The sequence below is a fragment of the Streptomyces sp. NPDC004752 genome, assembly GCF_053601275.1.
In genome coordinates this window covers 1-50,803 of the sequence record NZ_JBSGBN010000070.1, presented here as the reverse complement: position 1 = coordinate 50,803, position 50,803 = coordinate 1, and the positions used below count along the sequence as shown (strand labels likewise).

44 protein-coding genes, 1 tRNA gene and 1 pseudogene are annotated in these 50,803 nt (G+C 71.6%); 19 read left to right on the top strand and 27 right to left on the bottom strand.

The annotated features are described in order from the left end of the window. Positions 1 to 120 precede the first annotated feature (120 nt). The gene (gene ppc, locus ACWEKM_RS26840; protein ID WP_451623794.1) at positions 121 to 2,853 is read right to left on the bottom strand and encodes a phosphoenolpyruvate carboxylase; all 2,733 of its coding nucleotides are present in this window, start codon (positions 2,851 to 2,853) and stop codon (positions 121 to 123) included. Between the two features lie 354 nt (positions 2,854 to 3,207). Here ppc and ACWEKM_RS26835 point away from each other — a divergent pair, with 354 nt between their 5' ends. Together ACWEKM_RS26835 and ACWEKM_RS26830 are read left to right on the top strand one after the other, a co-directional pair. After that, the gene (locus ACWEKM_RS26835) at positions 3,208 to 4,215 is read left to right on the top strand and encodes an acyl-CoA desaturase (protein WP_451623793.1); all 1,008 of its coding nucleotides are present in this window, start codon (positions 3,208 to 3,210) and stop codon (positions 4,213 to 4,215) included. Then, entirely contained in the window at positions 4,212 to 4,886 is a 675-nt protein-coding gene (locus tag ACWEKM_RS26830; RefSeq protein ID WP_451623792.1) for a TetR family transcriptional regulator, read from the top strand. Before ACWEKM_RS26835 ends, ACWEKM_RS26830 begins: the two co-directional genes overlap by 4 nt. A gap of 258 nt (positions 4,887 to 5,144) precedes the next feature. On the opposite strand, the gene ACWEKM_RS26825 is transcribed toward ACWEKM_RS26830, so the two are convergent. Next, positions 5,145 to 5,999 carry a trans-aconitate 2-methyltransferase gene (locus tag ACWEKM_RS26825; protein WP_451623798.1) on the bottom strand — a complete coding sequence of 285 codons (855 nt, stop codon included), beginning with the start codon at positions 5,997 to 5,999 and terminating at the stop codon, positions 5,145 to 5,147. A gap of 85 nt (positions 6,000 to 6,084) precedes the next feature. On the opposite strand from ACWEKM_RS26825, the gene tamR reads away from it, so the two are divergent. Further along, on the top strand, positions 6,085 to 6,582 hold the full coding sequence (gene tamR, locus ACWEKM_RS26820) for a MarR family transcriptional regulator TamR (protein WP_451623791.1): 498 nt from the start codon (positions 6,085 to 6,087) through the stop codon (positions 6,580 to 6,582). A gap of 27 nt (positions 6,583 to 6,609) precedes the next feature. On the opposite strand, the pseudogene ACWEKM_RS26815 reads toward tamR, so the two are convergent. After that, positions 6,610 to 6,783: pseudogene (locus ACWEKM_RS26815) on the bottom strand (nucleoside triphosphate pyrophosphohydrolase); the annotation flags it as partial. Positions 6,784 to 7,215: 432 nt separating this feature from the next. Further along, positions 7,216 to 7,989: a LuxR C-terminal-related transcriptional regulator gene (locus ACWEKM_RS26810; RefSeq protein ID WP_451623790.1), complete on the bottom strand. Its 774-nt coding sequence runs from the start codon at positions 7,987 to 7,989 to the stop codon at positions 7,216 to 7,218. A gap of 261 nt (positions 7,990 to 8,250) precedes the next feature. Here ACWEKM_RS26810 and ACWEKM_RS26805 point away from each other — a divergent pair, with 261 nt between their 5' ends. Continuing rightward, the gene (locus ACWEKM_RS26805) at positions 8,251 to 8,706 is read left to right on the top strand and encodes a GNAT family N-acetyltransferase (RefSeq protein ID WP_451623789.1); all 456 of its coding nucleotides are present in this window, start codon (positions 8,251 to 8,253) and stop codon (positions 8,704 to 8,706) included. A 9-nt stretch (positions 8,707 to 8,715) separates the two neighbouring features. Here the strand turns inward: ACWEKM_RS26805 and galK are convergent, their stop codons facing one another. The 3 genes from galK to galT are packed head-to-tail and all read right to left on the bottom strand — an operon-like array spanning position 8,716 to position 11,938. Further along, entirely contained in the window at positions 8,716 to 9,912 is a 1,197-nt protein-coding gene (gene galK / locus ACWEKM_RS26800) for a galactokinase (protein WP_451623788.1), read from the bottom strand. Continuing rightward, positions 9,912 to 10,880: a UDP-glucose 4-epimerase GalE gene (gene galE, locus ACWEKM_RS26795; RefSeq protein WP_451623787.1), complete on the bottom strand. Its 969-nt coding sequence runs from the start codon at positions 10,878 to 10,880 to the stop codon at positions 9,912 to 9,914. Before galE ends, galK begins: the two co-directional genes overlap by 1 nt. Then, on the bottom strand, positions 10,877 to 11,938 hold the full coding sequence (galT, locus tag ACWEKM_RS26790) for a galactose-1-phosphate uridylyltransferase (protein WP_451623786.1): 1,062 nt from the start codon (positions 11,936 to 11,938) through the stop codon (positions 10,877 to 10,879). Before galT ends, galE begins: the two co-directional genes overlap by 4 nt. A gap of 125 nt (positions 11,939 to 12,063) precedes the next feature. Between galT and ACWEKM_RS26785 the strand changes: the two genes are divergently transcribed. Then, positions 12,064 to 13,767, top strand: coding sequence for a sodium:solute symporter family protein (locus tag ACWEKM_RS26785; RefSeq protein WP_451623785.1), 1,704 nt, complete (start codon positions 12,064 to 12,066; stop codon positions 13,765 to 13,767). Between the two features lie 28 nt (positions 13,768 to 13,795). Then, complete coding sequence (locus ACWEKM_RS26780) at positions 13,796 to 14,179, top strand: hypothetical protein (protein WP_451623784.1); 384 nt, start codon at positions 13,796 to 13,798, stop codon at positions 14,177 to 14,179. A gap of 31 nt (positions 14,180 to 14,210) precedes the next feature. Here ACWEKM_RS26780 and ACWEKM_RS26775 read toward each other — a convergent pair whose 3' ends face one another. From ACWEKM_RS26775 to ACWEKM_RS26755, 5 genes are all read right to left on the bottom strand, one after another. Next, positions 14,211 to 14,918, bottom strand: coding sequence for a helix-turn-helix transcriptional regulator (locus tag ACWEKM_RS26775; protein ID WP_451623783.1), 708 nt, complete (start codon positions 14,916 to 14,918; stop codon positions 14,211 to 14,213). A 279-nt stretch (positions 14,919 to 15,197) separates the two neighbouring features. Then, the gene (locus ACWEKM_RS26770) at positions 15,198 to 17,072 is read right to left on the bottom strand and encodes an outer membrane protein assembly factor BamB family protein (RefSeq protein WP_451623782.1); all 1,875 of its coding nucleotides are present in this window, start codon (positions 17,070 to 17,072) and stop codon (positions 15,198 to 15,200) included. Further along, positions 17,069 to 17,242 (bottom strand): hypothetical protein, encoded by a 174-nt coding sequence (locus ACWEKM_RS26765; RefSeq protein WP_451623781.1) that lies wholly within the window; start codon positions 17,240 to 17,242, stop codon positions 17,069 to 17,071. Before ACWEKM_RS26765 ends, ACWEKM_RS26770 begins: the two co-directional genes overlap by 4 nt. Continuing rightward, positions 17,239 to 19,047 carry an outer membrane protein assembly factor BamB family protein gene (locus tag ACWEKM_RS26760; RefSeq protein WP_451623780.1) on the bottom strand — a complete coding sequence of 603 codons (1,809 nt, stop codon included), beginning with the start codon at positions 19,045 to 19,047 and terminating at the stop codon, positions 17,239 to 17,241. Before ACWEKM_RS26760 ends, ACWEKM_RS26765 begins: the two co-directional genes overlap by 4 nt. 269 nt (positions 19,048 to 19,316) lie before the next feature. Continuing rightward, entirely contained in the window at positions 19,317 to 21,125 is a 1,809-nt protein-coding gene (locus ACWEKM_RS26755; protein WP_451623779.1) for an ABC-F family ATP-binding cassette domain-containing protein, read from the bottom strand. A gap of 157 nt (positions 21,126 to 21,282) precedes the next feature. Here ACWEKM_RS26755 and ACWEKM_RS26750 point away from each other — a divergent pair, with 157 nt between their 5' ends. Further along, positions 21,283 to 21,876 carry a Uma2 family endonuclease gene (locus tag ACWEKM_RS26750; protein WP_451623797.1) on the top strand — a complete coding sequence of 198 codons (594 nt, stop codon included), beginning with the start codon at positions 21,283 to 21,285 and terminating at the stop codon, positions 21,874 to 21,876. A 12-nt stretch (positions 21,877 to 21,888) separates the two neighbouring features. Here the strand turns inward: ACWEKM_RS26750 and ACWEKM_RS26745 are convergent, their stop codons facing one another. The 6 genes from ACWEKM_RS26745 to rsmI all read right to left on the bottom strand — a co-directional run bounded on the left by ACWEKM_RS26745 (position 21,889) and on the right by rsmI (position 28,324). Continuing rightward, positions 21,889 to 22,782: a 4-(cytidine 5'-diphospho)-2-C-methyl-D-erythritol kinase gene (locus tag ACWEKM_RS26745; protein ID WP_451623778.1), complete on the bottom strand. Its 894-nt coding sequence runs from the start codon at positions 22,780 to 22,782 to the stop codon at positions 21,889 to 21,891. Next, positions 22,779 to 23,645, bottom strand: coding sequence for a 16S rRNA (adenine(1518)-N(6)/adenine(1519)-N(6))-dimethyltransferase RsmA (gene rsmA, locus ACWEKM_RS26740; RefSeq protein ID WP_451623777.1), 867 nt, complete (start codon positions 23,643 to 23,645; stop codon positions 22,779 to 22,781). Before rsmA ends, ACWEKM_RS26745 begins: the two co-directional genes overlap by 4 nt. Positions 23,646 to 23,932: 287 nt before the next feature. Beyond that, positions 23,933 to 25,354, bottom strand: a complete 1,422-nt coding sequence (locus tag ACWEKM_RS26735; protein WP_451623776.1) for a ubiquitin-like domain-containing protein — start codon at positions 25,352 to 25,354, stop codon at positions 23,933 to 23,935. A gap of 183 nt (positions 25,355 to 25,537) precedes the next feature. Further along, positions 25,538 to 26,419 (bottom strand): TatD family hydrolase, encoded by an 882-nt coding sequence (locus ACWEKM_RS26730; protein WP_451623775.1) that lies wholly within the window; start codon positions 26,417 to 26,419, stop codon positions 25,538 to 25,540. A gap of 84 nt (positions 26,420 to 26,503) precedes the next feature. Further along, positions 26,504 to 26,968, bottom strand: coding sequence for a hypothetical protein (locus ACWEKM_RS26725; RefSeq protein ID WP_451623774.1), 465 nt, complete (start codon positions 26,966 to 26,968; stop codon positions 26,504 to 26,506). A gap of 507 nt (positions 26,969 to 27,475) precedes the next feature. Continuing rightward, positions 27,476 to 28,324, bottom strand: a complete 849-nt coding sequence (gene rsmI / locus ACWEKM_RS26720; protein WP_451623773.1) for a 16S rRNA (cytidine(1402)-2'-O)-methyltransferase — start codon at positions 28,322 to 28,324, stop codon at positions 27,476 to 27,478. A 96-nt stretch (positions 28,325 to 28,420) separates the two neighbouring features. Here rsmI and ACWEKM_RS26715 point away from each other — a divergent pair, with 96 nt between their 5' ends. The 3 genes from ACWEKM_RS26715 to ACWEKM_RS26705 all read left to right on the top strand — a co-directional run bounded on the left by ACWEKM_RS26715 (position 28,421) and on the right by ACWEKM_RS26705 (position 33,767). Next, a complete protein-coding gene (locus ACWEKM_RS26715) occupies positions 28,421 to 30,178 on the top strand; it encodes a dolichyl-phosphate-mannose--protein mannosyltransferase (RefSeq protein ID WP_451623772.1) in 1,758 nt (585 codons plus the stop codon). 185 nt (positions 30,179 to 30,363) lie between these two features. Further along, positions 30,364 to 31,989 carry a penicillin-binding transpeptidase domain-containing protein gene (locus ACWEKM_RS26710; protein ID WP_451623771.1) on the top strand — a complete coding sequence of 542 codons (1,626 nt, stop codon included), beginning with the start codon at positions 30,364 to 30,366 and terminating at the stop codon, positions 31,987 to 31,989. Between the two features lie 104 nt (positions 31,990 to 32,093). Beyond that, complete coding sequence (locus ACWEKM_RS26705) at positions 32,094 to 33,767, top strand: penicillin-binding transpeptidase domain-containing protein (protein ID WP_451623770.1); 1,674 nt, start codon at positions 32,094 to 32,096, stop codon at positions 33,765 to 33,767. 138 nt (positions 33,768 to 33,905) lie between these two features. On the opposite strand, the gene ACWEKM_RS26700 is transcribed toward ACWEKM_RS26705, so the two are convergent. Beyond that, on the bottom strand, positions 33,906 to 34,268 hold the full coding sequence (locus ACWEKM_RS26700) for an SsgA family sporulation/cell division regulator (RefSeq protein WP_451623769.1): 363 nt from the start codon (positions 34,266 to 34,268) through the stop codon (positions 33,906 to 33,908). Between the two features lie 194 nt (positions 34,269 to 34,462). Between ACWEKM_RS26700 and ACWEKM_RS26695 the strand changes: the two genes are divergently transcribed. From ACWEKM_RS26695 to ACWEKM_RS26680, 4 genes are all read left to right on the top strand, one after another. Next, positions 34,463 to 35,545 carry an energy-coupling factor ABC transporter permease gene (locus ACWEKM_RS26695; protein ID WP_451623768.1) on the top strand — a complete coding sequence of 361 codons (1,083 nt, stop codon included), beginning with the start codon at positions 34,463 to 34,465 and terminating at the stop codon, positions 35,543 to 35,545. A 1-nt stretch (position 35,546) separates the two neighbouring features. Beyond that, positions 35,547 to 36,308, top strand: coding sequence for a cobalt ECF transporter T component CbiQ (gene cbiQ, locus ACWEKM_RS26690; RefSeq protein WP_451623767.1), 762 nt, complete (start codon positions 35,547 to 35,549; stop codon positions 36,306 to 36,308). Further along, on the top strand, positions 36,296 to 37,072 hold the full coding sequence (locus tag ACWEKM_RS26685; protein WP_451623766.1) for an energy-coupling factor ABC transporter ATP-binding protein: 777 nt from the start codon (positions 36,296 to 36,298) through the stop codon (positions 37,070 to 37,072). The genes cbiQ and ACWEKM_RS26685 overlap by 13 nt, the downstream gene beginning before the upstream one ends. A gap of 193 nt (positions 37,073 to 37,265) precedes the next feature. Beyond that, positions 37,266 to 38,441 carry a serine hydrolase domain-containing protein gene (locus tag ACWEKM_RS26680; protein ID WP_451623765.1) on the top strand — a complete coding sequence of 392 codons (1,176 nt, stop codon included), beginning with the start codon at positions 37,266 to 37,268 and terminating at the stop codon, positions 38,439 to 38,441. 248 nt (positions 38,442 to 38,689) lie between these two features. Here the strand turns inward: ACWEKM_RS26680 and ACWEKM_RS26675 are convergent, their stop codons facing one another. Together ACWEKM_RS26675 and ACWEKM_RS26670 are read right to left on the bottom strand one after the other, a co-directional pair. After that, a complete protein-coding gene (locus tag ACWEKM_RS26675) occupies positions 38,690 to 38,965 on the bottom strand; it encodes a DUF1876 domain-containing protein (protein ID WP_451623764.1) in 276 nt (91 codons plus the stop codon). Positions 38,966 to 39,068: 103 nt separating this feature from the next. Further along, the gene (locus tag ACWEKM_RS26670; protein WP_451623763.1) at positions 39,069 to 39,974 is read right to left on the bottom strand and encodes an NAD(P)-dependent oxidoreductase; all 906 of its coding nucleotides are present in this window, start codon (positions 39,972 to 39,974) and stop codon (positions 39,069 to 39,071) included. Between the two features lie 158 nt (positions 39,975 to 40,132). Here ACWEKM_RS26670 and ACWEKM_RS26665 point away from each other — a divergent pair, with 158 nt between their 5' ends. Together ACWEKM_RS26665 and ACWEKM_RS26660 are read left to right on the top strand one after the other, a co-directional pair. After that, complete coding sequence (locus ACWEKM_RS26665) at positions 40,133 to 40,630, top strand: DUF2975 domain-containing protein (protein ID WP_451623762.1); 498 nt, start codon at positions 40,133 to 40,135, stop codon at positions 40,628 to 40,630. Continuing rightward, entirely contained in the window at positions 40,630 to 40,848 is a 219-nt protein-coding gene (locus tag ACWEKM_RS26660; protein ID WP_451623761.1) for a helix-turn-helix domain-containing protein, read from the top strand. The genes ACWEKM_RS26665 and ACWEKM_RS26660 overlap by 1 nt, the downstream gene beginning before the upstream one ends. A 37-nt stretch (positions 40,849 to 40,885) precedes the next feature. Here the strand turns inward: ACWEKM_RS26660 and ACWEKM_RS26655 are convergent, their stop codons facing one another. From ACWEKM_RS26655 to ACWEKM_RS26645, 3 genes are all read right to left on the bottom strand, one after another. Then, positions 40,886 to 41,401 carry a YbaK/EbsC family protein gene (locus tag ACWEKM_RS26655; protein ID WP_451623760.1) on the bottom strand — a complete coding sequence of 172 codons (516 nt, stop codon included), beginning with the start codon at positions 41,399 to 41,401 and terminating at the stop codon, positions 40,886 to 40,888. 173 nt (positions 41,402 to 41,574) lie between these two features. After that, the gene (locus ACWEKM_RS26650; protein ID WP_451623759.1) at positions 41,575 to 43,797 is read right to left on the bottom strand and encodes an MMPL family transporter; all 2,223 of its coding nucleotides are present in this window, start codon (positions 43,795 to 43,797) and stop codon (positions 41,575 to 41,577) included. 231 nt (positions 43,798 to 44,028) lie between these two features. Then, on the bottom strand, positions 44,029 to 44,670 hold the full coding sequence (locus tag ACWEKM_RS26645) for a TetR/AcrR family transcriptional regulator (protein ID WP_451623758.1): 642 nt from the start codon (positions 44,668 to 44,670) through the stop codon (positions 44,029 to 44,031). A gap of 158 nt (positions 44,671 to 44,828) precedes the next feature. Between ACWEKM_RS26645 and ACWEKM_RS26640 the strand changes: the two genes are divergently transcribed. Beyond that, complete coding sequence (locus tag ACWEKM_RS26640) at positions 44,829 to 48,251, top strand: S41 family peptidase (RefSeq protein ID WP_451623757.1); 3,423 nt, start codon at positions 44,829 to 44,831, stop codon at positions 48,249 to 48,251. A 115-nt stretch (positions 48,252 to 48,366) separates the two neighbouring features. Here the strand turns inward: ACWEKM_RS26640 and ACWEKM_RS26635 are convergent, their stop codons facing one another. Continuing rightward, positions 48,367 to 48,603, bottom strand: a complete 237-nt coding sequence (locus ACWEKM_RS26635; protein ID WP_451623796.1) for a hypothetical protein — start codon at positions 48,601 to 48,603, stop codon at positions 48,367 to 48,369. Here ACWEKM_RS26635 and ACWEKM_RS26630 point away from each other — a divergent pair. Continuing rightward, a complete protein-coding gene (locus ACWEKM_RS26630) occupies positions 48,491 to 48,943 on the top strand; it encodes a hypothetical protein (RefSeq protein WP_451623795.1) in 453 nt (150 codons plus the stop codon). The two genes, ACWEKM_RS26635 and ACWEKM_RS26630, sit on opposite strands and share 113 nt — an antisense overlap. A 114-nt stretch (positions 48,944 to 49,057) precedes the next feature. Here ACWEKM_RS26630 and ACWEKM_RS26625 read toward each other — a convergent pair whose 3' ends face one another. Then, on the bottom strand, positions 49,058 to 49,861 hold the full coding sequence (locus ACWEKM_RS26625; RefSeq protein WP_451623756.1) for an exodeoxyribonuclease III: 804 nt from the start codon (positions 49,859 to 49,861) through the stop codon (positions 49,058 to 49,060). A 67-nt stretch (positions 49,862 to 49,928) separates the two neighbouring features. Here ACWEKM_RS26625 and ACWEKM_RS26620 point away from each other — a divergent pair, with 67 nt between their 5' ends. Then, positions 49,929 to 50,405, top strand: coding sequence for a GNAT family N-acetyltransferase (locus tag ACWEKM_RS26620; protein WP_451623755.1), 477 nt, complete (start codon positions 49,929 to 49,931; stop codon positions 50,403 to 50,405). 49 nt (positions 50,406 to 50,454) lie between these two features. Here the strand turns inward: ACWEKM_RS26620 and ACWEKM_RS26615 are convergent. Continuing rightward, positions 50,455 to 50,528: transfer RNA gene (locus tag ACWEKM_RS26615), tRNA-Ala, on the bottom strand. Positions 50,529 to 50,803: the final 275 nt, after the last annotated feature.

The following is a 50,803-nucleotide window of genomic DNA, read 5'->3' as shown; positions in this document are numbered from 1 at the left end:
AAGGCCGGGCGGCCCGATGCCCGGGCGCCCCCAGGCGGGCGGCCCCAGGGGGGCGGCCCGAGGGGGGCGGAGCCCCCGGCTGGGGGCGCGGGGGGGCACCGCCCGGTCGTGCGGCCGGGGTCAGCCGGTGTTGCGCAGGCCCGCGGCGACGCCGTTGACGGTCAGCAGCAGGGCGCGGGAGAGCAGCGGGTCGGGCTGCTCGCCCGCGTCGGCCGCGTCGCGCTGCCGCCCCAGCAGGGTGACCTGGAGGTAGGAGATGGGGTCCAGGTAGGCGTCGCGGATGGCGAAGGTCTGCTTCAGCACCGGCTGGGCGTCGAGCAGTTCGTCCTCGCCGGTGATCCGCAGGATCTCACGGACCGTCAGGTCGTGTTCGGCGGTGATGGTGTCGAAGACGTGCCGCAGCTCGTCGGGCACCAGGGTGTCGACGTAGTGGCGGGCGATCCGCAGATCGGTCTTGGCGAGCGTCATCTCGACGTTGGAGATGAAGTTGCGGAAGAAGTGCCACTGTTCGTGCATCTCGGTGAGGACGGTGTCGAGGCCGGCCTCGCGCAGGGCCTTGAGGCCGGAGCCGACGCCGAACCAGCCGGGGACGATCTGCCGGGACTGGGTCCAGCCGAACACCCAGGGGATGGCGCGCAGTCCGTCGAGGCCGGCCCCGGAGTCGGGGCGGCGGGAGGGCCGGGAGCCGAGGTGCAGGTCGGCGAGCTGGTCGACCGGTGTGGAGGCGAAGAAGTACGCCGGCAGGTCGGGGTCCTCGACTAGGCCGCGGTAGGCACGGTGGGCGGCGTCGGAGACGACGTCCATGGCGGCGTCCCAGCGGGCGAGGGCTTCCACGGACTGCCTGGGTGCCGTGTGCAGGGCGGATGCCTGAAGGGTGGCCGCGACGGTCAGTTCCAGGTTCTCCCGGGCCAGCGAGGGCACGAGGTACTTGTCGGAGATGACCTCGCCCTGTTCGGTGACCTTGATCTCGCCTTCGAGGGTGCCCCAGGGCTGGGCGAGGATGGCGTCGTGGGAGGGGCCGCCGCCGCGGCCGACGGTGCCGCCGCGGCCGTGGAAGAGGCGCAGCCGTACCCCGTAGCGGTGGGCGACGTCGCGCAGTCGGCGCTGGGCGCGGTGGATCTCCCACTGGCTGGTGGTGATGCCGCCGAACTTGGAGGAGTCGGAGTAGCCGAGCATGACCTCCTGGACGTCCCCGCGCAGCGCGACGAGCCGCCGGTAGGACGGGTCGGAGAGCATGTCCTCCAGGATGGTGTCGGCGGCCTTCAGTTCGTCGGTGGTCTCCAGGAGCGGCACGATGCCGATCTTCGCCCAGCCGGCGTGCAGGTCGATCAGGCCTGCCTCGCGGGCGAGGACGGCGGCGGCGAAGACGTCGTCGGCGCCCTGGCACATCGAGATGATGTACGACTCGATGACTTCGGGGCCGAAGATCTCCAGGGCGCGCTTGACGGTCCGGAAGACGCCGAGGGTCTTCGCGCCGGCCGCGTCCACGGGTGCCGGGGTGGGCGCGAGCGGTCGGCGGGAGCGCAGTTCCTTGGCGAGGAGCCGGGCCCGGTACTCGCGGGGCATGTCGGTGTAGCGCCAGGATTCCTCGCCGAGCCGGTCGAAGAGCTGGCCGAGGGCGTGGTGGTGGGCGTCGGCGTGTTCGCGTACGTCCATGGTGGCGAGCTGGAGGCCGAAGGCGGCCAGGGTGCGGATGTTGCGGCCGAGGCGGCCGTCGGCGAACAGGCCGCCGCGGTGTTCCCTGAGCGAGGTCTGGATGAGCCGCAGGTCGCCGAGGAGTTCGGCGGTGCCGAGGTAGTCGCGGCCGGGTTCGTGCGGGGTGCCGGTGGCCAGCCGCTGCTTGGTGTTGACGAGCTTCTGGCGGACGCAGGTGGCCTTGAGCCGGTAGGGCTCCTCGGCGTTGAGCCGCTTGTAGCGGGGGCTGATCTCCGGGAGCAGTTCCAGGTCGGTGCGCAGCGATTCGAGGAGTTCCTCGGTGGCGCCGGTGTAGCGGATGGAGTTGGACAGGAAGCCGCGCAGTTGGTCGATCATCTCCAGGGCGTCGTTGATGCCGTGCTCGTGCTGGAGGATGAGGACGTCCCAGGTGACGTCGGGGGTGACGTTCGGGTTGCCGTCGCGGTCGCCGCCGATCCAGGTGCCGAAGGTGAGTGGCCGGGTGTTGTCGGGGAGCTGGACGCCGACGCGTTCCAGTTCCGCCGTCAGGTCCTCCAGGACGTCGCCGACGGCGCCGGCGTGCAGTTCGTCGAGGTAGTAGATGGCGTTGCGGGCCTCGTCGGCGGGTTCGGGCCGTACCACCCGCAGCTCGTCGGTCTGCCAGACCAGGTCGATGTTCTCGGCGAGCCGGGTGTCGTGGCGGCGGCGGTCGGACTCGATGACGGGGGTCTCCAGGAGCGCGGCGATGCGCCGGAGCTTGTTGAGGACGGAACGGCGCGCGGCCTCGGTGGGGTGCGCCGTGAACACCGGGCGAACGTTGAGGTGCTCGACCGTCTGCCGCAGGTGCTCCGGGTCGGCGTCCTTGAGGCGGTCGGCGGTGCGGGCGAGCAGGCCGCCCTCGGCCGCGCGGCGGGCCCGCAGTTCGCGGCCGCGATGGACCTGCTCGGTGACGTTGGCGAGGTGGAAGTAGGTGGAGAAGGCGCGGACCAGCTTGGCGGCCGTCTCCAGTTCGGTGCCACGCAGCAGCTCGGCGGCGGCTTCGCCGTCCTCGCGGGTGAGGCGGCGGACCCTCTCGACCAGTTCGAGCAGTTCGGTGCCCTCCTGCCTGACGAGGGTCTCGCCGAGGAGGTCGCCCAGTCGCCGGATGTCGGCGCGCAGTGCGGTGCTGGTCGTGGTGGTCTGATCGTCGGCACTGCTCACAGGTGCGGCTCCTTGCAGTAATCCGGAGTGCGTCGCGTCGGCGACTCTTGGGAAGTGCGGTGATGGGCGACGGGTGGGATCGTCCGGGTGGGGGCCCGGTGGTCCGCCGCGCGGCGGGTGCCGCATACGGGCGGGTCAGCCGGGAAGACATCAGAGCGGACCGCGCTGTCCGACCGATTCCAAGGATAGGTGTCCACGCGGACGCGCAGGCTCACGGGCTCTTGCCGCCGCACGCGGCGCTGCCATACTTACGACGCCGTAGGTTACGGAACCGTAGGGAAGCCCACCCGGCCTCCTACCGGATCCGGCGGCCCCGTACCCCGCCTCTACCCTCGACCCCCCAGGGGACACCCCATGACCACGCGTTCCGATGTGATCGACGACGCCCAGAAGGCCACCGACCCGCCGTTCCCGTCCGCCACGCTGGGTGGCGAGCAGAAGCGCTCGATCGAACAGATCACGCTGCTGCTGTTCATCACCGTCCCCTTCCTGGCGCTGGTCGCGGCGGTGCCGCTGGCCTGGGGCTGGGGGGTCAGCTGGCTGGACCTCGGCCTGCTGGTCTTCTTCTACTTCCTCGGCTGCCATGGCATCACGATCGGTTTCCACCGCTATTTCACCCACGGTTCGTTCAAGGCGAAGCGGCCGCTGCGGATCGCCCTGGCGATCATGGGGTCGCTGGCGGTCGAGGGCCCCCTGGTGCGCTGGGTGGCCGATCACCGCAAGCACCACAAGTTCTCCGACGCGGAGGGCGACCCGCACTCCCCGTGGCGCTACGGGGAGACCGTCCCGGCCCTGGTCAAGGGCCTGTGGTGGGCGCATATCGGCTGGATGTTCGACGAGGAGCAGACGCCCCAGGACAAGTACGCGCCGGATCTGATCAAGGACGGGGCGATTCGTGCGATCTCCCGCCAGTTCATCGTGTGGACGGTGGTGTCGCTGCTGCTGCCCGCGCTGATCGGCGGGCTGGTCACGATGTCCTGGTCCGGCGTGTTCACGGCGTTCTTCTGGGGGTCCCTGGTCCGGGTGGCGCTGCTGCACCATGTGACCTGGTCGATCAACTCGATCTGTCACGCCGTGGGCAAGCGGCCGTTCCGCTCACGCGACCGGTCCGGGAACGTGTGGTGGCTGGCGGTCCTGTCGTGCGGCGAGTCCTGGCACAACCTGCACCACGCCGACCCGACCTCGGCGCGGCACGGTGTGGAGCGGGGCCAGTTGGACTCCTCGGCACGGTTCATCCGCTGGTTCGAGCGGCTCGGCTGGGCGTACGACGTGCGCTGGCCGTCACGCTCGCGTATCGATTCACGCCGCAACACCGGGGAAGACGGCTCCCGAGGCGGGACGGGGACCGCGAAGACGGCATGATTGACGCCGTGGCGACCGACTCCAGCACCCCCAGTCCCGACAAGCCGCGGCGAGCGCGTCGCACCCGTATGACCGGTGCCGAGCGCCGCCAGCAGTTGCTGGAGATCGGTCGCACCCTTTTCGCGGCGAAAGGTTTCGAAGGCACGTCGGTGGAGGAGATCGCGGCGAAGGCCGGGGTGTCCAAGCCGGTGGTCTATGAGCACTTCGGCGGCAAGGAGGGGCTGTACGCGGTGGTGGTCGACCGGGAGATGCGCCGCCTGCTGGACATGGTCACCGGCTCGCTGACAGCGGGCCATCCCCGCGAGCTGTGCGAGCAGGCCGCCTTCGCGCTCCTCGACTACATCGAGGAGAACACGGACGGCTTCCGGATCCTGGTCCGCGATTCCCCCATCCCGCAGTCGACGGGCTCCTTCGCCTCTCTCATCTCGGACATCGCCACCCGGGTGGAGGACATCCTGGGCCGCGAGTTCAAGAGCCGTGGCTTTGACCCCAAGCTGGCCCCGCTGTATGCGCAGGCCCTGGTCGGCATGGTCGCGTTGACCGGCCAGTGGTGGCTGGACGTGCGCCGTCCGAGGAAGGCGGAGGTGGCCGCGCATCTGGTGAACCTGGCGTGGCACGGCCTGGACGGCCTGGAGCAGAAGCCGCGGCTGATCGGGCACCGCAAGTCCTAGAACGGTTCCCGGACGGGCTCCGGCAACTCCAGCCGGCCGGCCGCCCGGGGCCGCGCCGTGGAGGGGCCGGTGGCCCGGTGGCCCGGCGGCTCGTGATCCCGGGCAGTGGGCGCGCCGTGGGCGGCGAGGCGGGCGGCGTATGTGTCGTTGTCCGTGCCACTGCCCGTGCCACTGTCCGTGGCGCTGTCGTGACCCTGAGCCCGGGGCGGGCCCTGTGTGCGGGGACCCTGTGTGCAGGGCGGGGCCTGTGTGCGGCGATCAGGCCCGTGTCTGCTTCGTGGCCACGGCGAACAGCCGCCTGAAGGGCAGGACGGTGCCGTACTCGGCGCTCGGGTATGCCGTCCGCAGCAGGTCCCGGTAGTCGCCGAGGAACGCGTCTTCGGCCTCGGGGTCGTCCGCCAGCGCGGTGAGGACGGGCCGCAGCCCGGTGCCCTTGACCCAGTCGAGGACCGGGTCCTCGCCGGTCAGGACGTGGAAGTACGTCGTCTCCCACAGGTCGGCGGCGCAGCCGAGCCGGGCCAGGCGGTCCAGGTAGACGCCGGGGAGGTGGACGGAGTCCTCGTGGCGCAGAACGTGCGCGAGGCGGGCCTTCCAGCGGGGGGTGGCGGCGAGTTCGCGCATCAGGGCGTGCAGGGGCGCGTCGATGTTGTGCGGCACCTGGAAGGCGAAGGTGCCGCCGGGGGTGAGGGCGGCCAGCCAGGCCGGGAAGGCGTCCAGGTGGCCGGGGATCCACTGGAGGGCGGCGTTGGAGACGATCAGGTCGTAGGTCTCGTCGGGCACCCAGTCGGTGGCGTCCGCGTGGGCGAAGTCGAGGCGCCCGCCGCCGGGCGTGGGCCCGGCGTGCGCCTGGGCGTCGGCGAGCATCTGCGGGGAGTTGTCGTACCCGGTGATGTGCGCGGCGGGCCAGCGGTCGGCGAGCAGCAGGGTGACGTTGCCGGGGCCGCAGCCGAGGTCGGCGATGCGGGGCACGGCGGCGGGCGGGTCGAGGACGCGGGCCAGCAGGTCGGTGAAGGGGCGGGCGCGGTGCCCGGCGTGACGGAGGTACTGGGCGGGGTCCCAGGTGGGGGCGGCGGGGGACATGGCGGGCTCCTCGGAGTCGTACACCGTTGTCATCGCCACTCTCCCCTCCATATGCCTTGACGTCAAGATACTTGGCTCCAAGAGACTTCATGTCGACACAACCACTACACTGATCGGCATGGAGGACGAGGTCGATCGGCTGGTCGCAGCGTGGCGCCGGGAACGCCCGGACCTCGACGTGGAACCGCTTGAGGTGCTGAGCCGGGTCAGCAGGCTGGCCCGGCACCTGGACCGGGCACGCCGGCTGGCCTTCGCCGAGCATCATCTGGAGCCCTGGGAGTTCGACGTCCTGACCGCGCTCAGACGGGCGGGCGACCCTTACCAGCTCTCTCCCGGGCAGCTGCTCACCCAGACCCTGGTCACCTCGGGAACGATGACCAACCGCATCGACCGGCTGGCCAAGAAGGGCCTGGTCGAGCGGCTGCCCGACCCCAGCGACCGGCGCGGTGTGCTGGTCCGCCTCACCCGGGAGGGCCAGGACCGCGCGGACCAGGCGCTGGCGGGCCTGCTGGCACAGGAGCGGGCGATCCTCGCGGAACTCTCCCGCGCCCAGCGCACCGAACTGGCTGCGCTGCTACGCCAGTTGACCGCCCCGTTCGACAACATCCCCGGTTAGGGCGGCCACGGGCGGACGCTCCCGCACCGGTTCGCCCTCGCCGGTCGCGACGACCACCACCGTGTGCCCGCCGGCACAGGCGTCGACCAGCTCCGCGGCGGACGGGGACGCCCCCTCGACGGATGTGCCACCCTCCCGCAGACAGGGCAGCTGCGGATGCGCCCCGTCCACGCACAACACCCGAGCGGCTGCGCGCAGCGCCTACCAGGCGGGCCGATGCGGGCCCACACGCACCCCCGCGCCCGCCGCGTCCCCTCTCCGCCTGCCCACGGCCGCCGCAGGCGCCAGACCACCCGGCCGAATCGCAAGACGCACGCCGACGCGGGCCCACGCGCACTCCCCGAGCCTCTCCGGACAACCGCGCCCCGCCGCGTACTCGCCACGCATCGACTCCCCCGCGCCCGACCGCACCCGACGAGCCGCACACCCCGTAACATCCGCACCCCGACCGCCCACTGCCGCGGGCCCACGCGCACTCCCCGAGCCTCTCCGGACAACCGCGCCCCGCCGCGTACTCGCCACGCATCGACTCCCCCGCGCCCGACCGCACCCGGCGAGCCGCGCCCCTCGCCGCGTCCGCTCCCCGACCCACCGCCCGCCCGCCGCAGGCGCCAGACCACCCGGCCGGATCGGTCAGGCGCTGTTGGTCTCCTCCGGCCTGAGTCGTCCGGTGGGCTCCAGGTCGACCGGTCCCACTCCCGCGCGGCGGGCCAGGGCGACGGCGGCGAGGGTGGAGTGGACGCCCAGCTTGCCGAGGACGTTCTGCATATGGGTGCGCACCGTGTGCGGGGACAGGAACAGCCGCTCGGCGACCGCCTTGCGGCCGAGCCCGGCGACCATGCAGCGCAGCACCTCCCGCTCCCGCGGGGTGAGCGACTCGACCAGCCGCTCGCTCTCGGTGCGGTGCTTACGGGCGGCGGTCAGTTCGCGCAGTACACCGGTGAGCAGCGCGGGCGGCAGATGCGTCTCGTCCCGCAGGACGCCCCGGATGACATTGAGCAGCCGCGACAGCGAGCAGTCCTTGGCGACCCAGCCGCAGGCACCGGCCTGGAGCGCGAGGGCGGCGCGGCGCGGGTCGTCCCGCTCGGCGAGGACCACGGTCCGTACGCCGGGGTGTGCCGAACGGACGCCCGCGACCAGCGAGATCCCGTCCACCAGCCCCTCTTCGTTGCTCGCCTGCACCGGCACCGCCGACCGGGCGCCCGGCACATGGCCGCCCAGGTCGGCGTCGACGAGCAGCACATCGAAGCGGCGGCCCTCGCCGGCCGCCCGCTCCAGGCAGCGCAGCGCCGCCGGACCGCTGCCGGCCGCGGCGACCTCCACGTCCGGCTCGGCGGCCAGGGCCGCGGCGAGCGACTCGGCGAAGATGCGGTGGTCGTCCACGACCAGGACTCGGATGCGAACCATGAAACCCCCTTCCCCACGCTCCCGAAGAGCAGGGGATACCCCAAGGTCCGAGGAACGACGACCTCGCGGATACGACGCTGTGGCTGGCGGGACCGGCCACACGGCCGCCGCCGTGCAGTCACTGCTACCCCCGCCATGGGCGTCGTACCCGCCTGTCTCGCCCCCTGATCAGCACCGGCCCCCACCGGCACCGCTCATCAGGGTACGGCCGGGCGCCGTCGGCGGAAGGTAATTTGCAGAACTGGGCCACCCGACGCGTTTATGGTGTGCCGCATGTTTCGTATTGAGGCAGAAGTCGACAAGGCCCGACGCAATCTGCTCCGTTCCCGGCTGCGGGAGACCAATACGGCGGCGTCCCCCGTCCTGGCCGCCCTGCGCGGCACCCCCGGCGAACGCGAAGTCCCCCTCCATGTCTGGGCGCTGGACAAGGCGGGCGGACTGGCCGGCGGACTGGTCGGCCACACCTGGGCGGCCTGGCTGCATGTGACCTACCTCTGGGTCGACGCGCCATGCCGCGGGGCGGGCCTCGGCACGCGCCTGCTCACCGAGGCCGAACGGCTGGCCGGTGAGGACCGGGGCTGCCGGGCGGCCCGCGTGGAGACCTGGGACTTCCAGGCCCCGGAGTTCTACCGCAGGCGGGGCTACGAGGTGGTGTGCGTGATCCCCGACTATCCGCCGGGGATCACCGAGTACACGCTGACCAGGCGACTGGGCTGATCCCGCTGGTCACACCAGCCGGCGGGCGCCCGCCGCGGGGGTCGCCGCGAAGACGCGCGGCGCCGTGAAGTCGGCCGTGGCGAACGCGGCCTCGACCGCCTTGGTGATCGCGTCGACGTCGCCCGCCTCGGCCAGGACGATCGCCGAGCCGCCGAAACCGCCGCCGGTCATCCGCGCGCCCAGCGCGCCCGCCGCCAGCGCCGTGTCGACCACCAGGTCCAGTTCGGGGCAGGAGATGCGGAAGTCGTCCCGCAGGGAGGCGTGGCCCTCGGTCAGCACGGGGCCGATGGCGCGGGCGTCGCCCGACTCCAGCAGGGACACGACCCGCTCCACCCGCTCGTCCTCGGTGACGACGTGGCGCACCAGTCGGCGCACCTCCTCCTCGTCGCCGAGCCGGGCCAGCGCGTCGTCGAGCCCGTCGTACGGCACGTCCCGCAGCGCGTCCACGCCCAGCAGGGCCGCGCCCTTCTCGCAGCCGGCCCGCCGCTTGCCGTACTCGCCGTCGCTGTGGGCGTGTTTGACCTGGGTGTCGACGACCAGCAGGCGAATGTCCTGGGTGGCCAGATCGAACGGGATCTGACGCTGGGCCAGATCACGGGTGTCCAGGAACAGGGCGTGACTCTCGGCGCAGCACGCGGCGGCCGTCTGGTCCATGATGCCGGTGGGCGCGCCGACGTAGACGTTCTCGGCGCGCTGGCACAGGCGGGCCAACCGCCAGGGCTTGAGGCCGAGTCCGTACAGGTCGTTGAGGGCCAGCGCGACCACGACCTCCAGGGCCGCCGACGACGACAGGCCGGCGCCCGTCGGGACCGTCGAGGCCAGATGGATGTCGGCGCCGGTCACCGGGTGGCCCGCCTCGCGCAGGGCCCAGACCACGCCCGCGGGGTATGCCGTCCAGTTCCGGTCCGACGCCGGGGCCAGCGCGTCGAGCGGGAGTTCCACGACCCCGCCGGCGCCGCCGGTACGGCCCGCACCGCCCGCGGCGTCTTCGGTGTTCGCCGAGTGCAGCCGCAGCACGCCGTCGGTGCGGCGCGAGACGGCCGCGAGGGTGGTGTGCGGCAGCGCGAACGGCATCACGAAGCCGTCGTTGTAATCGGTGTGCTCGCCGATCAGATTGACCCGGCCGGGCGCCGCCCAGACGCCCTCCGGCTCGGCTCCGTACAGCCCGACGAAGTCGTCCCGCACCTGCTGTGTCCGTGCCCCCACTACCGTTCCTCCGCGATGCTCTGCGCGAACTCCCATGCGTCCGCGACGATCCCTGCGAGGTCCGCGCGGGACGGGTGCCAGCCCAGCTTCTCGCGCGCCGTCCGCGCCGATGCCACCAGCGCCGCCGGGTCGCCGCCGCGGCGCGGGGCGACCGCCTCCGGGATGGGGTGGCCGGTGACCCGGCGGACGGTCTCGACGACCTCGCGCACCGAGAAGCCGTTGCCGTTGCCGAGGTTGCAGATCAGGTGCTCTCCCGGGGTGGCGGCCCGCAGCGCCAGCAGATGGGCCTCGGCCAGGTCGGCGACGTGGAGGTAGTCGCGGATGCAGGTGCCGTCCGGGGTCGGGTAGTCGTCGCCGTACACCGAGAGGGCGTCGCGCCTGCCCTGGGCGACCTGGAGCACGAGGGGAATCAGATGCGACTCGGGGTCGTGCCGCTCGCCGTACGCGCCATATGCGCCCGCCACGTTGAAGTAGCGCAGGGACACCGCGCCGAGGCCGTGGGCCGTCGCCTCGCCCGTGATCATGTGGTCGACGGCCAGCTTGGTGGCGCCGTAAGGGCTGGTCGGCTTCGTCGGCGCGGTCTCGACGATCGGGACCTCATCCGGTTCGCCGTAGGTGGCGGCCGTGGAGGAGAAGACCAGCTTGCGCACGCCCGCCTCGCGCATGGCACCGAGCAGCGCCATGGTGCCGCCGACGTTGTTGTCCCAGTACTTCTCGGGCTTCACGACCGACTCGCCGACCTGGGAGAAGGCGGCGAAGTGCAGGACGCCGTCGTAGGAGGCGTCGAGCCACTTGGCGGCGTCGCGGATGTCGCCCTCGACGAAGGCGGCCCCGGCGGGGACGCCCGCGCGGAAGCCGGTGGAGAGGTTGTCGAGGACGGTGACCTCATGACCGGCCTCCAGCAGATGCTGGGCCACCACGCTGCCGACGTAGCCCGCGCCCCCGGTGACCAGATACTTGCCGCTCATGAACTCGCTACCTCTCGCAGTCGCTCGGCCGCGCGCTCCGGCGGCACATCGTTGATGAACACGCTCATGCCCGACTCGGAGCCCGCGAGGAATTTCAGCTTGCCCGATGTCCGGCGGACGGTGAAAAGCTCCAGGTGGAGCGCGAAGTCGTCGCGCATCACACCGTCGAACTCGTCCAGCGTGCCGAACGGGGCCTGGTGCCAGGCCGCGATGTAGGGCGTCCGGGGCTCACCCTCGCCGAAGATCCGGTCGAAGCGCTTCAAGAGTTCCAGATAAACCTGGGGAAACTCTGTGCGGGCCGCCTCGTCCAGGCCGAGCAGATCGGGGACCCGGCGCTTCGGGTACAGGTGGACCTCGTACGGCCAGTGCGCCGCGTACGGCACGAAGGCCGCCCAGTGTTCACCCTCCAGGACGACCCGCTGATCGGCGAGTTCACCCTCCAGGACGGCGTCGAAGAGGTTCTCGCCGCCGGTCGCCTCCTTGTGGACCGCCAGTGACCGCAGCATCGGCGCGGTACGCGGGGTGGTGAAGGGGTAGGCGTAGATCTGGCCGTGCGGGTGCCCGAGCGTCACGCCGATCTCCGCGCCGCGGTTCTCGAAACAGAACACCTGCTCCACGGAGGGCAGCTGGGACAGCTCCAAGGTCCGGTCCGTCCACGCGTCCAGGACGAGACGGGCCTGGTCCTCGCTCAGGTCCGCGAAGGAGGTGTCATGGTCCGCGGTGAAGCAGACGACCTCGCAGCGGCCGGAGTCACCGGCCAGCGACGGGAAGCGGTTCTCGAAGACGACGACGTCGTACGAGGAGTCGGGGATCTCGCTCAGCCGGTCGCCCCGCGTGGGGCACAGCGGGCACTCGTCGGCCGGCGGGTGGTAGGTGCGGCCCTGGCGGTGCGAGGCGACCGCGACGGCGTCGCCGAGCAGCAGGTCTTGGCGGATCTCGGAGGTCGTCACGGTCCGTTCGAGCGGCCGGCGGTCCAGCGCGCCGCGCACCGCGTCGTCCCGCAGGTCGTAGTAGATCAGTTCACGACCGTCGGCCAGCCGGGTCGAGGTCTTCTTCACACCGGACTCCTCTATGCCCGCACCCCATCACTCACTCAACACAATCAAACATAACAGAGCACAACTCGACAGAGCAGAGGCATAGGTTCCGCTGCGGACCAGTGCACGCGACGAAGCGAGTACGCATGGCCACCCCCACACCACCCCCCTCACCAACCCCCACCTCTCCGGCCGCGGGGCTACGGCTCCCCACCAACTGGCTGGACTACACGATCCTGGCGATCTACTTCGTCGTCGTCCTGGGCATCGGTTTCGCCGCCCGGCGCTCGGTCAGGACCAGCCTCGACTTCTTTCTCTCCGGACGCTCGCTGCCCGCCTGGATCACCGGTCTCGCCTTCATCTCCGCCAATCTCGCCGCCACCGAGATCCTCGGCATGGCGGCCAACAGCGCCCAGTACGGCGCCTACACCGTCCACTGGTACTGGATCGGCGCCATCCCGGCCATGGTCTTCCTCGGCCTGGTGATGATGCCGTTCTACTACGGCAGCAAGGTCCGCTCGGTCCCCGAGTTCCTGCTGCTGCGCTTCGACCGGTGGGCGCACCTGCTGAGTTCGGTCCTGTTCGCGCTCGCCGCGATCCTGATCGCCGGTGTGAACCTCTACGCGCTCGCGATCGTCGTCGAGGCGCTGCTGGGCTGGCCGCAGTGGGTGGCCGTCGTGGTCGCCGGCTTCTTCGTGCTGGCGTACATCACGCTCGGCGGCCTCTCCTCCGCGATCTACAACGAGGTCCTCCAGTTCTTCGTGATCCTGGCGGCCCTCATCCCGATCACCCTCCTCGGCCTGAAGAAGGCCGGCGGCTGGGGCGGGCTGACCGACCGGCTCACCGCGGCCCACGGGGACGACTTCACCACCGCGTGGGGCGGCACCGGCATCGGGCACATCAACCCGCTCGGCGCCAACTGGCTGACCATCGTGCTCGGTCTGGGCTTCGTGCTGTCCTTTGGCTACTGGACGACCAACTTCGCCGAGGTGCAGCGGGCGCTGTCCGCGAAGAACCTCTCCGCCGCCCGGCGCACCCCGCTGATCGCCGCCTACCCGAAGATCTTCATCGTCTTCCTGGTGATGATCCCGGGCCTGGTGGCCGCCGCGCTCGTACCGGACATCGGCACCTCGGCGTCGGGGCTGCAGTACAACGACGCCATCCCCTATCTGATGCAGGAACTGCTGCCCAACGGCGTGCTCGGCATCGCGGTGACGGGTCTGCTGGCCGCCTTCATGGCCGGTATGGCGGCCAATGTGTCGTCCTTCAACACGGTGTTCACCAACGACATCTGGGCGAAGTACGCGGTCAGGGGCCGCGCGGACGGGTACTACGTCCGCTTCGGCCGGCTGATCACGGCGATCGGCGTCCTCGCCTCGATCGGCACGGCGTTCCTGGCGTCCTCGTTCTCGAACATCATGAGCTATCTCCAGACGCTGTTCTCCTTCTTCAACGTGCCGATGTTCGTGGTCTTCGTCGTCGGCATGTTCTGGCAGCGGGCGTCCGCCCGATCCGGCTTCTGGGGCCTGCTCGCCGGGACCGTGACCGCGATGGTCAACTACTTTGTGATGTACAAGAAGGACGTCATCGGCATCCCCTCCGACCAGGGCGCCAACTTCGTCTCCGCGATCGCGGGCTTCGTCGCCGGTGCGGTGGTCATGGTGGCCGTGTCACTGTTCACCGAGCCGAAGCCGGCCGAGGAGTTGCAGGGGCTGGTCTACGGCACCAGGTCCCCGGGGACGGCCGAGCCCCCCGCCGCCGGCGACGACGCCTGGTACCGCAAGCCGGCCCTGCTGGGCTGGGGCGCGGTGGTGCTGGCCGCCGTCTGCTACGTCCCGTTCTCGTTCTGACGGCCGTCCGAAGGCGAGTTGAGGAACCATGACCGACCACTCCGAGCACTCCAGGCGCTCCAGGCATTCCGAGCGCTCCGAGTGGTCCGACCACTCCGAGCACTACGACCGCTCCGGATACTCCGAGCAGGACGTCCAGCGGGAGGTCACCGAGCTGGAGCAGAGGTCCGCGACCGCCGCCCGCATCTTCGACCTGCGCCGCATCATCGGCGGCCTGTTCATCGTCTACGGCATCATCGTCACCGTCGTCGGCATCACCGACTCGCAGGCGGCCATCGACAAGGCGCAGGGCGTCAACATCAACCTGTGGACCGGCCTCGGGATGCTGCTCCTGGGCCTGTTCTTCCTGGCCTGGCTGAAGCTCCGCCCCACCCTCCCCCCGGTCCCGCAGGACACCACACCTCCGGAGTGACACGCCCCCGACCACTTCGGGGCCGGTGTCGCTAGGACTCCGGGCCCGGAGGTGGGTGGGGGGTGCTGTCGGAGTAGGGGGCCGCGCGGTCCAGGAGGCCGGTGCGGGCGGCCAGGGCCGCTGCCTCCAGCCGGGAGCCCACGCCCAGTTTCATCAGCACCCGCTGGACATGCGTCCGGGCGGTCGACGGGGCGATGCCCATGCCGACGGCGATCAGCCGGGTGTCCTCGCCGTCCGCGACCCGGACCAGGACCTCCACCTCGCGCGGGGTGAGCATCTCCAACAGCCGCTGGCCCTCGTCATCGGGCTGGGCGGCGGGATTGAGCAGCTCGCCGAAGGCGCCCTGGAGCAGTTGCGGAGCGACGGCCGCCTCCCCCGCCCGGGCCTTCATGATCGCCCGCTCGACCCCCTCTATCCGCTCGTCGTGCCGCACATACCCGGACGCGCCGGCCGCGAAGGCCGCGGCGATCCCGCGCGGCGACGGCACGGGGCCCAGGACCACGACCGCGACCTGCGGCCTCTCCCGCTTGATCTTCACCACCGGGTCGAAGGTCCCCGGCTCGCCCGGCGCCGCCGTACCCAGCAGGCACACCTCGGGCGCGCGGCTGATCACCAGATCGGCCGCGCCCACGGACGGCGCCGCCGCGGCGAGCACCCGGTGCCCGCGCAGCTTCAGTGCCGAGGCCAGCGCCTCGGCGAGCAATCGGTGGTCGTCGACCACCATGAGCCGCACTCCCATAGAGCAACCCCCCAGTCCCCCCCATGGAGCCCCCACTATGGATGCCCACCGGTCCCCGTGGACAGAGGGCCCCCCGGCGCCTCGTCCCTCATGTCCCCGGAAGCTACACGCTTGTTCGACGTCGCGCTGCCCCTACTGACGAGAAGTGCCCCGGATCGGAGGAATCTCTTGCTTTCCCGGCATTCGAGGTGGTGGGAGGGGAAGCGGACGGCCCCGCCCCAGAACCGGGACGGGGCCGTCGGGCCGAGGCGGGGTCGTCGAGCCGGGGCGCGTCGGCGATCAGCCGCCCGCGCCGAACGCGACCGCCAGATACTCCTTGCTGTACTCGCTGGGCTTGTGGGCGAACACCGCCGACATGTACAGGCGGCCCTGCGCGTAGCGGATCTCCGCGTAGTCCGGCAGCAGGCTGGTCTCCGCGTCGCGCACCGCCTTGGTGGCCGGGTTCTCCAGCAGCGTGGTCTCCTTGAAGGAGCTGCCGTCGATGCTGACGATCTGGCCGCCCTTGTCGTACGGCGGACGCTTGTACGCGATCAGGTTGGCGCCGTCCATGCGCAGCGGGGAGATCGTGTAGCCGTCGCCGGCGTCCGCGCGCTGGCCGGTCTGCTTGCCGGTGGCCAGGTCGAACGCGACGATCTCGTTGGTCTTGCTGTACTGCCCGCTGCCGTCGTGCTCCTCGGTCGGCACGTAGAGCTTGTCGCCGCCGACCGCGATCTGCTTGCAGTACTCGATCCGGGAGATGCCGTCGCAGCGGCCGGCGAAGTCCTCGCCGGGCGCCGAGATCCTGGCGCGCAGCTTGCCGGTCTTGTTGTCGATGGAGAAGTAGTCGGAGATGCCGCTGCCGTCACCGGCGCTGTCGCCGACGTCGGCGGCCACCACCAGCGGATCGGTCGAGACGATCGCCGCATATTCGATGCCCGCGGTCATCTTGTACTCGGAGATCACCTTCCCGGACTTCGGGTCGATGGTCTGGATGTGCAGCTGACGGTTGTCGTAGCTGCCGCACTTGCGGACCGCGACCAGCTTCTCGCCGCCGCCGTACCCGGCGTCGTAGCAGGTGTCGGTCGGCTTCGGCTGCCACAGCGCCTTACCGGAGAGGTCGAAGGCGCCGCCGCCGCTGGTGCTGCCGACCGCGACCGTGTTCTGGGCGATCGTGACGTTATCGAAGTTGATCGGTCGGTCACCGGAGTTGACCGTCTTCGTCCAGAGCTTGGTCCCCGCGTCGAGGTCGATCAGGGCGAGCTGGCTGCATCCCTCGGAGGAGTTCTTCTCCGGCATCCGCGGCTGGAAGACGACCGCGGTCTTGTTGTCCGAGGTGATGTGGTCGGTGGCCTCGCACACCGGGCCGGGCAGCTTGATCGTCCACAGCTTGGTGCCCTTGGCGGGGTCGTAGCCGACGATCTCGGCGATCCCGCTCTTGGCGTATACCTTGTCGGTGAGCCAGGAGCCGGAGGTGACGACCGTGTCGTCGGTCGTGGGCAGCGGGACCTGGAAGAGGACCTTGGACGCGGTGTCGGCGGGCACCTGCTCCTTGCCGCCGGTGGAGCCGCCGCCCGAGTCGCCCTTGGAGCCCTTGCCGCCGGTGCCGCCGCTGGAACTGGCCGTGTCCTTCTTCGCGGAGTCGTCACCGGAAGACTTCGTGTTCGAGTACACGAGACCGCCACCGATGATCAGCGCGATGGCGACGACCGCCGACACGATGATGATCAGCGGCGCCTTGGACTTCGCCGGGCCGCCGGGCGGGCCGGGCTGCGGCTGCGGCGGCATGCCCGACTGACCCGGGTAGCCGTAACCGGGCTGCTGGCCATACGTGTTCGGCTGGGCCGGTGTGTTCGGCTGGGCGTACGGGTTCGACTGCTGGCCGGGGTAGCCGTAGCCGGGGGGCGTCTGGGGCGCGCCCTGCGGAGGCTGCGGGGGCTGCGGCGCCTGGGGGTAGCCGTAGCCGGGCGGCGGGGGCGGCGGAGTCTGGGGGGCCTGCGGCGGCTGCTGCGGATAGCCGGGGCCCTGCGCGGGCTGCGGTGCCTGGGGCGGCTGGGGCGCGCCGAAGCCGCCCGGCGCGGGCTGCTGCGGCGGCTGGTTCTGGGGCGGCTGGTTCTGGGGCGGGCCGAAACCGCCCTGCTGGGGCGGCTGGTTGGGCGGGGGCGGCGGCTGGCTCATGACGGATGCACCTCGGAGAAAGTCTCGAAGACGGCGACGGCGACGGCGGCAAGGGCGCCGGTGGCGGCAGCGACGGCGAAAGCAACGACGAAAGGGACGGCGAAGGAGACGGCGACGGGAATGCGGTGCGGTCCGGCGCCGCTGTGCGCGCCGGACCGCACCGGGCTCACTTGCCGAAGGCGAGCATCAGCTTCTCCTTCGAGTCGTCGTTGCCGTTGAGCCGGGTGGAGGAGATGTAGAACCGCCCGTCGACCCAGTCGACGGCACCGTCGAAGAAGCTGTTCTCGATGTTCGCGGTGGACTGCGGGTTCTGCAGCAGCTTGACCGGCTTGTGGGCGGCGCCCGCGGTCGGGATCGACACGACCTGGCCGCCCGCGTCGTACGACGGCTCGACGTACGCGACGAGTTGTCCGCCCTCGACCTTGAGCGGCGCCATCGACTCGTCCGCCGGAGACTTGACGCGCCACTTCTCCGTGCCGTCGGCGAGGCTGATCGCGACGATCTCGTTGGCACCACTTGCGGCGTCGGTGGGCAGGTAGAGCGTGTCGGCGTCGGCGGCGACACCGGTACAGCCCTGGAGTTCGCGCGCGAGGATCGCCCAGCCGCAGCTGGGGGCGAACTTCTCGTCGACCTTGACCTCCGAGCGGAAGCCGCCGCTGCCGGTGAAGGTGGAGATGTTCCACGCCTTCTTGTCCTCGTTGGTCATGTAGACCACGAGCGGATCGACGGAGTAGGTGCGTGCGACCTTCCAGCCCTTCTTGACCGGCTGGGTCCACTTGACCTTGCCGGTGGCCGGGTCGAGTTCCTGGATCTCGTCGTGCTCGTTGCTGCCGGTGGCGTCGCACGAGGCCACGGAGATCAGCCGGTCCGTGCCGCCCGCGAACGCGGTCGGGAAGCAGGCGTTGCCGTACTTGGTCTTGTCGTACAGCTTCCGGCCGCTGTCCATGTCGTACGCCGTGCCGGACTGCGAGCGGCCCACCATCAGCGTCTTGCCGCTGATGGTCAGTTCGATGGTGATGGTGCTGTCGAACAGCGCGCCGTCGGCGACCGTGCCGGTCCAGCCCTTCTCGCCGGTGCCGAGGTCGATCACCTGGAGCTGGTTGCACTTGGCACGGTCGCTCGATCCGCTCATGTACGCCACGACGACCTTGTCGTCGGTCGTCTTCTGCGGAGTGACCGCGCAGATCTTCTGCGGGAAGGTGATCGGGTCCCAGGAGGGCTTGCCGTCGGCGACGTCGTAGGCGAAGACCTGCTTGTACGCGGCCTTCACCGCCGTCTTGCCGGTGATCCACATGCCGGGCGCCTCGGCGCCGGAACCGGGCGCGTCGGGCGCCGTCTTGTACCAGAGCACCCGGGACTCGCCGGGCTGGCGGCCCTCGTTGAGGTTCTCCGGGTCCGAGCGGCCGCCTCCGGTGCCGTCACCGGGGTCGACCGGGTCACCGGAGGCGGACCCGGAGGCCGAGGGCTTGGCGTCGTCGGACTTTTCGGCGACCGGCTTCTTCCCGCCGTCGTCACCGCCGACCGCGTACACGACGGTCCCGCCGATGACGAGCAGCGCCGCCACCGCACCGCCGACGATCAGCGCGGTCTTCTTCCGGGACGACCCGCCGGGCGGCGGGGTGCCGGGCGCGCCCGGGTACTGCGGCTGCTGCGGCTGCTGCTGCTGCGGGTAGCCGTAGCCGGGCTGCTGTCCGTACGGCCCCGGCTGCTGCGGCTGTCCGTACGGGCCGGGCTGGGCATAGGGCCCCGGCTGGGCGTACGGGCCGGGCTGCTGCGGATGGCCGTAACCCGGCTGCTGTTGCGGCGGGGGCGGCGCCTGGGGCGGCTGGTTGGGCGGGGGCGGGGTGCCCTGGGGGGCGCCGAAACCTCCCTGCGCGGGCGGGGTCTGCGGGGCCCCGAATCCCCCGCCCTGCGGCGGCTGGCCTTGCGGTGCTCCGAAACCGCCCTGCGGCGGCTGGTCGGGCGGCTGAGTCATCAGCGCTCTTCCCCCTCGTTCACTGATTTTTAGCCACGCCCCTTGAGGTTCGCGATGGACCCAAGGCGTTCTCAAACGGTTCTCAGACGGCCCTTTCTATCACCCGGAACCGAACGCGGACCGAGCCGGATGCACCGCCGTTCCCAAGGGAGGACCGGCCCGTGATGCTGCCGTTACGCGTCTTCACGCCCCCTTCACGCCGCACCCGCGAGTGCCCCGCGCCCGGCGCGTGCACCGCGCGTGCGCGCCGCCGGAAGCCCGCGTCGTGGCTAGGCGTCGTCCGCGAGTTCCAGCCAACGCAGCTCCAGTTCCTCCCGCTCGGCCGCCAAGTCGCGCAGCCGGGCGTCGAGTTCGGCCACCTTCGCGAAGTCGGTGGCGTGCTCGGCGATCTGCGCGTGCAGCTTGGTCTCCTGCTCGGAGACGCGGTCCAACTGACGCTCGATCCGCTGGAGTTCCTTCTTCGCGGCCCGCTGGTCGGCGGCGCTCCGCTCGGCCGTCGCCGGCTTGGGCGCCGCGGCGGCGGCCGAGGCGGCCACGGCCTCCTCCATGCGCCGGCGCCGCTCCAGGTACTCGTCGATGCCGCGCGGCAGCATCCGCAGCGTCGCGTCGCCGAGCAGGGCGTACACCCGGTCGGTGGTGCGCTCTACGAAGAACCGGTCGTGGGAGATGACGATCATCGAGCCGGGCCAGCCGTCGAGGACGTCCTCCAGCTGGGTCAGGGTCTCGATGTCGAGGTCGTTGGTGGGCTCGTCCAGGAAGAGGACGTTGGGCTCGTCCATGAGCAGCCGCAGCAGTTGCAGCCGCCGCCGCTCACCGCCCGACAGGTCGCCCACCGGCGTCCACTGCTTCTCCTTGGTGAAGCCGAACGTCTCGCACAGCTGCCCGGCGGTCAGCTCGCGCCCCTTGCCGAGGTCGACCCGCTCGCGCACCTGCTGTACGGCCTCCAGGACCCGCCAGGCGGGGTCGAGTTCGGCGACCTCCTGGGAGAGGTAGGCGAGCTTGACCGTCTTGCCGACGGCGATCCGGCCGCCCGCGGGCTGGGCCTCGCCGTCGGTCCGCGCCGCGTCCGCCATGGCCCGCAGCAGGGAGGTCTTCCCGGCACCGTTGACCCCGACCAGACCGATGCGGTCGCCGGGGCCGAGCTGCCAGGTGACGTGCTTGAGCAGCATCTTGGGGCCGGCCTGGACGCTCACGTCCTCCAGGTCGAAGACGGTCCTGCCGAGCCGTGAGGAGGCGAACCTCATCAGCTCGCTACTGTCCCGGGGCGGCGGCACGTCCTTGATCAGGTCGTTGGCGGCCTCGACCCGGAACCGGGGCTTGGAGGTCCGGGCGGGTGCGCCGCGCCGCAGCCAGGCCAGCTCCTTGCGGATCAGGTTCTGCCGCTTGACCTCCTCGGTGGCGGCGATGCGCTCGCGCTCGGCGCGGGCGAAGACATAGTCGGAGTAGCCGCCCTCGTACTCGTGGACCGCGCCGCGCTGCACGTCCCACATGCGGGTGCACACCTGGTCCAGGAACCAGCGGTCGTGGGTCACGCAGACCAGCGCCGAACGCCGCTCCCGCAGATGCCCGGCCAGCCAGGCGATGCCCTCGACGTCCAGGTGGTTGGTGGGCTCGTCGAGGACGAGCAGGTCCTGCTCCTCGATGAGCAGCTTGGCGAGCGCGATCCGGCGCCGCTCCCCGCCGGACAGCGGGCCGATGACGGTGTCAAGGCCCGCGGGGAAGCCCGGCAGGTCGAGCCCGCCGAACAGGCCGGTCAGCACGTCCCTGACCTTGACGTTGCCCGCCCACTCGTGGTCGGCGAGGTCCCCGATGACCTCGTGGCGCACGGTGGCCGCCGGGTCGAGGGAGTCGTACTGCGTGAGCACGCCGAGCCGCAGCCCGCCGCAGTGCGTGACCCGCCCGGTGTCGGCCTCCTCCAGCTTGGCGAGCATCCGAATGAGGGTGGTCTTGCCGTCGCCGTTGCGTCCGACGACCCCGATCCGGTCCCCTTCGGACACCCCGAGCGAGACGCCGTCCAGCAGCGCACGCGTGCCGTACACCTTGCTGACGTTCTCGACATTGACCAGGTTGACGGCCATTTCACTCCTGTGCGCGGGGATCGATCAGCCTTCAAGCGTAGGGCCTGCGGGGGTGCGGGCGGGGCGCGCGGGGTTGGTCACTCTTTGTGATGACGTGATCGGGATTCGGCGGCTACCGTGGAGGGCAGGCAGCAGGATCCCGTCCATGGGAGGAACCATGACCGCCGAGTCCGTCGAACACCACGTGCAGTGGCCGGTGCCGCCGCAGAACGGCTACACCGTGGACGACCTGTTCACGCTGCCGGATCTCCCGCCGCACACCGAGTTGATCGACGGGAGCCTGATCTTCGTGAGTCCGCAGCGCTACTTCCACTTCACAGCGATCGATCTGCTGGCGAGTGGTCTGCGCAGTACTCTGCCGCCTGAACTCAAAGTCGCTCGCGAGATGACCGTCGTACTGGACGAACGCAACGGGCCCGAGCCGGACATCTCCGTCATCAAGGCGAGCGCCAAGACAGGGCCGACGCAGACCCACTTCAAGGGTGGGGACGTCCTTCTGGCCGTCGAGGTCATTTCCCCGGAGTCCGAGTCACGCGACCGCTACACCAAGCCGCACAAGTACGCCGCAGCGGGCATCGGCCACTTTTGGCTGGTCGAGATGGCGGGTCCGGACAGCCGCCCAGTCGTACAGGTCTACGAGCTGGCCCAGACAACCCGCACGTACGCCTTGACCGGCATCCACCACGATCACCTCAAAGTCGACGTGCCCTACCCCATCGACATCGACCTGACCGCCATCGACAACCTCTGAGCCACCCGCGCCTCAGAGCACCGTCGCCCCCGGTGCGGGCGCCGATGCCGTCCGCACCGTCCTGCACGTCCCCGACATCCGCAACGCCCGCGCCACCTTCTCCGCGGACTCGGGGTCATGGACCAGGAAGGCGGTGGTCGGGCCCGAACCGGAGACCAGCGCCGCGAGGGCGCCCGCCGCGCGCCCCACCGCCAGCGTCTCCGCCAGTTCCGGGAAGAGGGACAGGGCGGCGGGCTGGAGGTCGTTGGAGACGGCGGCGGCCAGGGCCTCGGAGTCGCCCTTGGCCAGAGCGTCGAGCAGCGGCTGGGAGACGACCGGCTCGGGGATGGCACGGCCCTCGGCCAGTCGGTCGAACTCACGGAAGACGGCCGGGGTGGACAGCCCGCGGTCGGCCATGGCGAACACCCAGTGGAAGACGCCGCCGACGTCGAGCGCCGTCAACTGCTCGCCGCGTCCGGTGCCGAGGGCCGCCCCGCCGAGCAGGCTGAACGGCACATCGCTGCCCAACTCGGCGCAGATGTCGAGGAGTTCGGCCTGCGAGGTGTCCGTCCCCCAAAGCGTGTCGCAGGCCAGCAGCGCGCCCGCCCCGTCCGCGCTGCCGCCCGCCATGCCGCCGGCCACCGGGATGTCCTTGGCGATGTGGATGTGCACGGCGGGCTCGATGCCATGGCGCCCGGCGAGCGCGAGGGCGGCGCGCGCCGCGAGGTTGGTGTGGTCGAGCGGGACCTGACCGGTGTCCGGGCCCGTGCAGGTGACCCGCAGTTCGTCCGCCGCGGTCACGGTGACCTCGTCGTACAGGCCGACCGCGAGGAAGACATTGGCCAGGTCGTGGAAGCCGTCGGGCCTGGCGGCGCCCACGGCGAGCTGGACGTTGACCTTGGCCGGGACCCGTACCGTGACGCTCACTTGCTCTCCTTGTGCTCCGCGATCCGCGCGAACTCCTCCACCGTCAGCGACTCCCCGCGTGCCTGTGGCGACACCCCGGCGGCGACGAGGGCCGCCTCGGCAGCGGCCGCGGAACCGGCCCATCCGGCGAGCGCCGCCCGCAGTGTCTTGCGGCGCTGCGCGAACGCCGCGTCGACGACCGCGAAGACCTCCCGCCTCGACGCCGTCGTCTTGACCGGCTCGGCCCGCCGCACCAGTGAGACCAGGCCGCTGTCCACGTTCGGCGCGGGCCAGAAGACGTTGCGCCCGATGGCCCCGGCCCGCTTCACATCGGCGTACCAGTTCGCCTTGACGGAGGGGACGCCGTACACCTTCGAGCCGGGCGCGGCGGCGAGCCGGTCCGCGACCTCCGACTGCACCATCACCAGCGTCCGCTCGATGCCGGGGAAGGTGTCGAGCATATGCAGCAGCACGGGCACGGCCACGTTGTACGGCAGGTTCGCGACCAGCGCCGTCGGGGCGGGGCCGGGCAGCACGGCGACGTTCATCGCGTCGGAGTGCACCAGCGCGAAACGGTCGGCGCGCTCCGGCATCCGCGCGGCGATCGTGGCGGGCAGCGCGGCGGCCAGCACATCGTCGATCTCGACGGCGGTGACCCGGTCGGCGGCCTCCAGCAGTGCCAGGGTGAGGGAGCCGAGCCCCGGGCCGACCTCGACGACCACGTCGTCGGGGCGGACCCCGGCGGTGCGGACGATACGGCGGACGGTGTTCGCGTCGATCACGAAGTTCTGGCCGCGCTGCTTGGTGGGGCGTACGCCCAGCGCTGCCGCCAGCTCACGGATGTCGGCGGGGCCGAGGAGGGCGTCGGGGATGGGGCTGCTCACGGCACAAGGGTAAGGGGCCGCGACGGGCCCCTCGGCCCACCGCCCGGTCGGCCCACCATCCGATGGGCCCGCCCTCCCTGGCTTACCCCTCCCTGGCCCACCGCCCCCCGGCCCGGCTCAGCCCAGCCACTCAGCCACTCGACCGCCCGATCACTCTGCCCGGCTGCCCCTTCGGTCGGGCGGCCCCACGGCCGGGGCAACCTCGCAGTCCGGTGGGCAGCGGTCCGGCGGGCAGCGGTCCGGCGGGCAGCGGTCCGGCGGGCAGCGGTCCGGCGGGGCCGCGGCGCTCACCCGTACAACCGTGACCCGCAGTGCGGCCAGGGGCTCGTCCCCCGGCGCACGTACAACTTCTTCGCCCGGTACGTCTGCTCCGCCGCCGGGGCGTCCTGCGGATGCCCCTTGCCGCCCAGGCCGTGCCAGGTGCGTGCGTCGAACTGATAGAGGCCGCCGTAGGTTCCCGAGGAGTCCACCGCGGCGGGCCGCCCGCCGGACTCGCAGGCCGCGAGGGCGCGCCAGTTCAGTCCCTCGGCGCCCGTGACGGAGGGCGGCGGCTGCTTGATACCCACCCGTACCAGCTGGGTGAGCGCCTCGCGGATAACCTCGACCCGCTCCCGACGGGGCTTCTGCCGGACCCCGTTGACGGTCCGCAGGAGGTAGGTCACGCGCAGCACGCCCGGCTGTCCGGCACGGTCGACCACCTCGATGCCCCGGAACAGCGCGGGGTCATTGGTCCGGCGCACCTGGTACGGGATCGGCTCCTCGCGGACCTCCTTGGCGCCGGTCACCCGCAGCACGGTCACCGTCTGTCCGTCCCGCGGGAAACCGCCCGGCGGCACGGACGTGGTGTCCTGACCGCGCAGGGTGATCCCGGCCTGCTCGACCGCCTCGCGGACGGTCGCCGCGTTGGTGCGGACGGTGCGGGCACGGCCGTCCGCGATGACCGTCACCGCGCGTTCGGTGCGCACGTCGAGGGCGAGACCGGCGCGCCCGATGGGCTGGGCGCGCGAGACCGATAGATACGCGCCCTCCGCGCGCACCCCGAGCTGTCTGAGCGCGCCCTCCACGGTGCGCGCCGTCGTCCACACCTGGCGCCGCTGACCGTCGATCGTGAGCCGCAGGGGACGCCCGTAGCGCACCGCGATCTCGTCGCCGCTGCTGAGCGCCGAGCCGCGGGCGGGCGTGATCACGTCGTGCTCCCCCACCGGCACGCCCTCCTCGGCGAGCAGTTCGGTCACGTCGTCCGCGAAGGTGTGCAGGCTGCGCGACTTCCCGTCGACGCTCAGCTCGATCGCCTTGTCCTTGGCGACGAACGCGGAGGTGCCGCCGGCCAGGAAGGCGACGACCAGCGCCTGCGGCACCAGTCGGCGCATCGTGGAATCCGAGCGCCGGGCGTAGCGCTCCCGGCGCCGGTGCGCGGCGCGCCGGTCCGACCGGGGGCGCGTCCAGGGCTCGCGCAGGACGGGCCCGCGCAGGGTCGGCTCAGTCCCACTCGGCACCTGCCGCGGCAGCAAGGGCTGTTCGTAGGCGGGCCGGTAGGTGTCGCGGTAGGTGGCGCCGCGATAGGTGTCGCGGTAGCTGTCGCGGTACACCCCGCCTGCGACGGGCACCTCCCAGGTGCCGTACCCCGCCGCCGGGACGGGTCCCTGGGGGTTCGGAACGTACATCCCGTACGGCCCATACGTCTCGTACGGCCGATACGGTCCGTACATCCCATGAGCCCAGTACGTCCCATGAGTCCCATACGTCTCGTACTGCGGATTGCTCACACCGACACGCTCCAGAGGGCCAGAAGGGGTCCAGAAGGGGTCCAAAAGGCCCCCAGAACCTAGCGGAGCACCCGTCACTCTCCAAAACGGCACAACTACCGACAGTTGGGAGAAGTCATCCGGCGATCAGTAGGCGAAGGCGCGGGCCGTGTTCGCGCCGAGGGCCGTCGCCAGCACGTCCTCGTCGATGCCGCGCACGGCGGCCATCGCACGCACCGTCACCGGAACCAGGTAGGGCGCGTTGGGCCGTCCGCGGTACGGTGCCGGAGTCAGGAACGGCGCGTCCGTCTCCACCAGGACCAGTTCCAGCGGGGCGACGGCGAGGGCGTCGCGCAGGTGCTGGGCGTTCTTGAAGGTGACGTTCCCGGCGAAGGACATGAAGTAGCCCTCGCGGGCGCACACTTCGGCCATCGCCGCGTCGCCCGAATAGCAGTGGAAGACGGTGCGCTCGGGGGCGCCCTCCTCCTTGAGGACGCGCAGCACGTCGGCGTGCGCGTCCCGGTCGTGGATGACCAGGGCCTTGCCGTGCCGCTTGGCGATCTCGATATGGGCGCGGAAGGACCTCTCCTGGGCCGCCTTGCCCCCGGGGCCGGTGCGGAAGTAGTCGAGTCCCGTCTCGCCGACGCCCTTCACCTGCGGCAGCCCGGCCAGCCGGTCGATCTCGGCGAGCGCCTCGTCCAGGGCCGCGTCGCCGCCCGCCTCGCGGGCGCCCTGCCGGGACCGGCCTCCCTCGGGGTCGCCGTGCACGATGCGCGGGGCCTCGTTGGGGTGCAGGGCGACGGTCGCGTGCACGCCGTCGTACGCCGCGGCGGTCTCCGCGGCCCACTGGGAACCCTTGATGTCGCAGCCGACCTGGACGACCGTCGTCACCCCCACCGACGCGGCCTTGGCGAGGCCCTCGTCGACCGTGCCGGACTGCATGTCGAGATGGGTGTGGGAATCGGCGACCGGCACCCGGAGGGGTTCCGGGAGCGGCGGGGCCGCGTTCTTGTCGGCGTTCGAAGGCATGCCCCGATCCTACGAAAGGGGCATGCCACACCGGTCGGCGAGCAGTGCGGCCCGCCCTGCCCAGGTCAGCCCGGCCTACGCAGGTCAGCTCGCCTTGCGCTGGAACGGATGGAGGAGATCGGACAGATGCCAGTGACGGTGCGGGTGCTCCGGGGACTCTGGGTACTCCGGAGACTCGGGGTGGTGCTCCGCCTCCCGCTCGGCCGTCCGCGCCGCCGGCACCTCGGGGACCTCGACCGGTCCGGCCGGGGGCGTGCGGTGCTGGTGCCCGTGCGCCGCGCCGAGCACCGAAGAGACCTGCCCGGCCCGCATGATCCGCACCACGCGGCCGTCGCAGTTCTGGCAGACGGGCCGGCTCAGCGGCGACGGGACGACCCGTTCGTTCGCCACGTATATGACGAACTCGGCACCGTCGGCGTCCGTGTGGTGCTCTATCTCGTACGACTGCTCCCAGCCGTGCCCGCAGCGCATGCAGGCGAAGGAATACGACTCGTGAACGACGGCTGTCGCCGCACCGCGGAGGCCGGTCTGCCCTGCGATCTCACTCATGCCAGCTGCTCCTCTTGTCCGCCGGACAAGCGTCCCCGGCACTCGGGATTCCACCCGGAATCCCCTCGGGGACGAGGGGCGGGTGCGCCCCTTCGACCAGTGGACGCCTCCACCGAGTCGAATGCACCAGCCCTGTCGAGTGTTGGAGGCGATTTGGCGGTTCCTTGCCGTACCACCCCCGACGAGCAGGCCCGGCCTTTGCCAAGGCCAAGCACACTTTGCCCCCGCATGGGACACCCCCCGAAGAAGCACAGACACCGACCCGACCAGCCACCCCATACGGACGCGGGCAAACGCCCCAACCAGCCACCCCATAGGGGCGCGGGGAACTGCGCGACCAGCCCCCCACAACCCGCAACACCACCCCACACAACCCCGCCCAACCCAACACAACCAGCCGCACAACCACCCCCATAGGGGCGCGGGGAACTGCGCAATCAACCCCCGACAACCCGCACCCCGCAACGCCCCCCCAAACCCCCAACGACGCCCCCGTAAAACCCCGCCTCACCCAGCGGAGCGCTTCGCGCTGACAACGGCGTCGAACACCTCCCGCTTGGGCACGCCCGCCTCGACCGCCACCGCCGCGATCGCCTCCTTGCGCCGCTCCCCCGCCTCCTCGCGGACCCGGACCCGGCGCACGAGTTCATCGGCGTCGAGGTCGCCTGGACCGGGCTCCGGGGCGCCCTGGACGACGACGGTGATCTCACCCCGTATCCCCTGCGCCGCCCACTCGGCCAGCTCGGCGAGGGGGCCGCGGCGCACTTCCTCGTAGGTCTTGGTCAGCTCCCGGCAGACGGCGGCCCGCCGCTGCCCGCCGAACACCTCGGCCATCGCGGCGAGCGTGTCGTCCAGGCGGTGCGGTGCCTCGAAGTACACCAGCGTGCGCCGCTCCCCGGCGACCTCCCGCAGCCGGGACAGCCGTTCGCCCGCCTTGCGCGGCAGGAAACCCTCGAAGCAGAACCGGTCGACGGGCAGCCCGGACAGCGCGAGGGCGGTGAGCACGGCGGACGGCCCGGGGACCGCGGTGACCCGGATGTCCCGCTCGACGGACGCGGCGACCAGCCGGTACCCGGGGTCGGAGACCGAGGGCATCCCGGCGTCCGTCACCAGCAGCACCCGCGCGCCGCCCAGCAGCTCCGCCACCAGGTCGGGCGTCCGGGCCGCCTCGTTGCCCTCGAAGTAGGAGACCACGCGCCCCTTGGGGGTGACGCCCAGCGCCTGCGTCAGTCGGCGCAGCCGCCGGGTGTCCTCGGCGGCCACGACGTCCGCGCTCGCCAGTTCCGCCGCGAGCCGCGGCGGCGCGTCCGCGACGTCGCCGATGGGGGTGCCCGCCAAGACAAGGGTTCCAGTCACGCCCCCATCCTCCCAGGGGCGGACGGATGGGGGCGCATCCGGACCTGTAGTGCCCATGCGCGGGACTCACACAGAAGGGTTCCCTACGATGGCGCGGTGACCAGTACCGCGTCCTCCATGGACACCCGGCAGGGCCAGGCCCCGCACGACCAGCGGCCGTCGTGGCTGCAGCGGCTGCGCCGCTTCGGCTATCCGGCGGGCCCGGCCGCGGCCGGCGGCGGCCCCGTCGACGTCCGCGACCGCCTGGTGCCGCCGTACGCCGAGCCCAGCCCGCGCCTCTGGCTCGCCCTTGGGGTGCCGCCGGTCCTGGCCGAGCGGATCACCCGCTGGTCGGGCTGGGTCGGCCCGCTGCTGGTGACGCTGATGGCGGGCGCGATGCGGTTCTGGAACCTGGGCAGCCCGAAGGCGGTGATATTCGACGAGACGTACTACGCGAAGGACGCCTGGGCGCTCGTCCACCGCGGCTTCGAGGTCAACTGGGACAAGAACGCCAACGACCTGGTCCTGCAGTCGGGCGGGCATCTGACGATCCCCACGGACGCGGCGTACGTGGTGCACCCGCCGGTGGGCAAGTACGTCATCGGCCTTGGCGAGCTGATCTTCGGGTTCGACCCGTTCGGCTGGCGGTTCATGACGGCGCTGCTGGGCACGCTCAGCGTGCTGCTGCTGTGCCGCATCGGCCGCCGGATCTTCCGCTCGACCTTCCTCGGCTGTCTGGCGGGCGCGCTGATGGCGGTGGACGGCCTGCACTTCGTGATGAGCCGCACCTCCCTGCTCGACGGTGTGCTGATGTTCTTCGTCCTCGCGGCCTTCGGCTGTCTGGTCGTCGACCGGGACCGGTCGCGGGCGCGGCTCGCCGCCGCGCTGCCCGCCGACGCCGACGGCCGGGTCCGCCCGGACGCGCACACCGCCGACACGCTCCGCCTCGGCTGGCGCCCGTGGCGCTGGGCGGCCGGTCTGATGCTCGGACTGGCCTTCGGCACCAAGTGGAACGGCCTGTACATCCTCGCCGCGTTCTGTGTCCTGGCGGTGTTGTGGGACGTCGGCGCCCGCAAGGTGGCCGGGGCGCGGCACCCGTATCTGGCGGTGCTCAAGTACGACACGGGCATCACGTTCCTGGCCACGGTCCCGACGGCGATCGCCGTGTATCTGGTCTCCTGGATCGGCTGGATCCTCTCCCCCACCGACGGCTCGGGCGGCTACTTCCGCGACTGGGCGGCGACCGCCGGAAAGGGCGGCCACTGGACCTTTCTGCCGGACTGGCTGCGCAGTCTGTGGCACTACGAGCACGAGGTGTACGAGTTCCACCTCGGCCTGTCGTCCCCGCACACCTACCAGTCCAACCCCTGGAGCTGGATAGTGCTGGGCCGTCCGGTCTCGTACTTCTACGAGTCCCCCTCCCCCGGCGCGGAGGGCTGCCCGGCCGACGCGGGCCAGAAGTGCGCCCGCGAGGTCCTGGCGCTCGGCACGCCGCTGCTGTGGTGGGCGGCCTGCTGCGCCCTCCTGTACGTGCTGTGGCGCTGGCTGTTCCGCCGCGACTGGCGCGCGGGCGCCATCGCCTGCGGCGTCGCCGCCGGCTATCTGCCCTGGTTCATGTACCAGGAGCGCACGATCTTCTTCTTCTACGCCATCGTGTTCGTGCCGTTCCTGTGCCTGGCGGTGGCGATGCTGATCGGCGCGATCGTCGGCCCGCCCGGCTCCACCGACACCCGCCGGGTGATCGGCGCCTCGGGCGCGGGCGTCCTGGTCCTCCTGATCGCCTGGAACTTCATCTATTTCTGGCCCCTGTACACCGGCACCGCGATCCCGATCGACTCCTGGCGGGCGCGGATGTGGCTGGACACCTGGGTCTAGCCGTGGTCCGGCCGTGATCCGGACCTGGGTCTAGGTAGCCGTGGTCCCGCCGGGCGGGCGCACGACGGCGCACGTCGTGACCGGTCTCCGTTCGGACACCATCCGGCAACGGTCCTCACCTCCGCACCGCGGTGCCGCCTACAGTTCGGGGGACTGTCAGGGGGGCAGGGGAGGGGAGCGGCAGTATGCGCAGGGGGGTCAAGGCCGCCGTCGTGGGCGGTGCGTTCGCCGTGCTGGTGGGTGGGGCCGGGTACGGGACGTACAACATCGTGTCCGCCGTGAAGGACGGTGGGGGGACGGGCGGCACTCCCGCGGCCGTGCGGACCGGGCCGCCCACCGCCGCCGAGGTGCGGGAGACCACGCGGAAGTTCTTCGCCGCGTGGGAGAAGGGCGAGGCGGTGGCGGCGGCCTCGTACACGGACAACGCGGCCGGTGCCCAGCCGCTGCTGACGGCGTACACGCAGGACGCGCACCTCACCCGGGTGCGGATCACGCCCGGCACGGCGACCGGCGCCACCGTGCCCTTCACCGTCAGAGCGACGGCGTCCTACGACGGGAAATCCGAACAGCTCGCCTACAAGAGCGAGTTGACGATCGTGCGCGGCCGGACCACGCACCGCGCGCTCATCGACTGGCGGCCGTCCGTCGTCCACCCCGAGCTGCGGCCCGGCGACACACTGGTGACCGGTGAGTCCGCGAGCCCGCCGGTCGAGGCGGTGGACCGCGACGGAAAGGTGCTGACGAAGGACGCCTACCCGTCCCTTGGCCCCCTCCTGGACGAGCTGCGCGACAAGTACGGTGCGAAGGCGGGCGGCAGACCCGGAGTGGAACTGGCGATCCGGCACGAGGCCGACGGCGCCGCCGACACCCCGCTGCTCACCCTCGCCGAGGGCAGGCCGGGCCGACTGCGGACCACGCTGAGCGCGAGCGCGCAGGCCGCGGCCGAGACGGCGGTGCGCCGCTACCCGGAGTCGTCGGTGGTGGCGGTGCGGCCGAGCACCGGCGAGGTGCTGGCGGTCGCCAACCACCGTGAGGACGGCTTCAACGCGGCCTTCCTCGGCAAGCTGGCGCCCGGCTCCACCATGAAGATCATCAGCGCGGCCACGCTCATCGACAGCGGGATCACCACCGCCGACGGGCCCGCGCCCTGCACCCCGGACGCGCTGTGGGAGGGCCAGACCTTCCGCAACCTGGACAGCCTGGCCCCTAACCAGAAGGCGACGCTGTCGGAGAGCTTCGCCCGCTCCTGCAACACGGCGTTCATCAAGTACACCGACGATCTGCGGACCGACTCGCTCACCCGGGAGGCCGAGGACCGTTTCGGCCTCGGCGGGGACGACTGGCAGACCGGTATCCCGTCCTTCGACGGCTCGGTGCCGGCCACCGGCGGCCCGGACATGGCGGCCGCCCTCATCGGGCAGGGCCAGGTCCAGATGAGCCCGCTGAACATGGCGTCGGTGACGGCGACCGCGATGACGGGCACGTTCCGTCAGCCGGTCGTCGTGCCGCTCGGCCTCGACGGCCGCGAACCGGCCCGCGCGCGGGGGCTGCCCGCGGGCACGGTCCAGCAGCTGCGCGCGATGATGAACCGCACCGCGACCAGCGGCACCGCGGCCGGGGTGATGGCAGGTCTGGGCGGCGACATCGGCGCGAAGACCGGCTCCGCGGAGGTCGACGGACAGACCAGGTCCAACAGCTGGTTCATCGGGTACCGGAACGACATCGCGGCGGCGGCGATGGCCCAGGACGCCGGCCACGGCACCGACGCGGCCGGGCCGATTGTCGCAGCTGTGCTACGGACAGGCGGCTGAAGTCATCCGTACCGGACGGGACTTTAGGCTGGTAGCCGTCGTTGAGGAGCATGGGGCGGCGAGGGTGACGGGGGCCCTGGGGATTTCGCGGAGGAACTGAGGCAGTGGGCAAGAGAAGGCGCGTCGCCGAGCGACCGAAGACCAGACCCGCCGTGCTCGGCGGGATGTGCGCCGTCGTCGCCATCGGCGCCGGGGTCGCCGTCTACACGCTCTACGACGGCGGCGCGGCGGCCGAGGACCGGACGCGGTCGACGTCGGCGGCGGACCACAAGGCGGTGCGGACCGGCCCGCTGACCAAGGCCGAGGTGCGGACCGCCGCCACCCGCTTCCTGACGGCCTGGCAGCAGGGCGATGTCGCGCGGGCCGCGGCCGCCACGGACGACGCGGGTGCCGCCGCCACGCTGCTCACCGACTACACCAAGGACGCCCACCTCAAGGACGTCAAGGTCACCGCCGGTACCGGCACCGGCGCCGAGGTCCCGTTCTCCGTGCGGGCCACGGTGTCCTACAAGGGCGTCCGCAAGCCGCTGGCGTACGACAGCGCACTCACCGTGGTGCGCGGCACCTCCGACGGCAAGCCGGTGGTGGGCTGGCACGCCGCCGTGCTGCACCCGGATCTGAAGGACGGCGACGAACTGGTCACCGGCGAGTCCGGCACGCCGCCGGTGACGGCGCTGGACCGTGACGGCGGGAAGCTGACCACGGCCGAGTACCCGTCGCTGGGCACGGTGCTGGACGGACTGCGTGAGAAGTACGGCAAGTTGGCGGGCGGCCGGGCGGGTGTCGAACTGCGCGTGGTCCGCGGCAAGGAGTCGAAGAAGGCGAAGCTGTCCGACAAGACGCTGCTGGAGCTGAGCAAGGGCACGCCGGGCACGGTGAAGACGACGCTGAGCCCCGGCCTGCAAGCCGCGGCCGAGCAGCAGGTCGCCAAGTCGGAGCGGGCCTCGGTCGTGGTGCTGCGGCCCTCGACCGGTGAGATCCTCGCGGTGGCCAACACCAACCGCGGCTTCAACACGGCCCTCCAGGGCTCGCTGGCCCCCGGCTCCACGATGAAGGTCATCACGTCGTCGCTGCTCATCGAGAAGGACCTGGCCGCCGCGGACAAGTCCCACCCCTGCCCCAAGACGTTCACGTACGGCGGCTGGAAGTTCCACAACGACGACGACTTCGAGATCAAGGGCGGCACGTTCAAGGCCAGCTTCGCGCGCTCCTGCAACACGGCCTTCATCAGCCAGGCGGGCAAGCTGACGAACGACGATCTGACGAAGCAGGCCCAGCAGGTCTTCGGTCTGTCCCGGAACGACTGGGCGATCGGCGTGCCGACCTTCGACGGTTCGGTGCCGGTGCAGTCGGCGGCGCAGAAGGCGGCCTCGCTGATCGGCCAGGGCGGGGTGCGCATGAACCCGCTCAACATGGCGTCCGTCGCCGCGACGGTGCGGGCGGGCGTCTTCCACCAGCCGTATCTGGTCTCCCCGTCGGTCGACGGCCGCAAGCCGGCCACCGCGTCCCGCACGTTGTCCGCGGGCACCCTCGCCCAGTTGCGCGAGCTGATGCGGTACACCGCCGCGTACGGCACGGCGGCGCAGGCGATGTCCGGTCTCGGCCCCGACTACGGTGCCAAGACGGGTTCGGCGGAGGTCGACGGGCAGAAGAAGCCCAACGGCTGGTTCACGGCGTACCGGGGGGACCTGGCGGGCGCGGGCGTCGTCCAGGCGGGCGGCCACGGCGGCGACACGGCGGGCCCGATCGTGGCGGCGCTGCTGAAGGCGGGCGGCTGAGGGCGGGCGGCTGAGGCGGCGCCGGGGCGAGGACCGGGGCGGCGCCGGAGCGGGGGCCGGGGATCGGTACTCAGTACGCCATCGGGGCTCGGTGCTCAGTGCGGCACCGGGGGTCAGTGCGGCACCGGGGCCAGGTGCTCAGCGCGGCACGGGTTTGGTGGCCATGTAGGTGCGTCGGAGGAACCGCAGCAGGGTCTTCGACTCGAACTGCACCACGGAGACCCCGTGCGCCGAGTGGAACTCCACCACGGCCTGAACGCGGCCGCAGGGCCACACCCGGATGTCTCCGCTCTCGGCGGGCGCCCGCAGTCCCTGTTCCAGCAGTGCGCGTGAGAAGGTCCACTCGTGCGGTCCGGGCAGTGGTTCGGGCAGTCCGACACGCACCGACCGCGGATCCGCCTCGGGGTCGTAACGCAGGATGACGGGGACAGCGGGGGCATCCTCGCGGTTGTCCTCGTCAGTGACGACATGGGCTCGTGCGTACTGTTCGACCACGGACATCGGAGAGCCCCTAACACTGCGTTACCGATATGGAATCTGACTGCCCGCCCGCATCCCTCCCCCTCCCAATGTCGCATATTTTCCAGAATGTGCTCATTGGGGGCGAGTCGATCTCATGTGTGCGATGCCATGTATGCAACGAACGACAACCTCGCTCTTGCAAGCCGTTCGCAACAAGCCTCTAGAATCGGCGCGTGCATGTACCTGACGGATTCATCGACGCCCCCACCTCCGCCGTCACCGGAGTGGTCGCCGCCTGCGCCATCGCCGTGAGCCTGCGCGGCGCGCGTCGCGAACTCGGGGGTACCTCCCTGCCCGAGCAGAGCCAGGGGCTCGGGGGAGAGCGGACCGCGCCGCTGGCCGGTCTCGTGGCGGCGTTCATCTTCGCGGTGCAGATGCTGAACTTCCCGGTCGCCGCCGGAACCAGCGGCCATCTGCTCGGCGGCGCCCTCGCCGCGATACTCGTCGGCCCCTGCACAGGAGTGCTCTGCGTCTCCGTCGTCCTGCTCATGCAGGGCATCCTGTTCGCCGACGGCGGGCTGACCGCGCTCGGCGTGAACATCACCGACATGGCGATCGTGACGACCGTGGTGGCGTACGCCGTCTTCCGCGGCCTGCTCGCGGTGCTGCCCCGCGGGCGTCGCTCGGTCACGGTCGCCTCCTTCTTCGCCGCGCTGCTGTCGGTGCCGGCCGCCGCCCTCGCCTTCACCCTGATCTACGCGGTCGGCGGCACCACCGACGTGGCCATCGGCAAGGTCGCCACCGCGATGATCGGCGTCCATGTGCTGATCGGCATCGGCGAGGCCATGATCACCGCGCTCACGGTCGGCGCCGTGATCGCCGTACGGCCGGACCTCGTGTACGGCGCCCGGGGCCTGCGGCAGCAGCTGAAGCTGCGGGTGAACGGCGAACTGGTCGACGCTCCGGCCGCCCCGGCTCCGGCCGCCGCCCGAACCTCGCGCCGCACCCTGTGGATCACCGGCCTGGCCACCTCCCTCGTGCTCGCCGGGTTCGTCAGCTTCTACGCCTCCGCCGACCCCGACGGCCTGGAGAAGATCGCCCACGACCACGGCATCGACAAGAAGGCCGAGCAGCACACGGCGAGCGACTCGCCGCTCGCCGACTACGGCGTCAAGGACGTCTCCGACGCCCGGCTCTCCGGCGGTCTCGCGGGCGTGATCGGCGTCGGCGCCACGGTCGTCGCGGGCAGCGCGGTGTTCTGGGCGGTGCGCAGGCGCCGCACCCAGGACGTCTCCCCCGCGGGCACGGACGTCTGACATGGGGGCCGGACACTCGCATCGGCTGTACCGGCACGGGCACTCGCCCGTGCACGCGCTGCCGCCGCACACCAAGCTCGCCGCCGTCTTCGCCTTCGTGGTGGTCGTGGTCTCGACACCGCGGGAGGCCGTCTGGACGTTCGCGCTGTACGCCGTGCTGCTCGCGGCGGTGGCGTACCGCGCCCGGGTCCCGGCCGGTTTCCTGCTCAAGCGTCTGCTGATCGAGGTGCCGTTCGTCGCGTTCGCGGTGCTCATGCCGTTCGTGGCGGAGGGCGAGCGGGTGCACGTCCTCGGTCTGTCACTGAGCGTGCCCGGCCTGTGGGGCGCCTGGAACGTGCTCGCCAAGGGCACGCTGGGCGTCGCCGCCTCGATGCTGCTGGCCGCCACCACCGAACTGCGCGCGCTGCTGCTCGGGCTCCAGCGGCTGAAGCTGCCGCCGCTGCTGGTCCAGATCGCCTCGTTCATGATCCGCTACGGCGATGTCATCACCGACGAGATGCGCCGCATGCGGATCGCCCGCGAGTCGCGCGGCTTCGAGGCGCGGGGCGTGCGCCACTGGGGCGTGCTCGCCAAGTCCGCCGGGGCGCTCTTCATCCGCTCCTACGAGCGCGGCGAGCGCGTCCACCTGGCCATGGTGAGCCGGGGGTACGCAGGCTCGATGCCCGTCATCGACGAGGTGACCGCGTCCCGGGCCCAGTGGTCGTACGCCCTGGCCCTCCCCCTCGTCGCCCTTGTCGTCTGTCTGCTGGGATGGACCCTGTGACCACTGACTCGATCCCCGCGTCCCTGGAGGTCTCCGGCCTCGCCTTCGCCTACCCCGACGGCCAACAGGCCCTGTTCGGCGTGGACTTCGCCATCGGCCGCGGCGAGCGGGTCGCGCTGCTCGGCCCGAACGGCGCCGGCAAGACCACCCTCGTCCTGCACCTCAACGGCATCCTGAGCGGCGGAACCGGAACGGTGACCGTGGCCGGGCTGCCGGTCGGCAGAAAGCACCTGGCCGAGATCCGGCAGAAGGTCGGCATCGTCTTCCAGGACCCGGACGACCAGTTGTTCATGCCGACCGTGCGGGAGGACGTGGCGTTCGGCCCGGCGGCGGCCGGGCTGAAGGGCGCCGCGCTCCAGGAGCGGGTGCGCACGGCCCTGGAGCGGGTGGGCATGCAGGACTTCGCCGACCGGCCGCCGCACCATCTCTCGTTCGGCCAGCGGCGCCGGGTCGCCGTCGCGACGGTGCTGGCGATGGAGCCGGAGATCCTGGTGCTCGACGAGCCCTCCTCCAACCTCGACCCGGCCTCCCGCCGGGAACTCGCCGACATCCTGCGCGCGCTGGACGTCACCGTCCTGATGGTCACGCACGACCTGCCGTACGCGCTGGAGCTGTGTGCGCGCTCGCTGATCCTGAGCGACGGCGTGATCACGGCGGACGGTCCGACCGGCGACCTCCTCTCCGACGACGCGCTGATGCGGGCCCACCGCCTGGAACTGCCCTTCGGCTTCGACCCGAAGTCGGTGACGACGGCGGGACGGTGACGACGGCCGGACAGTGGCAACGGCCGGACGGTCACGACGGCCGGAGGCCCCCGCGCCCCGCCCCGGGCACCGCCGCGACGTCGCACGGCAACATCGGCGTAACGATCCCTCTCGGCCCACGAAACCAAGGAATCGCAGGCTGACCGCGGGTGTTGCACCCACCGCCGAAGGTGAGCCGAAGGGACGTGCGGGCGTGGATGTGAACGGCACAGTGGCCGAGGGCTTCGAGCCGGTCAGGGAGGCGTTCCTGCGCAACTTCGAGCAGTTGGGCGAGCGGGGCGCGGCGGTGGCCGTGTACCGGGACGGGCACCGGGTCGTCGACCTGTGGGGCGGCACCAAGGACGTGGACGGGCAGGCGCCCTGGCAACGCGGCACCGCGCAGATCGTGCGCTCCGCGACCAAGGGCGTGGCCGCGGCCGTCCTGCTCCTCCTCCATCAGCGCGGGGAACTGGACCTGGACGCGCCGGTGGGCGCGTACTGGCCGGAGTTCAAGGCCGCGGGCAAGGAGCGCACGCTGGTGTGGCACCTGCTCGCGCATCGCGCCGGCGTCCCGGTACTGGACCGCCCGCTCACCCCCGGGCAGGCAGCCGATCCCGAACTGGGCGCGGCGGCCGTCGCCGCCCAGGCCCCGGTGTGGGAACCGGGCACGGACCACGGCTACCACGCGCAGACATACAGCTGGCTCACCGGCGAGCTGGCCCGGCGGGTCACAGGCCGTCCGATCGGCGCGTTGCTGGCCGAGGAGATCGCCGGGCCGGCCGGCGCGGACCTGTGGCTCGGACTGCCGGACGCTCAGGCCGCGCACGTGGGCCGCGTCGGACCGGTCCAGGCCCCGGAGGCGGCCGACGGACCGCGGACCCGCCCCAGGCGGTCCATCGCCGAGGCATACGCCGACCCCGGCTCCCTGACCCGCCGCGCCTTCGCCGCGATCACCCCGCCGCCCGACGAGAACGACCCCGCCTACCGCGCCGCCGCCCTGCCCGCCTCCAACGGCATCGCCACCGCGGACGGCCTGGCCCGGTTCTACGCGGCGCTGATCGGTGAGGTGGACGGCGGTCGGCGGCTGTTCACCCCGCGCACCATGGAGCTGGCCCGCGGCGAGCGGTCCGCCGGACCCGACCGTGTGCTGGTCGTGGGCACCCGGTTCGGTCTCGGCCACATGCTGCACGGCCCGGCCTCGCCGCTGCTGTCCCCCGCCTCCTTCGGACACCCCGGCCGCGGCGGCGCCCTCGGCTTCGCCGACCCGGAGTCGGGCCTCGCCTTCGGCTATGTGACGAACGGCTTCCGGCAGAGCGTGACGGCGGATCCGCGCGCGCAAATGCTGGTACGGGCGGCTCTCGCCGGGAGTAGGCGGCTCGGTGGGCCGTGAGCTCGTTGTTCGTCTGCGGCGCCGGTCCCTGCGGGGCTCTGACGCGCAAGATCGCGCAGTTCCCCGCGCCCCTACCGGGGTCCTGACGCGTCGGCCTTCGTCTGCGGCGCCGTCGTGGCTGGTCGCGCAGTTCCCCGCGCCCCTATCGGGCGCCTGGCGTGCCGTTGTTCGTCTGCGGCGCCGTTGTGGCTGATTGCGCAGTTCCCCGCGCCCCTATCGCTCTCGGGGCGCTGTTCTTCGGGGGGTGTTCACACGTTGATCGGGTGGGAGGTTCGGCCGGATGCCGCGTCGATCTCCCCGTGTGCCTTGGCCAGCAGCCGCATCGCCAGTTCGTTGAGGGCGCGGGCGCCCGCTATCTCCTCGCCGACCCGCGGCTGATTGGCATCGGTACGGTGTCGGCTCGCCTGGCCGTGCGCTCGCACCTCCGTACCGTCGGGCAGGCGCACCAGTGCCGCCGCCCGCGTGTGCTGATCGTCCTCCTGGAACTCCATCTCGACATGCCATCCCACTGCGGTGTGCATCATGGGGACCACCTCCGGAACCACTGATTCCAGAGTGCGCCCGACCCACCGCGACGTCACGCCGGGCCGCAGCCGCACACCACTGGAGCTGCTCGGACTAGTCGGGCTACTCGGGTTTCTCGGATGTCCCCGGCTCCCCGTCGAAGCTCGCGAAGTAGGCCGCGGCCATGTCCTCGTCGCCGTGGCCCTGCGCGGCGGCCCGGGCAAAGCGTTCCGCGGTGGCGGCGGCGATGTCCAGGCGTACATGTCCGCGCTCCCCCGCCCGCACGATCAGCCGCGCGTCCTTCTCGGCGGTGGTCACCGCGAACTGCGGCGGGGTCAGCTGCCCGTCGAGGATCATCCCGGCCTTGGCCCGCAGATACCCCATGTCGAGCGGGCCCTCGGCGATCAGGTCGAAGAAGCTCTGCGGGTCGACGCCGAGTGCCTGGGCGAGGGCGACGACCTCACCGCCGGCCGCGGTGACCGCGAGGACCCAGCTGTTGGCGACCAGCTTGAGCCGGGTCGCGCCGGCCGCGGCCCCGTCGTCGCCGGTCCACACGGTCCGCACGCCGATCGCGTCGAAGACGGGCGCCACCGTCGCCCGGTGCTCCTCGGGCCCGGCGGCCAGCACGGTGAGCTGCCCGGACTCGGCGGGCTGCCGGGTGCCGAGGACGGGGGCGTCGTAGAAGACGAGGCCGTGCTCGCGGGCGAGCCCGGCGAGTTCGGCGACGGAGTCGAGGCCGGCCGTGGTCGACTGCGCCCAGATGGCGCCGGAGCGCAGCGCGGGTGCCGCCTCGCGCATGACCTCCAGGACCGTGTCGCCGTCGTACAGCATGGTCAGCACGATGTCGCAGCCGTGCACCGCCTCCGCCGGGTCGGCGGCGACGTGCACCCCTTCCGAGGCCAGCGGCTGGGCCTTGTCCCGGGTGCGGTTCCAGGCGCGGACCAAGTGCCCGGCGCGGGCGATGTTGCGGGCCATCGCGGCGCCCATGATGCCGGTGCCCAGGACGCTCACGGTGAGTTTGTCGGTCATGCCTGCTCCTGTTCTGGGGTGTCCCGTCCTTCTGAGGTGTCCCGTTTCTTCCGGGGTGTCCCGTTCGCGGATCCCCGCTCCGGTGTGACACATGCAGAGAGTCGATTGTTTTTCGATCGGTGTCGGTATCGGCATCGGTATCGATCGACAATCGACATATGCATCGTCTCTTCATAGCCGCGCTCCGTGCCGGTATCGCCGCGGCGATCTTAGGCGGCCTCTTCGCCCAGATCGTGGTCATCCCGACGACGGCGGCCGACGAGGTCGACCGCTTCCCGCCGTACGCCCCGTTCGCCACGCCGTATGCGACGGTGGCGATCGTCGGCGTCGCCTGTGTCCAGGTCGCGCTGGTCGCCGTGTGGCAGCTGCTCGCCATGGTCCGGCGCGGCGCGCTCTTCAGCTCGCCTGCCTTCCGGTGGGTCGACACCGTCATCGGCGCCTCGGTCGTGGCGACGCTGCTGGCGGTCGGGGTCACCGGGCATCTGGCCCTGGCCGCCATCCCGTCCCCCGACGACGGTATGGAGCTGATCGGCGCCCTGGGCGCGGCCATGGCGTGCGTCGGGGTCGGGACGGCGTTCGCCATGCTCGTCGTGATCATGCGGAGCCTGCTGCGCAAGGCGACAGATCTGCAGACCGAGATCGCCGAGGTGATCTGATGGCGATCATCGTGGACCTGGACGTGCAACTCGCCAAGCGCAAGCTGTCGGTGGGCGAGTTCGCCGCCGCCGTCGGGATCACACCCGCCAACATCGCCGTACTGAAGAACGGGCGCGCGAAGGCGGTGCGGTTCACCACGCTGGACGCGATCTGCCGCACCCTGGACTGCCAGCCCGGCGACGTGCTGCGTTGGGTACCCGACGACCAGCCGGACTGACGCGCGCCGTGCACGTGGGGCGGCGCCGCCGCGGCGGTCAGGAGGTGCGCTCGCGTACGTCCACGAGGGTGCCGCCGGCATGGGCGATCAGCGTCTTCGGGGCCATCGGGAACACGGTGTGCGGGGTGCCGGCGGCGGCCCACACGAGGTCGTGGCCGAGCAGCGAGCGATCGGCGAGCACCCGGGTCCGGGTCCGGTGCCCGAAGGGCGGGACGCCGCCGATGGCGTATCCGGTGGTCTCCCGTACGACCTCGGCCTTGGCCCGGGTGACGGATTCTGCGCCCAGTTCGGCCCGGACCCGCTCGACATCCACCCGGGACGCCCCGTCCATGAGCACCAGCACCGGTACCCGGTCCACGGCGAAGATCAGCGACTTGCAGATCTGGCTCAGCTCACAGCCGATCGCGGCGGCGGCCTCGGCCGCGGTGCGGGTCGCGTCCGGGAAGCGCCGGATGTGCGAGTGCAGGTCGTTGAGGCCCAGTTCGTCCAGGGCGGCGGCGAACCGGGGGTGGGCTCCGGAGCCCTCGGCGTCAGTGACGGCTGTCGGTGTCATGGGGGGCATGGGGGGCATGGGGGGCACCGTAGCGGGACGGGCGGCGGCGGGCGAACGCATTCGGGGCCGTCTCCCGCGAGGTTCGGGCGTCGCCCGTGACACACGGAGGCCGGTGAGGGCAGCCCCGTCCCCACGGGCCCTCACCGGCCGGTTCCTGTGTCAGGCGGTGCGCGTCAGGCGCGTACCAGCTCCCGGTCCTCGTCCCGGGGCCGGTCCTCGTCCCGGGCGCGCAGGCCCTCGCCCTCCACGTCCACGTTGGGCAGGACCCGGTCCAGCCAGCCGGGCAGCCACCAGGCCCGCCTGCCGAGCAGGGCGAGCACCGCCGGCACGAGCGCCATCCGCACGATGAAGGCGTCGAAGAACACGGCGACCGCGAGACCGAAGCCGATCATCTTCACCATCGACTCGCTGGAGCCGATGAAGCCGGAGAAGACCGCGATCATGATCACGGCCGCCGCCGAGACGACCCGCGCGCCGTGCCGGAAGCCGGTCACCACGGCCTGGCTCGGCTTCTCCCCGTGGACGTACGCCTCCCGCATCCGGGTCACCAGGAACACCTCGTAGTCCATGGCGAGGCCGAAGACCACACCGACCATGAAGATCGGCATCATCGACATGACCGGACCGGTCTCCTCGACGCCCATCAGACCGGACAGCCAGCCCCACTGGAAGACCGCGACGACGGCGCCCAGGGCGGCCAGCACGCTCAGCAGGAATCCGAGGGCCGCCTTCAGCGGCACGAGGACGGAGCGGAAGACCACGATCAGCAGCAGGAACGCGAGGCCGACGACGAGGGCCAGATAGGGCAGCAGCGCGTCGTTCAGCTTCTGCGAGACGTCGATGTTCATCGCCGTCGCGCCGGTGACCAGCACCGTCGCGTCGGTGCTGCGGGTGATGTCGGCGCCGGTGTCCCGGATCGCGTGCACCAGGTCCTCGGTGCTGGTCGAGGACGGCTTGGAGTCCGGGATCACGGTGATGGTCGCGGTGTCGCCCGCCTTGTTGGGCGCGGGCGGGGTCACCGTGACGACGTTCTCAAGGCCCTTGATCCGGTCGCCGACCTCCTGGAAGGCGTCCTTCGGGTGGGCGCTGTCGCGCGCGTCGACTACGACCATCAACGGGCCGTTGAAGCCGGGCCCGAAGCCCTCGGAGAGCAGGTCGTAGGCGCGGCGCTGGGTCGTGGACGTCGGCTGGGAGCCGTCGTCGGGCAGGCCGAGTTCCAGGGAGGCGGCCGGGACGGCCGCGGCACCGAGGCCGACGACGCCCAGCAGCAGGACGGCGACCGGGCGGCGCACGACGAAGCTGGCCCAGCGGGTGCCCAGGTTCGGCCGGCCGGCCGGGTCCGGCTGCTCGGCCTTGCGCCGGCCGCCGAACAGCTTGCTCTTCTCGCCGGTCGGCTTGACCCTGCGGCCCGCGTAGCCGAGCAGCGCCGGGATCATGGTGAGGGCGATCAGGACCGCGACGGCGACCGTGCCGGCGGCCGCGACGCCCATCTTCGTCAGCATCGGGATGTTGACGACGGACAGGCCGACCAGGGCGATCACAACGGTGAGGCCCGCGAAGACCACCGCGGAGCCGGCGGTGCCGACGGCCCGCCCGGCGGCCTCCTCGCGCTCGCGGCCCTCGGCGAGTTCGGCGCGGTAGCGGGAGACGATGAACAGCGCGTAGTCGATGCCGACGGCGAGGCCGATCATCATCGCCAGGATGGAGGTGGTCGAGCCCAGGTCGAGGACACTGGCCAGCGCGGTGATGGTGGAGACGCCGATGCCCACGCCGATGAGCGCGGTCAGCAGCGGAAGTCCGGCGGCGAGCAGGGAGCCGAAGGTGATGACGAGGACGACCGCGGCGACCGCGATACCGATGACCTCGCTGGAACCGGTCTCCGGTGTCGCGCTGAGCGCGTCACCGCCGATCTCCACGGTCAGCCCGGCGTCCCGCGCGTCCTCGGCGGCCCGGTTGAGGGCGTCGCGCGAGGAGTCCTCCAGTTCCATGCCGGAGACCTTGTACTTCACCGACGCGTAGGCGATAGTGCCGTCCTTGCTGACGGCTTTCCCGGTGTACGGGTCGGCGACGGAGGCGACCTCGGAGCCGTCCCCCAGTTCCTTCACCGTCTTCTCGACGGTGGCCTTGTTGTCCTTGTCCGTCATCTTCTCGCCGCTCGGCGCCTTGAAGACGACGCGGGCGGTCGCGCCGTCGGCGCTCATCCCGGGGAAGCGCTGTTCCAGCAGGTCGAATGCCTTCTGTGCTTCCGTGCCGGGGATGGAGAAGGAGGTGTTGCCGGCCGCGGGTGCGCTTGCCGCGCCGATGCCCGCCAGTGCCAGCAGCGCCACCCAGATCAGGGCGACGAAGTGCCGTCGCCTGAAGGCGAGCCGGCCCAGCTTGTAGAGGAATGTGGCCACGAGGGCGTACTCCCGGTCAGTCGTGGGGTGTTCAGGGCAGGGGTGATCAGCCCATGTAGGCAGGGGTGATCGGCCCATGAGGGCAGGGGGGATCAGCCCAGGGGGGCAGGGGTGATCGGCCCGACGACGTGAGCGGTGACGTCAGGTGGGGCTGGGGAGGTGCGAAATGGTGAGGTGCGAAGTGGTGAGGTGGTGAGGCGCGAAATGGTGAGGTGGTGAGGCGCGAAGTGGTCAGTCGGTGGACACGCCGAGGGCGGGGAGGACCACGGCGTCGACGTACGACATGAGGAATGCCTGGGTCGGTGGCTGGTCGTCGAGCAGCGCGCGGGTGGCGAGGCCGCCGACCATCATGTGCACGAGGAATTCCAGCGCGGGGCAGTCCGGACGGACCTCGCCGCGGTCGATGGCGCGCTGCAGCACCTGGCGGAACCCGTTCATCTCGGGGTCCACGAGCTGATTACGCAACGCCTCGCGCAGATCCGGGTTACTGTGCATGGCCATGGCGACGCCGCGCATCAGTGCGGAGTTCTGCTCGATCACGCAGTCGTCCTCGGCCGCCAGCAGGGCGTGCAGATCGCCCCGCAGCGATCCGGTGTCGATCTCCTCGATGTTGCCCGGTTTGCCGTGCCGGATGGCCTTCACGACCAGCTCGGCCTTGCCGCCCCACTGGCGGTAGAGGGTGGCCTTGCTGGAGCGGGTGCGGGCGGCCACGGCGTCCATGGTGAGGGCGTCGTAGCCGACTTCCCGGAGCAGGTCGAGCACGGCCTCGTACAACTCGGCCGCACGCTCGGGGGTGATCCGACTGCGACGCCCCGGTGCGAGCACCGGCTCCACCGGAGCGGCGGACGCCGCGCCCCTGGATGCCTCAGTCATGTCTCTCGCACCCTTTCCCACTCCGAACGACACGGTTTCGTACGAGACGAATGTAGCGCACTCCTCATCGAAACGAAACGGTTTCGTACGTGCCCTGGGTCACGTCCGTCAGATCCGCATAAGTTGCCCGGGCCCAGAGGGCGGAAAAGCATGGGGAGGTGAGCTATCTCCGCCTGCCGCACCTCAGCGGCGACCTGCTGTGTTTCGTGGCCGAGGACGATCTGTGGCTGGCCCCCCTCGACACCCCGGGCCGCGCCTGGCGGCTCACCGTCGACCGCACCAAGATCGGCCACCCGCGCTTCTCCCCCGACGGCCGCCGGATCGCCTACACGACCTGGCACAGCCTGGTTCCCGAGATCCACCTGGCCGACGTCGACGGCGGACCGGGACGGCGGCTGACGTACTGGGGCAGCGCCGACACCCGGGTGTGCGGCTGGACACCGCCCGGCGAGGACGGCGGGTCCGACATCCTCGCCGTCGCCTCGCACGGCCAGCCCTTCTCCTACTTCACCTGGGCCTACAAGGTCTCCCCCGACGGCGACCCGGGCCGCAAGCTCCCCTGGGGCCCGGTCTGCGACATCCAGGTCGCCGACCTCGGCGACGAGCGCAGAACCCTGCTGCTGACCGGCGCCCCACCGCACGAACCGGCCGCCTGGAAGCGGTACCGGGGCGGCGCCATGGGCCGGTTGTGGCTGCACGGCCGGCGGCTGCTCGCCGACATCGGCGGCCATCTGGACTCCCCCCTGTTCGTGTCCGGCCGGATCGCCTTCCTCTCCGACCACGAGGGCGTCGGCAACCTCTACTCCTGCGCGTACGACGGTTCCGACCTGCGCCGCCACTCCGACCACGACGCCTTCTACGCACGGCACGCGGCCGGCGACGGAACGCGGGTGGTGTACCAGTGCGGGGGCGATCTGTGGCTCGTCGACGACCTGTCCCCGCACGCCGTGTCGCGTCGGCTCGACGTGCGGCTGTCCGGCCCGCGCGCCGGGCGCCGCCGCTACCAGGTCCCGGCCGCCCAGCATGTGGACGGCGTCTCGGTCGACGAGACGGGACGGGCCAGCGCCGTCGTCGTGCGCGGCAGCCTGTACTGGCTCACCCACCGCGACGGCCCGGCCCGCACCATCGCGGACACCCCGGGCGTCCGGGTCCGGCTGCCGGAGATACTGGGCTCGACCGGGCAGGTCGCCTATGTCACGGACGCGGCGGGCGAGGACGGGATCGAGATCGCCCAGCTGCCCCGGGCCAGCGGCGACCGGGCGCCGCGCCGGCTGGCCTCCGGCGGTCTTGGCCGGGTCCTGGAGCTGGTCTCGGACCCGTCGGGCGAGCGCCTCGCCATCGCCGCGCACGACGGACGGCTGCTCCTCATCGACACCACCGACACCACTGCGGACACCGCCGACACCACTGGGAACACCTCCGCGGACACCGCCGACACCACCAGGGACACCTCCACGGACACCGGGGGCACCGCCGCGGACACCGGGGGTACCCCCGGGGCGAGGTCCAAGGAAGGCGAGGTCACCGAGCTGATCCGGTCCATCAACGGGCCGGTGAAGGACCTGGCGTTCGCCCCGGACGGGACCTGGCTGACCTGGTCGCACCCGGGGATCGGCCGGTCGCTGCGGCAGATCAAGATGGCCCGCGTCCCCGGGACCGGGCAGCCGGACCGGCTGATCGTCGACGTCACCGACGGCCGCTTCGAGGACGAGAACCCGGTGTTCACCCGGGACGGCCGGTATCTGGCGTTCCTGTCCTGGCGCGGCTTCGACCCGGTGTACGACGTACACACCGGGGACCTGTCCTTCCCGCTCGGCTGCCGCCCCTACCTCGTGCCGCTGTCGTCCGCCACCCCCTCCCCCTTCGCGCTGAACCCGGACGGACGCCCCGCCGCCGGCGGCCTGGACCCCCTTGAGGACGAGCCCGGCGACGGCAACGCGGTGACCGTCGAGATCGAGGGCCTGGAGAGCCGGGTCACCCCCTTCCCGGTGACCGCCTCCAAGTACTCGGCGCTGCACCCGGTGGCGGGCGGCGGCCTGGTCTGGCTGCGCTGGCCGATCTCGGGCGCGCTGGGCGAGACCTTCGTCAACCCGGCCGACACCAGCGGACGCCCGACCCTGGAGTATTTCCACATCACCAAGGCGAAGAAGTCCGAACTCGTCGGCCACCTGGACTGGTTCACGGTCAGCGGCGACGGCACCCGGCTGGTGGTGGTCGACGAGGGCGAGCTGCGCGCCGTTCCGTCCACCGAGTCCGGCGACGCCGACACGACGGTCTGGATCGATCTGCGCCGCATCCTGCACGAGGTCGACCCGCCCGCCGAGTGGCGCCAGTCCTTCGAGGAGGCGGGCCGGCTCATCCGGGACTACTTCTGGGACCCGGGGATGTGTGGCATCGACTGGGACGCGGTCCTCGACCAGTACCGGCCGCTGGTCGAACGCGTCACGTCCCCGGACGAGTTCGCGGATCTGCTGCGTGAGGTGCTGGGCGAACTGGGCACCTCCCACGCCTATGTCACCCCGGCCCGCCGCAACGAGGGCCCGCCCCACTACCAGCGCCACCAGGGCCTGCTCGGCGCCAACTTCGTCTGCCGGGACGGGCACTGGATGATCCAGCGGATCCTGCCCGGCGACTCGTCCGACTCCCGGGCACGCTCGCCGCTGGCCGGCACCGGCATTCGCAAGGGCGCCGTACTCACGCACGTGGACGGGCGGCCGGTGGACCCGGTGGCGGGCCCGTACCCGCTGCTGGCGGGCGCGGGCGGCACGACCGTGGAGCTGACCTTCACCCACTGCCCCTCCGGGGAGCGGCTCGCGGACCCCGCCGGCCCCGCGGCGGGCTCGGGTGACCGGTCGCGACGGGTGGCCGTGGTCCCGCTGATCGACGAACGGCCGCTGCGCTACCAGGACTGGGTGGCCAAACGCCGCGAGGTGGTACGGGAGTTGAGCGGCGGCCGGTGCGGCTATCTGCACATCCCGGACATGGGTGGCTCCGGCTGGGCCCAGTTCAACCGCGATGTGCGTATGGAGATGTCCCGGCCCGCGCTCCTGGTGGATGTGCGCGGCAACGCGGGCGGGCACATCAGCGAACTCGTCGTCGAGAAGCTGACCCGGACGATCCTCGGCTGGGACCTGACCCGTAACGCCCAGCCGGTGTCGTACGCGTCGAACGCGCCGCGCGGCCCGGTCGTGGCGCTGGCCGACGAGGCGACGTCCTCCGACGGCGACATGATCACGGCCGCCATCCGGCTGCTGAAGCTGGGCCCGGTGGTCGGGCAGCGCACCTGGGGCGGCGTGGTCGGCATCACCGGGCGGCACCGGCTGGGCGACGGCACGGTGATCACGGTGCCGATGAACGCGGCCTGGTTCGACGCGTACGGCTGGTCCGTGGAGAACCACGGCGTCCTTCCCGACGTGGAGGTCCTGCGCACCCCCCTGGACTGGGCCGAGGGCCGCCATGTCGAGATGGACGAGGCGATCCGGCTGGCCCTGGACCTGCTGGACAGCTGGCCCGTGGCGACACCGCCCGACCACAGCGAGATCCCGGACCGCTCGCGTCCGAAGCTGCCGCCCCGGCGATGAGCGGCCCGCCGTCCCGGGCAGGAGAACTGCCGTCCCGGGCAAGGGAACTCCCGGGCAGGCGAAGGGGCGCCCCGCGTCCGGGGCGCCCCTTCCGGGCCGATGGCCGACCGTGGCGTCAGGCGTCGTAGTCCTGGTCCATACGGTCGTGCATCTCGCGCTCGGGGTCCTGCATGTCCCGCGTGCCCTGGCGGCCACGCTCGGACTGCGGCTTGCCGGACTGCGACTTGCCCGGCTGCGACTTGCCGGGCTGCGACTTGCCGGGCTGCGACTTGCCGGGCTGCGACTTGCCGGGCTGCTGCTGCCCGCGCTGGCCGCCCTTCTCGCGCATGTTCTCCTCGGCCTGGTCCCGCATGTTCTTGGCCTTGTCCTGGAACTGGTCCTTCATACCCATGTGGGTTCACTCCCGTGAGGGTGAGGGGTGGGGGCCCTCGGTGGGGCCCCGACCAGATTCACACGGCCGGACACGGCACGCATGTCGATCAGTTACCGTGCGTAGCCCGCGCCGGTTCGTCGACCTGCCCGCCCGCGCCGACGAGCCCGTACGCATCCCCTGGTACGCAGTACGCCGTCGTCAACGGCGCCGAGATGATCGCAGCGAGCCAGGCGATCTACACAGACAGCCACGACTCTCGGTGAGCACCGTAAGAAGCCTCACGGTGCTCACCCTGCGCTCCACCGCGAACGCAAGCTGATCCGGCCGCCCCGCCGCCCCGCCGCGAGGCCCGCGGCGTCCTGGAAGCAGAGTTCTCCCCGGCCCTGAACAGACGCCTACACAAACGGAGTTGAGTGGTTTCCGGCCCGGTCGGTCACCTCTCGAAGGCCACCGTCACCGGGGCGTGGTCCGACCATCGCTCGTCATGGCCGACGGCCCGCTCCACCACCGCCTTCGCGGCCCGTGCCGCGAGTCCGGGGGTCGCCACCGCGAGATCGATCCGCCATCCCGAGTCGTTGTCGAACGCCCGCCCCCGATACGACCACCATGTGTACGGCCCCTCGGCGTTCGGGTGCAGCGCCCGTACGACATCGACGTACCCCCCGTCCGCCGTGTCGAAGACCCTTGTCAGCCAGGCCCGTTCCTCCGGCAGGAAGCCCGAGTTCTTGGTGTTGCCGCGCCAGTTCTTGAGGTCGGTGGCCTGGTGGGCGATGTTCCAGTCGCCGCAGACGACGACCTCACGGCCGTCGGCGGCGGCCCGGGCGCGCAGTTGCTTCAGGTAGGCGAGGAACTCGTCCATGAAGCGGACCTTCTCGTCCTGCCGTTCGGTGCCCACCTCTCCGGAGGGGAGGTAGAGCGAGGCGACGGTGACCCCGGGCAGGTCGACCTCGACATACCGTCCGCTCGCGTCGAACTCCGCCGAGCCGAAACCGACCTGGACGCGGTCGGGTTCGCGCCGGGTGTACAGGGAGACGCCCGCGCGCCCCTTGGCGGCGGCGGGGGCGTGCACGACGTGCCAGCCGTCCGGCTGCCGCACGCCCTCGGGCAGCTGCTGCGGCTCGGCGCGCACCTCCTGCAGACAGAGCACGTCCGCGGAGGTCCCGGCGAGCCACTCCACGAAGCCCTTCTTCGCGGCGGCCCGCAGCCCGTTCACATTCACAGAGGTCACTGTCAGCACCAGGGCACGATACCGGCACACTGGACGAGGCCCAGCTCCCTATCTGCATAGAAGTACGATGCCCAGCATGAATATACGTCGCGTTCCCTTCGACCACCCCGACGCCGTCAAGCTCAACGACGAGGTCCAGGCCGAGTACCACGTGCGCTACGGCGACGGCGGCGACGCCACGGCCCTGGACGCGTCGCACTTCACCCCGCCGAGGGGCGTGTACCTGATCGCCTACGACGAGAACGACCGGCCCGTGGCCACCGGCGGCTGGCGCAGCCAGGACGAGAACGGCGAGGGCAACGAGGACGGCGACGCCGAACTCAAGCGCATGTTCGTGATCGAGGCGATGCGCGGCCGGGGCCTGGCCCGCCGCCTGCTGACCGCCCTGGAGGACGACGCGCGCACGGCCGGCCGCCTCCGCATGGTCCTGGAGACGGGCACCAAGCAGCCGGAGGCCGTCGCCCTGTACACCTCCAGCGGCTACGAACCGTGCACCAAGTTCGGCTACTACCGCCACTACGAGTCGAGCCTCTGCTACGCAAAGCCCCTGTAGACGCACTGAAGCCCCGGTCGGTCAATGCCGACTGGGGCTTCATGCTGCGTGGACCTGAGGGGATTCGAACCCCTGGCCCCCTCGATGCGAACGAGGTGCGCTACCGGACTGCGCCACAGGCCCTTGCAACGAGTGAAACCTTAGCATCCCCGTCGCGGTGCTTGGAAATCCGTTCCCCGACTGGTCAGGGGCCAGGTTTCCGGGCGACTGGAGAGGGTTTTCCGGCCGGCCGCGCGCCTGCCGTCACTCGTTGGCCGCGCGCGGCCGGTCGCCGTCCTCGTACTGGTCGAACAACGGCGTGTGTCCGCGCTCGCGCGCACGGCGGGCGGAGGCGGCCCGGCGCGCGTCACTGCGTCCGTCGGCCGCCAGCTTGTCCTCCGAGGCGTGCGCCGGCTCCT

Bases quoted from the DNA above. Each gene is read 5' to 3' on its own strand.
- ACWEKM_RS26835 (WP_451623793.1), top strand. From the start codon at position 3,208: ATGACCACGCGTTCCGATGTGATCGACGACGCCCAGAAGGCCACCGAC.
- ACWEKM_RS26830 (WP_451623792.1), top strand. From the start codon at position 4,212: ATGATTGACGCCGTGGCGACCGACTCCAGCACCCCCAGTCCCGACAAG.
- ACWEKM_RS26825 (WP_451623798.1), bottom strand. From the start codon at position 5,999: ATGACAACGGTGTACGACTCCGAGGAGCCCGCCATGTCCCCCGCCGCC.
- tamR (WP_451623791.1), top strand. From the start codon at position 6,085: ATGGAGGACGAGGTCGATCGGCTGGTCGCAGCGTGGCGCCGGGAACGC.
- ACWEKM_RS26810 (WP_451623790.1), bottom strand. From the start codon at position 7,989: ATGGTTCGCATCCGAGTCCTGGTCGTGGACGACCACCGCATCTTCGCC.
- ACWEKM_RS26805 (WP_451623789.1), top strand. From the start codon at position 8,251: ATGGTGTGCCGCATGTTTCGTATTGAGGCAGAAGTCGACAAGGCCCGA.
- galE (WP_451623787.1), bottom strand. From the start codon at position 10,880: ATGAGCGGCAAGTATCTGGTCACCGGGGGCGCGGGCTACGTCGGCAGC.
- ACWEKM_RS26785 (WP_451623785.1), top strand. From the start codon at position 12,064: ATGGCCACCCCCACACCACCCCCCTCACCAACCCCCACCTCTCCGGCC.
- ACWEKM_RS26780 (WP_451623784.1), top strand. From the start codon at position 13,796: ATGACCGACCACTCCGAGCACTCCAGGCGCTCCAGGCATTCCGAGCGC.
- ACWEKM_RS26775 (WP_451623783.1), bottom strand. From the start codon at position 14,918: ATGGGAGTGCGGCTCATGGTGGTCGACGACCACCGATTGCTCGCCGAG.
- ACWEKM_RS26770 (WP_451623782.1), bottom strand. From the start codon at position 17,072: ATGAGCCAGCCGCCGCCCCCGCCCAACCAGCCGCCCCAGCAGGGCGGT.
- ACWEKM_RS26760 (WP_451623780.1), bottom strand. From the start codon at position 19,047: ATGACTCAGCCGCCCGACCAGCCGCCGCAGGGCGGTTTCGGAGCACCG.
- ACWEKM_RS26755 (WP_451623779.1), bottom strand. From the start codon at position 21,125: ATGGCCGTCAACCTGGTCAATGTCGAGAACGTCAGCAAGGTGTACGGC.
- ACWEKM_RS26750 (WP_451623797.1), top strand. From the start codon at position 21,283: ATGACCGCCGAGTCCGTCGAACACCACGTGCAGTGGCCGGTGCCGCCG.
- ACWEKM_RS26735 (WP_451623776.1), bottom strand. From the start codon at position 25,354: ATGTACGGACCGTATCGGCCGTACGAGACGTATGGGCCGTACGGGATG.
- ACWEKM_RS26730 (WP_451623775.1), bottom strand. From the start codon at position 26,419: ATGCCTTCGAACGCCGACAAGAACGCGGCCCCGCCGCTCCCGGAACCC.
- ACWEKM_RS26725 (WP_451623774.1), bottom strand. From the start codon at position 26,968: ATGAGTGAGATCGCAGGGCAGACCGGCCTCCGCGGTGCGGCGACAGCC.
- ACWEKM_RS26710 (WP_451623771.1), top strand. From the start codon at position 30,364: ATGCGCAGGGGGGTCAAGGCCGCCGTCGTGGGCGGTGCGTTCGCCGTG.
- ACWEKM_RS26700 (WP_451623769.1), bottom strand. From the start codon at position 34,268: ATGTCCGTGGTCGAACAGTACGCACGAGCCCATGTCGTCACTGACGAG.
- cbiQ (WP_451623767.1), top strand. From the start codon at position 35,547: ATGGGGGCCGGACACTCGCATCGGCTGTACCGGCACGGGCACTCGCCC.
- ACWEKM_RS26685 (WP_451623766.1), top strand. From the start codon at position 36,296: ATGGACCCTGTGACCACTGACTCGATCCCCGCGTCCCTGGAGGTCTCC.
- ACWEKM_RS26675 (WP_451623764.1), bottom strand. From the start codon at position 38,965: ATGATGCACACCGCAGTGGGATGGCATGTCGAGATGGAGTTCCAGGAG.
- ACWEKM_RS26670 (WP_451623763.1), bottom strand. From the start codon at position 39,974: ATGACCGACAAACTCACCGTGAGCGTCCTGGGCACCGGCATCATGGGC.
- ACWEKM_RS26665 (WP_451623762.1), top strand. From the start codon at position 40,133: ATGCATCGTCTCTTCATAGCCGCGCTCCGTGCCGGTATCGCCGCGGCG.
- ACWEKM_RS26660 (WP_451623761.1), top strand. From the start codon at position 40,630: ATGGCGATCATCGTGGACCTGGACGTGCAACTCGCCAAGCGCAAGCTG.
- ACWEKM_RS26655 (WP_451623760.1), bottom strand. From the start codon at position 41,401: ATGACACCGACAGCCGTCACTGACGCCGAGGGCTCCGGAGCCCACCCC.
- ACWEKM_RS26645 (WP_451623758.1), bottom strand. From the start codon at position 44,670: ATGACTGAGGCATCCAGGGGCGCGGCGTCCGCCGCTCCGGTGGAGCCG.
- ACWEKM_RS26635 (WP_451623796.1), bottom strand. From the start codon at position 48,603: ATGCGGGACCAGGCCGAGGAGAACATGCGCGAGAAGGGCGGCCAGCGC.
- ACWEKM_RS26620 (WP_451623755.1), top strand. From the start codon at position 49,929: ATGAATATACGTCGCGTTCCCTTCGACCACCCCGACGCCGTCAAGCTC.